We start from the raw sequence: 56,279 nt of genomic DNA on the forward strand, positions 1-56,279 counted from the left end.
CCGCCGTCTTTGAAGGGACAGCTGCCGGAGTTGGCCTGGCTCTAGGGATCGGAGGCCGCTCCGGAACGGCGACAGGCGCTTCCGTGCTCTCGGCCTGAACGGTTGGCTCCGCTGGTGTTTCGGCCTTCCTATCCACGGTCTGATCATCGGAGCGCGGGGCGCCGGCCACCAATATGTCGGGCGTCAGCGTCTGCTGTTTGACAGCTTCCGGCAAAGGCTTGAGCGGCTTTGCTGCGTCCTTCACGGGTTGCGAAGGCGCCGTTGGCGGCGACGGCTTGGGCGGCGTTGCCGGCTGTGGTTTGGCCGGTTGCGGGCTGGGCACCAGTGCAACGTTTATTGCCGCCGGGTCCTTGTCCAGCGCGCTGCCGGCCACGTTGCTGCCCGACTGTTCACTACCTTCCGGCTGCTCGGCGTCCTGGAAACTGGAAATCCCCGTAGGGGAGATCAGAAAGGCCGCCGCCACCGCGACATGGAGCAGGCAGGAGACGACGATCGCCGCCGTCCATTTGCGGCTCCAGGCCGATGGCCGCGGCAGCGCGAGCGGCTCGCTTGGCTCTATGGTCAGCTCGGCGCCGGCCTCGGGGAGGGGATTGATGTCCTGCATGTCTCGCCGCGAGACCTGCAGCGACAAGAGCAGAGTTGTCAAATCAAGATCGTTCGCCGGCAGTCTGCTATCGCCGGCCAGAGGCTGCACTACGGTGTTTCGCGGGAATGCATGATGCAGCCCCACCTCAGACTCCGAAAGCGATCCCGGTCTTGGTGTCCGTCTTCAGCTTTCGCATGCAGGCGTTCGGTTCGACGCCGGTACCGGTGCATTCGGTCGCGCTGTTGATCAGCACGCGGCTGACTTTCGAGCACTCGGTGCCGGCCAGATCGAAACGCGTCACCTTGGTCTTGCCTGCCGGCAATTCCTTGAAGTCGAGCACGGTCAGCCGGTCGACGACGCCGGCCTCGTTGAACAGGGCGATCTCGAACGCCGCCTTGGACAGGTCGGCGCCGAGATTGTTGTTGACTACGAACGTCAGGCGGCAACCCTTGTCGGAAGGTTGCGCACCGTTGAGTTCAAGGGTCAGCGCAGGGACCGGCGCGGACTCTTGTGCCCACGCCGGAACCATCGCAAGCGACATCGCCAGCATCGAGGTCAGCAGACGAAGGGATGTCATCAAGCTCGTCATGGTCATCAGCCTCCAAATCGCATCGTCGCCGCCAGCTTCAGGGTGACGCCGGGCTCGTAGGCCGCGAAAACCGGCTGCGGCGGCTGGCCGGCCGTGGTCAGGTTGAGCGGGTTGGCGTATTTTACATCGAACAGATTGTCGGCGCGGAAATCAATCTTCAAATTGTCCGTCGCCTGGTAGCTGGCGAAAGCATTGACCAGCGTGTAGTCCTCGGCGATCGGATTGCCCTTGGTCTTGCCATTGTATTGCACTTCGCCGCCCACGGTCAGCTTGTCCTCGAGGAAGCGCAAGCCGAGCTGCGCGGTGACCTGGGATGAGGGGATGGTCAGCAGGTCGGCCCGAACGTCCTTGTAGGAAATGGTATGACCATTGGTGATTGAGGCCGAGAGCCCGGCATAGCCCCATCCGGCATCATAGACGCCCTCAAGTTCGAAGCCGTCGATCTTGGCCTTGGCAAAATTCTGGTACTGGAAGCATATCGGGATACCGGGTCCGCTCGGGCAGCCGGCTGTCGGGTCAAACCGCGACAGGGTAACGCCATCGATGTAGTCTTCGACATCGTTGTTGAAATAGGCTGCCTTGATGCGCAGCGCATCGCCGGCTTCGAGGATGTCATCCTGCTTGTAGTTGACGCCGAATTCGACGGTCTTTCCGGTTTCCGGCCGCAGATTGGGATTGGGCAGGAACGGGAAGGTGACACCTGCCGGATGGCGACCGCTGATCAGTGTTTCCGACAGGGAGGGTGACCGGTATCCTTCCGCATAGGTGCCGTAGAATTGCAGGCCGGCAAGGCTGGCGCTGTCGAAAGGCGAGACGCCGACGGTGATGCGCGGCGACAACCGGTCCCCCGACGTTTCGTGGGTGTCATCCTTGAGGCTGTAATTGTCGTAACGCAGCCCGGCGATGACTTCGAGCCACTCCCAGGTGAGCTTGTCCTGGACATAGGCGCCGGAGACGTTCCGCTTGCCGGAAGGCGTATAGAAGCTGTCGCCACCGGCCGTGCCGCCGGTCTCGACTTTATCGCCGGCCCAGTCGCCGCCATAGGTCAGTTCGTGCGCGATTCCCGCAGTCTCGAATCTGGACGTGTTCCAAATGTCGATGCTGGTCGTGCCGATGTCGAATGTCGATGTCGAGCCAGCCGGCAAAACAACTGGAAGGCCGGTGCTCGGGTCGAACCGGTTGAGAGGCACGAGGCTGGTCAGATCGAGATTGGTCTTGTTGTAGGAGGTGTTGATATGGAGATCGAGCCAGCTCTTGTCCTCATCCGTAATGTTGTAGCGGGCGGTGAAGGTGTTCGACTTCAGGTCGACGTCATTGACCGGCACGCCGCCGCTGATCTCGTTCCAGCCGTCGCTTGAGCCGACCCAGCCGAGCTTCAGCTCACTGTTGTCGGTCGGCCGGATGGTGGTCTTGAGCAGGCCGCTAAGCACATCGAAGCCGGTGCCCTTGACGGTGTCGCCACCGCCATCCTTGTAGTCGTCATAGTTGCGGTAGACGATGTTGCCGAGCACATCCCAGTTCTCGTTGAGGCGGTAGGCACCGGATGCGCTTGTTGTCCAGCCCTTGCCGTTGCTCTCATAGCGTCCCGTGACGGAGCCGGCCCATGTTTCTTCCGGCTTAAGGAAATCCCCGGCGTCCTTGGTGTCGAAGAAGACGACGCCGCCGATGGCGCCTGAGCCATAGGTGTTGGCGACAGGACCACGGATAACATCCACGGATTTGACGAGTTCGGGGTCGATGTAGAAGGTCGACTGCGTGCCGTGGTCGGAACGCTGGAAGTTCTGACGGGCGCCGTCGACGATGACCGCGACGCGACCAAAATCCTGCAAGCCTCGGATGTTGATACTGGTGCTGACGCGTCTGGCGTCGGCCTGCGCCGCGACACCGGGCACGCCAAGCAGCATCTCATTCGGCGTCGTCGCCATGCGGCGGTCGAGCTGTTCCTGGCCGACATGGCTGGTCGATGCCAGCGATTCGATCGCCGTCTCGCCGGTGCGGCTGATGACGAGGATCTTGTCGAGCAGCGTTGCTCCCGCTGGTGCGGCGTTTTCTTCTTCAGCCTTCTTCGTTTGCTCTGTCGGCTGCGCCGCTTGCTGGGCGTTGGCCAATTGCGCCGACAAGGCGATAGCCGCCACGCTTGCCAGCAATGCCGCCGCGCCGTTCGCCGCCGACCGGCCACGCCATTCCCAAGTCACCAACCCCATGCCCCAACTCCAAAGTCCAGGTTTCATGCTGGCTGGCCCGGGGCTGGCTGGCATTTTTGATCGTCTCCGGCGTCTTAAATGTTGACTCATTTAATCCGGTATTGCACTGACTAGTAAACATGATTATTCAAGTCAAGAAATGAATCGGATTACGCAACGCCTAGCCAGACGCCCGGCACAGGAAAGGGATCGACAGAGATGAACACCCACAATCCCAACGATTTTCGCTATCGCGTCCGCCGTTCCGACGATGCCTCGGCCCCCACCCGTTTCGACCGGGTTCCGCTGGAGGTGCGAACCCTGTCCAGCAACACTCTGTTCCAGGGCGAGCACGAGATCGGCATCGAGCATCACGGTGCGCTCTACCGGCTGAAGATCACCCGTCAGGGCAAGCTCATTCTCAACAAGTAAGGCTAGAGCGGTTCACCGTTTCACGGAAACGCCGAACCGCTCTAGCTCTTTGTTTTAACGCAATTCCGGACGGAAAACCGTTTCACACTTTTCCCGGAATTGCTCTAGGCAGCAGGGACGAAACATGGATCAGCGCGTAAAACCCGCCCCGCATGAAATCCGGCGGGCACGGACAGACAATCCGAAGACGCGCGAGCGTGATCTGGCTGCCCAGCTCGGCATTTCGGAAGCCGAACTGGTCGCCGCGCATTGCGGCGACGGCGTCGTGCGCATCGAGCCGCGCGTCAACGATCTTCTGACCGGCCTCGAGGCCGTCGGCGAGGTCATGGCGCTGACCCGCAATGAGAGCGCGGTGCACGAAAAGATCGGCGTCTATGACAAGGTCGTCACCGGCAACCACAATGCCATGGTGCTTGGCGAAAACATCGACCTGCGCATCTTCCCGAAGGTCTGGGCACACGGCTTTGCCGTCGAGAAGCGAGACGGCGACGAAATCCGCCGCAGCCTGCAGTTTTTCGATGCGGCGGGCGAGGCCGTGCACAAGGTGCATTTGCGTCCGGCCTCCAGCCTCTATGCCTATCAGAAGCTGGTTGCCGCGCTCGAATCGTCCAATCAGGAGCCGACCGTCGACATTTCGGGACCACTCCCCGATGACGAGAGCCATGGCGACGAAGCGGCCGCCAATCTCGACGATCTGCGCGACCGCTGGAGCCGGCTGACCGATGTGCACCAGTTCTTCGGCATGCTGAAGACGCTGAAGCTCAGCCGCCTGCAGGCGGTGCGCCTGGTCGGGCAAGACTATGCCTGGCAGCTCGACAATGATGCCGTCCGTGCCATGTTTCATCACGCTGCGGAGGGCGAGATGCCGATCATGTGCTTTGTGGGAAACCGCGGCTGCATCCAGATCCATTCCGGTCCGATCAAGTCGATCAAGCCGATGGGGCCATGGATCAACGTGCTGGACGAAACCTTCCACCTGCATTTGCGCACCGACCACATCCAGGAGGTCTGGGCGGTGCGCAAGCCGACCAAGGACGGTCATGTCACCTCGCTTGAGGTCTATGATTCCGACGGCAAGATGTTCATCCAGTTCTTCGGCAAGCGTCATGAAGGCGAAAGCGAGCGGGACGACTGGCGCTTCCTGACGGAAAACCTGCCGCGCATCCCAAGCGCGACCGCAGCCTGAGGAAAATGCGATGCGTTTTTTCCCAAGATTGTCGACCGTGCGCGGATCTATTTTCCGGCCGGTGATCGGTCTCTCCATGGCTGTTATCGCACTGCAATCCGCCAGCGCCATGGAAGGCACGGCCGTGTTTGCCGATCCTTCGAAAATCGTGGCCGTTGGCGGCTCGATCACCGAGATCGTCTATGCGCTCGGCGAGGAAAAGCATCTGGTGGCTCGCGATTCCACCAGCCGGTACCCAAAGGCGGCGCTTGATCTGCCCGATGTCGGTTATATGCGTGCGCTGTCACCGGAAGGCGTGCTCTCGGTCAACCCGACCGGCATCCTGGCGTTGCATGGCAGCGGTCCCAAGGAAGCCGTCGACGTCTTGAAGAAGACGAGCGTCCCGTTCATCGAAGTGCCCGAGCACTATAGCCACGAAGGCATCCTCGAAAAGGTCCGTATCGTCGGCAAGGCGCTCGGCGTCGACGCCAAGGCCGAGGTGCTGGCCAGGGAACTCGATGCCAAGCTCACGGCCGCCGAACGGCAAACGACATCGATCAAGGAACGCAAGCGCATCCTGTTCGTACTGTCGATACAGGGCGGCAAGATCCTGGCGGCCGGCAGCGAGACCGCGGCGGACGGTATGGTCAAGCTGGCTGGCGGCGTCAACGCGGTCGAGGGCTTCTCCGGCTACAAGCAAATGTCCGACGAGGCGATCATAACCGCCAGACCGGACGTGATCCTGATGATGAGCAATGCCGGACCTCCGGTCTCGGACGACGAACTGTTCGGCAATCCGTCGATCGCCTCGACGCCGGCCGGAAAGGCGCGCAAGCTGATCCGCATCGACGGTGCCTATCTGCTCGGCTTCGGGCCACGCACGGCCGATGCCATCCACGACCTCGCTGTCTCGCTTTATGGCGGGCAGGTCACGGACTGAACGGGCGGATCATGGTCGATCAATCGATCGCCGGCCCGGTGATGGCAAGCGTATCCGAAGGCGACAGGTCGGGCCGCGCCCGCATCGTCATCCTTCTGCTGTGCCTGGGGCTGGCGGCTGCCGTTTTTCTGTCGCTGACATCGGGGGCTTCGGACGCTTCGGCCGTCAACGTCATCGGGGGCTGGCTGTTCGGCACAGTGCCTGATGACGCCGCGGTGAGCGCCCGCGACAGCCTGATCGTCTATGACATCCGCCTGCCGCGCATCATCCTCGGCATGCTGGTCGGCGCGGCGCTCGCGGTCTCCGGCGCGGTCATGCAGGGACTGTTCCGCAATCCGCTGGCCGACCCCGGCCTGATCGGCGTCTCGGCCGGCTCCAGCCTCGGCGCGGTTGCCGTCATCGTGCTCGGCGCCACGATATTGGCTCCGGTGACCGCCTTGCTCGGCACGCTTGCACTGCCGCTGGCGGCCTTCTGTGGCGGGCTCGCCACCACGCTGGTGCTTTACCAGGTCGCGACGCGGCGGGGGCAAACCTCGGTTGCCACAATGCTGCTTGCCGGCATCGCGCTGGCGGCGCTCGCCATGGCGCTGACCGGCATTCTTATCTTCATGGCCGATGATCGCCAGTTGCGCGACCTGACCTTCTGGCAACTCGGATCGCTCGGCGGCGCAACCTGGGCGAAGATCGCGTCGGTAGGGCCGATCATCGTGCTGGCGCTGGCGGCGATGCCGTTCCTGGCACGCGGCCTCAACGCGCTGGCGCTTGGCGAGGCGACCGCCGGTCATCTCGGCATTCCGGTGCAGCGGCTGAAATACACGGCCATCGTCGGCGTCTCTGCCGCGGTCGGCGCATCCGTCGCCGTCAGCGGCGGCATCGGCTTCGTCGGCATCGTGGTACCGCATCTGCTGCGCCTGCTGATTGGTCCGGACAATCGCTATCTGCTGCCGGCGTCGGCGCTGCTCGGTGCCTCGCTGCTGCTTCTGGCCGACGCGGTCGCACGCACCATCGTTGCGCCGGCCGAACTGCCGATAGGCATCGTCACCGCGATAGCGGGCGCGCCGTTTTTCCTTTGGATCCTGCTGCGCAAGCGCGGCGTGGTTGATTTGTGAGGCTTGATGATCGAGGCCAAGGATGTTTCGGTTGATATCGCCGGCAAGCCTATCGTCAGCGGTATCGATTTCCACGCGCGGCCGGGCGAGATCGCCGCCATCGTCGGCCCCAATGGTTCGGGCAAGACGACCTTCCTCAAAGCGCTTTCCGGCGAACTCGCCTACACCGGGCGCGTTGCCCTCAACGGCCGAGATCTCTCGACGATGAAGCCGGTCGAGGTGGCCGTCCATCGTGCGGTGCTGCCGCAGGCGACGACGCTGTCGTTCCCGTTCACCGTGCGGGAAGTGGTCAAGCTCGGCCTTGTCGGCGGCCGCTCAGGCGTCTTGCCGGGCGAGGATGCGCGGCTGCCGGAACGGGCGCTGGCGCGTGTCGATCTCGACGGCTTTGCCGGCCGTTTCTACCAGGAGCTTTCGGGCGGCGAGCAACAGCGCGTTCAGCTCGCACGCGTGCTGTGCCAGGTCTGGGCACCGGTGCTCGACGGCAAGCCGCGCTTTCTGTTCCTCGACGAGCCGGTTTCCAGCCTCGACATCAAGCACCAGCTGATCATCATGAACATTGCCCGCGACTTCGCCAGAAGGGGCGGCGGCGTGGTCGCCATCCTGCACGACCTCAATCTGACCGCCATGTATGCCGACCGGATCTTCGTCATGCATCGCGGCAGGCTAGCCGCCACCGGGTCGCCGCGGGATGTGCTGAGCGATGACCTGATCGAAAAAGTGTTCGACTGCCGGCTCAGGGTCGGCGTGCTGCCGGCCGGCAATATGCCGTTCGTGCTGCCTCAGTCAGCGGCCTGATTGCAGATCTAGCCCGCGCCCCTGCTGGGTCAGGCAGCTGGTGCGCGGCGCTCCAGCATGTCGATTCCGAGCAGGTTGCGCACATTTGGACGTGCCGCCACGAGGTCGGCGATCGTATAGCGCTCCAGCACGGCGAAGAACGCGTTCAGCGCCTCGCGCAGCGCCGAGTTCAGCGCGCAGCTATCGACGAGCGGGCATTCGGCGGCATCGTTCTCGAAGCATTCGGCCATAGCGAAGCTCTCTTCTGTCACGCGCACGACATCGAACAGGCTGATGGCTTCGGCCGCCCGGCCAAGCTTGACGCCGCCATTCCTACCGCGCACGGTCTGGACGAGGCCGTGCTCGACCAGGGGCTGCAGGATCTTGAACAGGAAAAGCTCCGACACCGAATACGCGGCCGCGATCTCGGGGATGCGGCTCAGTCGGTCATCATTGGCCGCGCAATACATCAAGATGCGCATGGCATAGTTGGTCTGGCGCGTAAGCCGCATTTTGTCCTCACAAGGCACTGGTGCGGTGCAACCACGCCAGATCTGGAAATTTTGCTGATATGGCTTTGACCCGAATTTCCGGATTCGCCACATTGGCCTCGGCGGAATATGGCCTATACCTTGGAATAATTCCAGACTAGCTTCGCCCGATAGATGAATTTTCTCCTCAACTTTGTGTGCGCGGCCGGGGAAAGTTCCGGGCGAAACCCGCTGTCGCGGGTATTTCGGCCATCGGAACACTAAATAGGCTGAGATCGACGAGGAGCGGCTCACCCATGTCACAATCGGCTTCGCCCCTGGCGCCGGTCCGTTTCGATGCCGAGGCGGATGCCAAGCTTTCCGCGTTGCGGCGGACGAAATTCCTCGCGGCGGCCGCACTGGCGCTTTGCGTGCTGGTGTTTGCGCTCGCCAAATCCTTCGAGCGCACCTATCCATGGCTCGGCTTCGTCGCCGCCTTTGCCGAGGCCGCGACCATCGGCGGGTTGGCCGACTGGTACGCGGTGGTGGCGCTGTTCAGGCGGCCGCTGGGACTGCCGATCCCGCACACCGCCATCATCCCGGAGAACCAGAACCGCATCGCCGACAATCTCGGTCGCTTCATCGAGGTCAACTTCCTGGCGCCTGAACCGGTGCGCGAAAAGCTCGCCGAGGTCGATTTCTCGGCACTCGTCGCCGACTGGCTGGCCGATACGGAGCGCGCCGCCGGCCTGTCGCGCTTCGTCGTGCGGCTGGTGCCGCAGACGCTGGCCGCTGTCGAGCAATCCGGCCTGCGCGGCTTCGTCACCAGCCGCATGCTGGAACAGATCGAAAAGGTGCCGTTGGCGCCGCTGGCCGCCGAGCTGTTGTCAGCGCTTACCGACGACCGCCGCCACCAGAAACTGTTCGACGAGTTCACCAAGGTGATCGGCAGGTTCCTCAATGACGAACAGGCGCTGGCGACGATGCGCGAAAAGATCCGCGAGGAACTGCCGTCGCTGTTCAACCTGTTCCGCGCCGACGCCTATCTCCTGAAGAAGATCGTCGCCTCGGCCGGGTCGCTTCTCGACGAGGTGAGGGCCGATCCCGACCACCCGATGCGCGCCGAATTCGACCGCTTCGCCCAAGGCTTCGTCGAGAAGCTGAGAACATCGAAGCAATACGCCAAACGGGCCGAGAAGCTGAAGCGCGACTTCCTGGCCCGGCCGGAGGTCAAGGGGTTGGCCGGCGAGATGTGGGCAAGCCTCAGCCAGTTCATCGAGCAGGACGCCAAGGCGCCGAATTCGGTTGTCCGCGCGCATCTTGCCAACATGTTCGTCGAGGTCGGTCGCCATCTTGCCGGGGATGCGCAGATCCGGGCCGACATGAACCAAGGGTTCGTGGTGGCTCTGGCGTCGTTCGTGGAGAGCCAGAAGGCCGGCGTGTCGACATTCATCGCCGACCAGGTCAAGCGCTGGGACCTTGCCCAACTGACGCGGCTGATCGAGATGAACATCGGTCGGGACCTACAGTATATCCGCTTCAACGGCATGATCATCGGCGGGCTCGCCGGTGTCGTGCTCTATGTGGCCGAGCGGCTGTTCCTCGTGAATTGATGCGCGGCCGACTGGCGCTCATTCCTCCGCTTTCATGGACTCACGGCATGCGAGTGCTATTCTCCCGCCGAGGGTGCCCGCATCATGCGGCAAAGGGGAGCAAACGAGCATGGCGAAACAACCGGAATCCGATTCCTTCATGGACATGTTCGGCAGGTTCGGCCGCGACCTGAAGGTGCCCAATGTCGATGTCGAGGCGATCCTCGCCCATCACCGCAAGAACCTCGAAGCGCTGGAGAAATCGGCACGAGCCAGTGCCGCCGGCGCGACCTCGCTGTTGTCCAGGCAGCGCGAGATGCTGGAGGACACGCTGCGCGAGGTCACGGTCATGGCGCAAAGCTACAGGGCGCCGGGCAATCCGCAGGAACTGATGACCAAACAGACGGAGTTTGCCAGAAAGTCTTTCGAAGTCGCATTGAAGAATGCGGGCGAAGTGGCTGAACTGGTCAAGAAATCCGGCGCCGAATCGGTCGACATCCTGCGCACGCGCATCAAGGAGGCGATGGAGGAAATCCGCGCCGGCTACGAGAAGAAGTAGCGGAAATGGCCGAGGCTGGCTCGTTGCTGCCAGCGGCCCCTGAAGCCTGGAAATCCCGATTTAGCCTGCGACTGCGCTCGCGGCGTGGCACGATTGCGGCCGAAACCGGCGGAACGGATTCGTGCCGAGCGAATTGACAGAGGCCGTCAGTTCGTGGTCCGGAGGCTTTGGAAGCGATCGGGAAACCAGGAATGAACGAAATACGGCCTAAAGCGCCGCCGACCTACGAGCAGTTGAGGATGATGGCCGGGCAGGAGCTTGGCGTATCGGAGTGGACGACGGTCGACCAGAACCGCATCGACCAGTTCGCCGAATGCACCGGCGACCACCAATGGATCCATGTCGACCCTGAAAGGGCGCGGCGGCAAAGCCCGTTCCGCACGACGATTGCGCATGGCTATCTGACGCTGTCGATCATCGGCGCACTGGCGCTCGGCATGGGCATCGTGCCCGAGAACACCCAGGCTGCCTTCAATTATGGCTTCGACAAGGTGCGCTTCCTGGCGCCGGTCAAGGTCGGCGCGCGCATCAGGCTGCGCATCACGCTGCTGTCCATGGAGGACAGGGGTCCCGGCCAGTATCTCATGAAGGCAGCCAATACGGTCGAGATCGAAGGCGAGGAAAAGCCTGCCTTGACGGCTGAAACGCTGGTCATGCTCTATGAACGCCGCAAGCGGGCAGGCGCCTGAGCCTGTTTGGGAATTCTACTCTCTGAGCGGTGTGGCGCGTCACGAACCCCTGGATTCCGTGCGGCCTGCGGCGCGGGCAGAGAGCAGCGCGAGGACCAGCGCGATCAGCGCCAGCACTGTCGCCGTCTGAAATGTGACCTGCATCCCCCGGGCGGCCTCGGAACTCAGAAGACCAATGCTTTGGTGCTTTTCGGCCGATGCGACGGCGAATATGGCACCCATCAACGAGGCGCCGGTGATCAGCCCGAGATTGCGCGAAAGGTTGAGCAGGCCGGAGACGACGCCGCGCTGGCCGGCACTGATGCCGGCCATGACGGCTGCATTGTTGGATGTCTGGAACAGCGCGTAGCCGATGCAGGTGACGGTGATCGGAACGACATAGCCGGCAATGCCGAGCGTCACCATGGCGAGCGACAGCAGGAACGTGCCTGTCGTGAGGCTGAGCAGGCCGGCGACCATCATCTGGTGGGCGCCGAAGCGATCGGTCAGGCGTCCAGCCACCAGCGCCGACAAGGCCGAGACAAGCGGCCCGGTCGACAGCACGAGGCCGACCATTGCGGCATCGAGCCCAAGTCCTCGCGAAAGATAGAACGGGGCAACCACCAAAGTCGCCATCATTACCGTCGCGACAACGAGGCTCATGGCGAGACTGGCGCTCAGCTGGTAGTCACGGAAGCTTGCAAGCTGGATCAAGGGGTTTTTCACACTCGCCTGCGCGGCGGCGAAAAGAAAAACACCGATGCCGGCAGCGACCAGCAGGCCGACGTTGAGCGGTCCGAAATTGCCTCTACCAAGCGTCATGGCCAGTGCATAGGCGGCCAGCGTCAAGGCCAGCAGGGCAGTGCCCATGGCATCGAACGTGCCTCGGTCGGCCTGCGCTGTCTTGGTGCGCGCCGGCAAGGCACGCCAGGCGAGAGCGAAGGTGAGCACACCCAGCGGGACATTGACGAGGAAGATCGCGCGCCAGCCAAAGCCGGCGATCAAAAGGCCGCCGAGCGAGGGGCCAAGTGTCGTGCCGATCGCGGACATGGCGCCGAGCAGGCCCATGGCGCTGCCAATTCTGTCTTTGGTCACGGTTTCGGCGACAAAGGCCAGCGTCAGCGCCATCATCAGCGCCGCGCCAAGTCCCTGCACGGCGCGTGCGGCGATCAGCAGCCACAGCGTCGGCGCCAGGCCGCAGAGCACCGATGCCGATGTGAACAGCGCAATGCCGCCAAGCAGCAACGGCCGGCGTCCAAACATGTCGGCGAGCCGGCCGGCGCTGACGATCAGTGTGGTGATGGCGAGCAGATAGGCCAGAACAACCCATTGTACGGACTGGAACGTCGCGCCGAAATTCTGCATCAGCGACGGCAGCCCGACGCTGGCAATGCTGGTTCCCAGCGAGGATAGCAGCGTGGCGAGCGACAGGCTTGCCAACGCCCAGCCGGCGGATTGCATCCGTGGCGGCGCCGATGTCAGCCGCCCGTCCCGATTTTGCTCAGCGATTGCCACGGCGATCTCCTTCCATCAGTCCCACAACCGGAACTGCCGGAGATCTAATTCCTTGGCCAATGTGGCGGAAGGCGCAGCATTTGCATCTTATTCGTGCGTTTGGCGCCATATCATGCCATGATCTGTCGATGACGTCACCCGATCTCAACTTACTGTTCGCTCTCGACGTCCTGCTGGCCGAAGGCAGCGTGGCGCGTGCCGCCAGCCGCCTGCGCCTCAGCCCCTCGGCGATGAGCCGGACGCTGGCGCGGCTGCGCGAGGCGACGGGAGATCCGCTGCTGGTTCGCGCCGGTCGCGGCCTGGTGGCGACGCCGCGTGCGGAAGAACTGCGACAACAGGCGGGTCGTGTCGTCCAGGATGCGGAGGCCCTCCTGCGCCCTGCCACCTTGCTCGATCTCCCGAGCCTGGACAGGGTGTTCACGCTGCGCACCAATGAGAGCTTCGTCGAAGAATTCGCGCCTCGTCTCGTCGCCCGTATCCAGGCCGATGCGCCCGGCGTGCGGCTGCGCTTTGCGCCGAAGTCCGATAGAGACGTCATGTCGTTGCGCGACGCGGCGATCGACCTGGACATAGGCGTCGCTGGCGAGACCGGACCGGAGGTGCGCATTCAGGCGTTGCTTCGCGATCGTTTCATCGGCGCCGTGCGAATGGGCCATCCGTTGAGCGAGGGCGCGGTGACGCCAGAGCGCTATGCTGCAGGCCGGCACATCAGCGTTTCACGGCGTGGCCGCGAGAAAGGGCCGATCGACGGGGCTTTGAACCGGCTCGGGCTGCAGCGGACAGTCGTGTGCATGGTTTCCGGTTTCTCGGCAGCCCTTGCCATGGCGCGCACGTCCGACCTGATCGCCAGCGTTCCGGAGCGGCATACCGAGGGCGCACGCGCCGGCATGCACAGTTTTCCCCTGCCGGTTGCCACCGCGGAGGTCACCATCTCGATGCTGTGGCATCCGCGCCTCGATGCCGATCCGGCGCAACGCTGGTTGCGCAACTGCGTGCGGGAGGTCTGCGCGGCGTCGCGCTGACAACGATGAGAAGCCTGCGCCAACGGCCGAGGCTTCTCATCCGTCCCGTTTATTCGGTTTGGCGTTTCCGCAAATATCTCAGTGCGCCTAGTGTGAGCGTCGCCATGACCGAACAGTAGCCCACCAGCGGCCACGCCGTGTCTCCATCAAGCAGGATGACGAACAGCGTGCCGAGGATGCCGACGACAAGGCTCTGGATGCAGAAGTAGAGCGCGACGGCGGTTCCCGCGACATCGCCGAAGGCCTCGAGCGCGCCGTTCGCAGTGACTGAGACAGTGAAGACGATGCCCACGGCGATGAGCCACATCGGGCCGACGAATGTGACGAAGGACGGCTGTGCGAACAGTTGCCCGGCCGCCAGCAGAGCCGCGCCGAGCAGCAACATCGCCATGCCTCTGATAGCACTGCCCGCAATGCCCCAACGTGCAATGAACTTTTTGGCGAAGCGGGTGGTCACGATCATCACCAGCGCCGCGGTGGCGAAGGCCAGGCTGAAACCGAGCTGTGAAAAGCCGGCGCGGTCCATGAGCACCCGCGGCGCCGTCGAAAAGAACACGAAGAAGGCGCCCATGGCGGCACTGAAGCCGAGCGTGTACGCCCAGAAGGCGAAGCTGGAGAGAATGGGACGAAACGCCATTCGCCTGTCGTTGCCATTCAATGGTCGTGTTTCATGCCATCTCGGCCATGCATTGAGGGTGGCGGCTATCGCCAGACCGCCGAGCGTCAGGAAGATCGCGCGCCAGCCGAGATTGTCGGCGATCAATGCACCGGCAATCGGCCCCAACGCCGGCACGAAGGCCAGCATCGAACTGAACAAGCCGTAGATGACGGCACTTTCAGGCCTCCGCGCATAGACGTCGCGAACCGTTGCAAACGTCGCTACGAGAACGGCGGATGCACCGATGGCCTGCACGACCCGCAAGGCGACGAACACCATGGCCAGCGAGGTGCAGGCGAGCAGGACCGAAGCGCCTGCAAACAAAAGCGCGCCGCCGATCAGCACCGGACGCCTGCCCATCCTGTCGGAAATCGGGCCGAAGACGATTTGGCCGAGCCCAAGACAGATCATGTAGAGGCTCAGCGTCAGTTGGATGACATCAGGCGTTGTCTTGAGGATCTCCGGCATCGCCGGGACGATCGGGAGGTAGATGTCCATGGCCAGCGAGGCCAGGATGTCGAAGGGCGCCATCAGCACCATGGCTGCTGGCAGGGAAGTGGTCCATGTCGGGTTTTTTGGACAAGGCATGATTGAACATCCGCTCAAATGGCTACATTTGGCGGCGATCTGCCGTTCTCACTGAAGATGGGAAATGACGGGCCGCCGCAACAACGAACTGCTGTTGCGGCCTACTTGTCTGCTGACTTGCTGGTTCCCATAGTCGCTATCCCGGATCGCGCGGATATTCTCTCGACGCGCAGATCCGTCCCTTAGCAGCCGGAGGTTGTCCAGGCAACAGGATCAGCTTGGTCGCGCCATCGCTGCCTCGATCACCCTGAAAATCCGCTCGTCCGTGCATTGGGCGACGTTGAAGCGCAGGAAGCGGCCAGCCGTCCCGGACAGGCTGAATGCGTTGCCGGGCGCCAGCACGATGTTGTCGGCCAGCGCGCGGCGGGCCACTTCAGCCGCATCGACGCCATCCGGCAGGCTACACCACAGGAACAGGCCGGCCGGCTGGTCGATCCAGGGTGTGATGCCGATCGCCTTCAGGCGGGCGCCCGTCTCGCCCATGGCGCGCGCAAGCCGTGCGCGCAGCAAATCCATGTGCTTGCGGTAGCTGCCGTCCTTCAGCAGGGTCAGCACCAGTTCGGCCGCAAGCCGGCCGCCGCCAAAGGTGGTGGCGATCTTCAGGTCGGTCAGGGGCTCGATCCAGTCGCGGGGGGCTGCGATGAAGCCGCAGCGAACCGACGCCGACAGCGTCTTGGAGAAGCTGCCGATGTGGACGACGCGGCTCAGGCCATCGAACGCCGCCAGCCTGGGGGCGGGCGCATGTTCGAAATCGGCGAAGATGTCGTCCTCGACGATAGTCAATTCCGACTGGTCGGCGAGCTTGAGCAGCCGATGGGCGGTGACTGGCGACAGCACCGCGCCGGTCGGGTTGTGGATGGCGGAATTGGTGATGTAGAGGCGCGGCCGATGCTCGGCCAGCGCCTGCGCGAACAGATCGATATCCGGCCCCGACGGCGTGTAGGGAACGCTGACGACCTTGGCCCGGTGGGCGCGCAACAAAGCATGGAAGTTGAAGTAGCAGGGGTCGTCGACCAGCACGGTGTCGCCGGGCTCGATCAGGAACCGGCACAACAGGTCGATGGCCTGCGTGCCTGATTCCGTCAGCATGATCTGCTCGGGAGAGGCCTCGATGCCGTGCCCGGCCATACGCCGCGCCAGCAATTGCCGCAGCGGCGGCAGGCCGAGCGGCGTGCCGTAATCGGCCAGTGCGACATCGTCGGCACGCGCTACCGTGCGCAGTGCCCGGCGCAGACCTGCCTGCGGCATCCACGAGGCCGGCAGCCAGCCGCAGCCGGGTTTCAGCATGTCGTCGCCGGCCTCCAGGGACTGGCGTGAGATCCAGAGTGGATCGACCGCGCGGTCGAGGCGGGGACCAATCTCGGCCAGCGACAGCGGCGCCAGCGATCCGGCGGCATAGAATCCGGAGCCCGGCCGCGAGCGGATCGTCCCTTCGGCGGCGAGCCGCTCATAGGCTTCGACCACGGTGGATTTGGACACTCGCATGGATTTGGCAAAGGCGCGGATCGACGGCAATTGCGCTCCCGGCGTCAGGCTGCGCGCCGCGATCCGCTGGCGGATCGTCGCCATGACACCTTCGACCAGCGTTCCGCTGCTCTCGCTTCCTGTGGTCTGTTTGTCCATCCGTACTGCTCTGCCAAGCATGACAGTTTTGCATAATTGTACCGCATTGTCTCTGGCGATACCACCGGCTCCGCGCGATACGGAGCCGACAAACGGAGCATACGATGGACAAGACCGCGAGCGGCTGGATGAATGGATTCATCGGCGTGTTGATCTTCAGCGGCTCGCTGCCGGCAACGCGCGTGGCGGTGAAGGATTTCGATCCGACATTCCTGACGTCGGCCCGGGCGGCGATTGCCGGACTGCTTGGCCTGGCGCTGCTGCTTCTGTTCCGGCAGAAACGCCCGGAGCGCGGCGATCTGCTGTCGCTGGTGATCGTCGCACTTGGCGTGGTTGTCGGCTTTCCCTTGCTGACCGCGTTGGCGCTCAAGCACGTCACCACGGCCCATTCCATCATCTTCGTCGGCCTGCTGCCGTTGGCGACCGCGATCTTCGGCGTGCTGCGCGGCGGCGACCGTCCGCGCCCGGCGTTCTGGCTGTTTTCATGCATAGGCAGCGCGCTGGTCGCGGGTTTTGCCCTGACGCAGGGCGTGACGGCCTCGCCGGTGGGCGATGGTCTGATGCTGGCTGCCATCATCGCCTGCGGCCTGGGCTATGCCGAGGGCGCTGCGCTGTCTCGCAGGCTCGGCGGCTGGCAAGTGATCTGCTGGGCGCTGGTGCTGTCGCTGCCGATCATGCTGGTGCTGACGCTGATGACCATGCCGCCTTCGTTCGACGGCGTCGGCGTCAGTGCGTGGATAGGGCTTGCCTATGTTTCGCTGTTCAGCATGCTGATCGGCTTCGTGTTCTGGTATCGCGGGCTGGCGCAAGGCGGCATCGCCGCGGTCGGGCAGTTGCAGCTGCTGCAGCCATTTTTCGGATTGGCACTGGCAGCGACGCTGCTGCACGAGCAGGTCAGCCCGCTGATGGTCGTCGTTACGGTCGGCGTGGTGCTTTGCGTCGTAGGCGCCAAGCAATTCGCGAAGCAGGAATTGCCACGACGCGCGATCGCCTGACGACGATGCCGTCCTCGCCTAAAACTTCGTCACCACGCCGATGCCGATCCCCTCGAAGCCGCCCATCGCCATCAGGGCCGCGGGCGCCTCGTCGAGGCTGATCCTCTTGCCGACCAGCAGTTCGGGCTTGAGCTTGCCGTTGCGGATCATGTCCATCATGGCCTGGTAGCGGTAGGCCTGCATGCCGTGGCTGCCGAGGATTTCGAGCTCGAAGGCGATCACCTTGTCCATCGGCACCTGCGGCCGGGCATGCTCGCCCAGCATCAGGCCGACCTGCACATGGCGGCCGCGCCGGCGCAGATTGGATATCGAATTGAACGAGGTGGTGGGGTGGCCGAGCGCGTCCATCGACATATGCGCGCCGCCATTGGTGATCTGCTTGACCGCCTTGACCACGTTCGGCGTCGTAGATGCATTGATGGTGGCGACGGCGCCGATCTTTTTGGCAAAATCCAGTTTCTCGTCGGTGAGATCGATGGCAATGACATTAGCGCCCATGGAACTGGCGATCATGATCGCCGACAGGCCGACGCCGCCGCAGCCATGCACCGCGACCCATTCGCCCGGCTTCACCCGGCCCTGGTCGACAATGGCTCGAAACGAGGTGACAAAACGGCAGCCGAGGCTGGCGGCGGTGGCGAATTCCATCTCGTCGGGCAAGCGCACGAGATTGGTGTCGGCGTGCTCGATGGCGACATATTCGGCAAACGAGCCCCAGCCGGTGAAGCCAGGCTGCGTCTGGTGCTCACAGACCTGGTGATTGCCCGAATTGCATTCGAAGCAGCGGCCGCAGCCAACGGCGAACGGCACCGTGACGCGCTCGCCGGCCTTCCAGCGGGTGACCTGCTTGCCGGCGGCGACGACGATGCCGGCCAGTTCGTGGCCCGGCACATGCGGCAGCGTGATGCCGTCGTCATGACCCATCCAGCCATGCCAGTCGCTGCGGCACAGACCGGTCGCCTCGACCTTGATGACGACGCCATCGGCTGCCGGCTTCGGATCGGGAACGGTCTGGATCGTCGGCGCTTCGCCGAATTTCTCGAAGACGACGGCTTTCATCGGTCACTCCACCCTCTGTGCTGCAGGAAACGATAGCCGATTCCCTGTCTGGTCGAGCGGAAATCGATTCCGCCACGCCTGTTGGCAGGCAGCAGCTCTTAACCGGTTTCGCGGTTGCGAAAGTCGGCAAGCCGGGTTTCGCCGGGGGCAAGCAGCCGACCGTCCTCGGCATGGACTTCCAGGCGCTTGATCGGCCGGCCGGTGAGATTGTCGACCATGAAGGTATAGGGTTCGCCCGGTCCGGCGAAGTAGGTCTCGCCCCATTGCCGCAGGGCAACCAGGACATAGAACAGGCCGCGGCCCTTTTGCGTCAGCACATATTCATGATGCGCGCTGCCGTCGGGTGCCGGGACCGTTTCGAGGATGCCATGCGCGACGAGATTGCGCAGCCGCGACGACAGGATGTTCTTGGCGACGCCGAGGCTCTTCTGGAATTCGCCGAAGCGCCGCAAGCCGTCGAACGCGTCACGCACGATGAGCAGCGACCACCAGTCGCCAATCGCGTCCAGTGGTCGCGCTATGAGGCAATCCGCTTCGTGGTGGCTCGTTCGTTTCACCATGGCAGTCGTTGGTCCAGCATTCGATTTTCGGTTGCAACATAAAACTGTTCTGCCTATCCAGCAAGAGGTTTCAAGTTGAAACCTTCTATGGAGAGAGCAGACATGAACATGCAGGTGGCGAACAGCGGCGCAACAAGCCTCGAGCAATCCGATGGGCCGCCTCGGGTGGCGCCGCCGCCTGCGGGATTGTCACGATTGACCGCGCTGATCTTCGCCATCGCCTGCGGCCTGAGCGTTGCCAATGTCTATTTCGCCCATCCGCTGCTCGACGCCATGGCGCATGATTTTGCTATCGCGCCGGCCTCGGTTGGCATGGTGGTGACGGTCACGCAGATCGGCTATGGGCTCGGCCTGTTCTTCATCGTGCCGCTGGGCGACCTGTTCGATCGCCGCAAGCTGATTGCCGGGCAGGCGTTTCTGTCTGCCGTGGCGCTGGTGGCGGTCGGGGTCGCGCCCTATGCGGCGATGCTGCTGGCGAGCCTGGCGGTGGTCGGGCTGCTTGCGGTGGTGGTGCAGGTGCTGGTCGCCTTCGCTGCCGACCTCGCCGTAGCGTCGCAGCGGGGGCGGGCGGTCGGCACCGTCACCAGCGGTGTCATCCTGGGCATCCTGCTTGCCCGCTTCGCTTCAGGGGTCGTCGCCGATTTCGCCGGTTGGCGCTGGGTTTATCTTGTCTCGGCCGGGTTGACGCTCGTCATGGCGATGGTTCTCTACCTCATCCTGCCGCGCCATGAGGCGGAGCGGCCACGCACATCCTATCCGCGCCTGCTCGCTTCGGTGCTGCTGCTGTTCGTACAGGAGCCGCTGCTGCGCGTGCGGGCGGTGCTGGCCATGCTGATCTTCGCCAGCTTCAACGTGCTGTGGGCGCCGCTGGTGCTGCCGTTGAGTGCTGCGCCATTTTCACTTTCGCATACCGAGATTGGGCTTTTCGGCCTTGCGGGCGTCGCCGGCGCGCTCGGTGCGCGCTGGACTGGCGGCCTCGTCGATCGCGGACGCGGCCAGTTGGTCACCGGCTTCAGCCTGCTGCTGATGATGGCAGCCTGGCTGCCGATCGCCTTCATGGGCATGTCGCTGTGGCTGCTCGTTGCCGGCATCGTCATGCTCGATCTGGCGATCCAGGCCGTCCACGTCACCAACCAGAGCCTGATCTTCGCGCGGCGCCCGGATGCGCGCAGCCGACTGGTTGGCGGCTATATGATCTTCTACTCGGTCGGCAGTGCCCTGGGCTCCATCGCCTCGACCATGGCTTATGGTGCAATGGGCTGGAATGGCGTCTGTGTGCTTGGCGCCGGCATCGGCCTGTTGGCGCTGCTGTTCTGGGCGTTGACTCTGCGCGTCGGCAGATAGGCCTATGGCGACGGCGCGGTGTCGAGAAGTGGCTGCCAGGCTCGGAACCAGTCGCTCGCCTCGGCCTGCCACGGCCAGATGCCCGTCCACAGTGGGATAGATCAGTTGGAGAACACCGAAATCCAGGCCGTCGTAGAACCAGAGGTCCCAGCCGAAATGCTCGCGGTAGTGGTCGATATGAACGGCGCCGAATTGACAGTCGAAACCTTCGATAAAACCGGGCGATCGCTGCCCTGGTTGGAAAACCTCGCCGGAGCGGACGCGGCTGCAATACTCGTTGATGATGAACTGGGAGATTTTCCGGCTTCAGGCCGATGACGATGAGTTCCGGCGCCTTGAAGTTGTGCTCTATTCCAACCGAATAGGTGGAAGGCGGATCGTCGCCTTCCTCCAGCACATGCAAGATGTGGCAGCCATAAGCCTCTATATCGGCCAGCGCCTTGGCTTCACCTGGGTCGGTGGCTTTTCTACTCGGCATCGATCTGGTTCTGGGGCGCGGCTTTCTGGAAGGCGGGCAGCGCCAGGCAGGCGGCGTTGATGCGCGCGATCGTCGGGTAGGGGGTCAAGTCGACGCCGAAGCGGGAGTTGCTGGCAATCTGCGCGGCGAGGCAGATGTCGGCCAGGCCCGGCGCATCGCCATGGCAGAATGTACCCGTCTCCGCCGACGACGCCATGATCTTTTCAAGCGGCCGGAAACCCTCGTTCACCCAGTGGCGGAACCAGTTGGTGATGTCTTCGTCGCCGGCGCCGAACAGAGTGCGCAGCGAGGTCAGCACGCGCAGATTGTTCACCGGGTGGATGTCGCAGGCGATCATCTGCGCCAGCATTCTCACGCGTGCCCGGCCGGCCGGGTCCTTCGGCAGCAGCGGTGGTTCCGGGCTGGTCTCGTCGAGGAACTCGATGATCGCCAGCGATTGGGTCAGCAGCGTGCCGTCGCCGAGGATCAGCGCCGGCACCAGCCCTTGAGGATTGACCGCGAGATAGGCTGGTTCCAGATGCTCGCCATGGCGCAGATGATGCGGGACATAGTCGTAGCTCAGCCCCTTCATCTCCAGCGCGATCCGCACCCGATAGGAGGTGGAGGAGCGATAGTAGTTGTGCAGGATGAGTTCGCTCATGGCCTCACTTCGGTTGGCCGATGGTCACTTCGATGGTCCCGATGCCGTCGACGCCGCCGGTCATCGTGTCGCCGACGCCAACCGCGCCGACGCCTGCCGGCGTACCGGTGAAGATCAGGTCGCCGGGCTCGAGTTCCATCGCCTCGCTGCAGATCGACACGATATCCGATATCGGCCAGATCAGTTCGGCGAGGTCGGCGTCCTGCCTGACCTTGCCGTTGACGGCGAGCCAGATGCGGCCCTTCTGCGGGTGGCCGGATTCCTGCGCTTGCACCAGCGGGCCGCAAGGGGCGGAGCGGTCGAAGGCCTTCGACCAGTCCCAGGGCCGGGCGGCCTTCTTGGCCTCGTCCTGCAGATCGCGGCGGGTGAGGTCGATGCCGACACCATAGCCCCAGACATGGTCCAGCGCCTTGTCGCGGGGAATGCGGAAGCCGGCTTTGCCGATCGCGGCCACCAGTTCGATCTCGTGGTGCAGATTGGCCGTCAGCGGCGGGTAGGGGATAGCGGTGCCGGAATCGACCACCGCGTCGGCCGGCTTGGTGAAGAAGAAGGGCGGATCACGCTCGTCATTGCCGAATTCGCGGGCATGCGCCGCGTAGTTGCGGCCGACGCAGTAGATACGGCGCACCGCAAAACGATCGGACGAACCGGCAACGGCCACCGATGCGGTTGCGGGCAGGGGAAGGACGAATTCTGTCATCAAGGGTCTCTGCTTGGTTGCCGGAACATTCGACCGATTTAGGGCCTGGACAAGGCGATTTGGTCGAGAAAGTGCCGGCGGCACTTTCCGCCGGAGATGGCGATATACTATTTGGCAATAATCTGGCCATGGTGGAGAGGTTATTCTAATCGCTCACGAACTGAAATGAACCCCATGACCGCAACCCACGATCGCGCCCGGTTCCTGATCATCGACGACCATCCGCTGTTTCGCGAGGCGCTGCACAGCGCCGTGCAGATGGCCTATCCGGAAGTCGACACGGTGGAGGCGCGCTCGATCACCGAGGCGCTCGATCTCTTGGCCGATGCCAAGCCGTTCGACCTCGCGCTTCTCGACCTCTCGATGCCCGACGTGCACGGTTTTGACGGGCTGCTGCAACTCCGGACCCGCTATCCGCGCCTGCCCGTGGTCATCGTCTCAGGCTATGAGGAGCCGAAGATCATTTCCGAGGCGCTGTCCTACGGCGCTGCCGGCTTCATCCCGAAATCGGCGCGCAAGAGCGACCTCGCCGCCGCCATACGCTCGGTGATGGAAGGCGCGATCTATGTCCCGGAAACCTATGAAGGCCGCACGCCGGACGCCGAAAGCGTCGACCGCGCCGACATGGTGCAGCGCCTGTCGACGCTGACGCCCCAGCAATTGCGCGTGCTGCAGATGCTGCGCCAGGGCCTGCTCAACAAGCAGATCGCCTACGAGTTGCAGGTGGGCGAGACGACCGTGAAGGCGCATGTCTCGGAAATATTGCGCAAGCTCAATGTCTACAGCCGCACGCAGGCGGTGATCGAGGTGTCGAAGCTGGACAATGCGGAGCTGTTTCGCGACCAGGCTGGGTTTTGAGCTTGCTGCGCTCGGCCCTCTGGAGACAAATGACCAGTTAAGCCAGCAAATGTGCCAGCAGCGCCCTTAACTGCGCCGGTTTCAGCGGCTTGCGCATCAGTTCGATGCCGCCGGAGCGGGCGGCTTTGGCGACTGCTTCCGAACTGTCGGCGGTGACGATCAGCGCCGGCACGGCGCGGCCGAGATAGTCGCGGACTTCGGCGATGGTCGTGGTGCCGAGATCGCCGCCGTCGAGATGCTGGTCGGCAATGACGATGTCGGGCACCCAGTCGGTGTCGCCAAGCATGTCGAGCGCATCGTCGGTCGAGGTCGCGGCCCGCACCAGGCATTGCCAGCGTTCGAGCAGGAAGGTCATGGCCTGCAGCACCTCGATATCGTTCTCGACCAGCAGCACCTTGGTGCCGAACAGGCCATAGCCGCGCGGCCGTTCCATGTCGGCAACGCTGGCGATGGCATCGGCTGGCGCACCGATGCCGACCGGAACATCGATGTGGAAGATCGTGCCGCGTCCGACCTTCGACGAGAATGTCACGGGATGGCCGAGCGCGCTGGCCATGCGGCGCACGATGGCGAGCCCGAGCCCGAGACCGCCACCGTCCAGTTCGGCATTGGCCGGCGAGGTGCCGCGATGGAATTCCTCGAACACCGCCTCGCGCTGGTCGTCGGGAATGCCGCAGCCCGTATCGGCGACGTCGATGCGGATGGTGTCGCCGCGATGTCTGGTGCCGACAAGCACGCCGCCCGAGCGTGTATAGCCCAGCGCGTTGGAAAGAATGTTCTGCAGGATGCGGCGCAGCAGCGTGCGGTCGGAGCGGACCACGGCATGGACCGGCCGGAATTTCAGCGACAGGCCTTTCATCTCCGCCACCGGCAGGAAATCCGAGCGGAGCGACGAGAACAGCGCCTCCAGGCTGACATCGCTTATGTCGGGCTGCACCACGCCGGCATCGAGCTTGGAGATGTCGAGCAGGGTTCTAAGCAGGTCCTCCATCGTCTCCAGCGAGCGCTCGACCTGCCGCACCAGTTTCTTGCCCTCGTCGCTGGTCTGAACTTCGGCGAGGGCCGAAACCGAGAGATGGGCCGCATTCAGCGGCTGCAGCACGTCGTGGCTGGCCGCGGCGAGGAAACGGGTCTTTGACAGGTTCGCCAGTTCGGCGTTTTCCTTGGCGGCGCTGAGGTCGATGTTCGACTGCTCCAGCCGGCGCAAGGTCGAGTGCAGTTCCTCGGTGCGGGTGCGCACCCGGTTTTCCAGCGAAATCGCGGTCTGGAACAGCGAAAAGGCGTTGCCTTGCTGGTCCATAGAGCGCTCGACGCGACTGACCAGTGCCGCGTTGATCTTCTTCAGCTTTTCAAGATCGTTTATGTCCCTCAGCGGCATCTTGTTTGCGCCGTCCTATTCCGCCGCCTGGCGCTCGCCAAAGGCGATGCCGGTAAAAGTCTGGTTCAGATGCATCGACCGGTACTGTTCGCCATAGGTGCCGAAGCCGATGACATTGTTGACCCGGTAGAGTTCCGAGATCTCGCGAAATACCTGCCGATTGCGCGCGTCCAGCCGGCGCAGCACGCAGTCGAAGCCGAGGATCATGTCGATACCGCCAAGCCTCTCCTCGACATCGCGCAGGGCGGCGCGCGTCGATTCGACCATGTCCTTGGGTTGAGCGATCGACAGCACGACGCCATCGTCTATGGCGCAGAAGAACGACAGCGAGCCGTCGGCATGCATCTTCTGGATCGACCGGCAATAATATTGGCCGCCCACCTTCACCACCACGGGATGCGAGGCGAAGCTCAGTGGCGTCAGCATCTGCGCGACGATGCCGACGGACGCGGAATATTCCTGCGCCGCATTGGTGGCATTGAACTCGCGCACGATGCGATGATCGGGATCGGAAGCCGTCACCACCAGTTTTTCATCGGTGGGAACGAAATTGTCGGTCTTGAAGACATGGAAGGGAATTTCGGTCGATATCAGCACGATGATGGCGCTGTCGGAGGTGACCTTGCCGTTCGAGATCAGGCGCGTCGTCTCGAATTTCAGATCGTCGCCGGCGGAGCCGCCAAGCAGCGGAATGTCGTCGAGGCCCCAGTGGATGGCTGAACTCACCGCTTCTTCGGCATAAGAGAGCCCGTCGATGAAGCAGAGCGCGAAAGTGCCTTTGGTCCGATCGCAACCAAGGCGCGCGCGCAGCGATCGCCGCAGGGTCTCCACCTCGCCGGTGATCCTGTCCATACCCGACGAGGACAGATTTTCGACCATCACGCTGACGGCGGTGAACGCGGTGGACGGAAGCAGCATGGCCAGCACATGGCCATCCTCGAGACCTTGCGGCGTGATCTCGCCGGCAGTCGAACAGCCGGCGTGGTGGAGCGCCGGTGCGTGGGTCATGAGCGCCTGGGAAAGGGCGCTGGCTTCGACCAGGCTCTGGGAAAAGAACAGCAGGGCAAAGCCTGCGTCGATGGCGGCTGCTTCCAGTGCGATCGCCTTGGCGAACGCCTCCATGTCGGGCTCGTCCGTGGTGAGCGCCGACAGGCCGCATGCATAGCGCGTCTGTGAATTGGCCAGCGATGTTCTCCGCATTTCCTCCGACGCTTTTTTGTGCGCGGCTGTTTTTAAATGCTTCTGGCGCGCGGGCGTCGACCGACATTGTTGCCTTCAATCGGCGGTTTGGCAATGGGGCCACCGGCACCGCATGTTTGGGCGCGGCCATGACCGAAAGTACAATGTTCCGCGTTTGCGACGTGCTGTTTTTTGTCCGATGTGCGGTGTACGAATAATGCACCACCGAAGCGCGAATACCGCGTCGGCAGCGTGGATACCAAGGTTGATACCCAGGGAGGGACCATGTCGGACGTTTCGTTGATGGTGAACGGAAAGCGGGTCAGCGGTGCTGCCGAGGACCGAACACTTCTGGTTCACTTCCTGCGGGAAAATCTCGGCCTTACCGGCACGCATGTCGGTTGCGACACCTCGCAATGCGGTGCCTGCGTCGTCCACGTCGATGGCAAGGCGGTCAAATCCTGTACGATGCTCGCGGTGCAGGCCTCCGGCTCCACCGTGCTGACGATCGAGGGCCTGGCCAATGGCGCCGACCTGCATCCGGTGCAGGCCGCCTTCAAGGAACATCACGGGCTGCAATGCGGCTTCTGCACGCCGGGCATGATCATGACGGCGACCGACATGATCAGCCGCCACCCCGAAGGGCTCGACGAGGCGACGGTGCGTGCCGAGCTCGACGGCAACATCTGTCGCTGCACCGGCTACCACAACATCGTCAAGGCGATCCTCGCCGCATCGATGACGATGAAGGGGTCGAAGGGTAAGGCGAAACAAGCTGCTTAGGCAAGGGAATAAGGGAGTAGGGCAGTAGGGGAGTAGGGCAAAAAGGCCAACGCAACGAGGCCCTTTTTCCCTAGTCCCTTACTCCCTACTGCCCTACTCCCATAAATTCCGGAGGAATTTCTGATGGGCATTGAAGGTGTTGGCGCTCGGGTCGCGCGCAAGGAAGACAAACGGTTCATCACGGGCGCCGGCCGCTATGTCGACGACATGGTGGTTCCCGGCATGAAGCACGCCGCCTTTGTGCGCAGTCCGCACGCGCATGCGCAGATCAAGAAGATCGATGTGAAGAAGGCCCAAGGCATGCCCGGCGTCATCGGCGTGCTGACCGGCAAGGAACTCAAGGCCGACGGCATCGGCAATCTCATCTGCGGCTGGATGATCCACTCCAAGGACGGCTCGCCGATGAAAATGGGAGCGTGGTCGCCACTCGCCTTCGACCGGGTCCGTTATGTCGGCGACGCCGTCGTCATCGTCGTCGCCGAGACCAAGGGGCAGGCGCGCGACGCCGCCGAGGCGGTCGAGATCACCTACAAGGAGCTGAAGGCCGTCGTCGATGCCTCCAAGGCGATGGACAAGGGTGCGCCGCAGATCCACCCCGAAGCGGACAACAATCTGATCTTCGACTGGGACATCGGCAATGCCGACGACACCGCGGCGGCCTTCGGGAAGGCGGCCCATGTCGTCAAGATGGACATCATCAACAACCGGCTGGTGCCCAATGCCATGGAGCCGCGCGCCGCACTTGGCCATTACGACAAGGCCGAGGATCACTATACCTGCTGGACGACCTCGCAGAATCCGCATGTGGCGCGGCTGGTGATGAGCGCCTTCTACAATGTGGCGCCGGAAAACAAGCTGCGCGTGATCGCGCCCGATGTCGGCGGCGGCTTCGGCTCGAAGATCTACATCTATCCCGAAGAGATCGTCTGCCTGTGGGCGTCGAAGAAGACCGGCGTGCCGGTCAAATGGGTGGCCGACCGGACCGAGAGTTTTCTGACCGACGCGCATGGCCGCGACCATCACACCCATGCTGAAATGGCCTTCGACAAGGACCACAGGATCCTCGGCCTGAAGGTGGAAACCCAAGCCAATCTTGGCGCCTATATGTCGCTGTTTTCATCGGCGACGCCGACCTATCTCTATGCGACGCTGCTGTCGGGCCAGTACAACATCCCGGCCATCCACGCCAATGTGAAGGCGATCTACACCAACACCGCGCCCGTCGATGCCTATCGCGGGGCAGGGCGGCCGGAAGCGACCTTCGTCATGGAGCGCATGATGGAGACAGCGGCCCGCCAGTTCGGCGTTTCGCCGGCCGAGCTGCGGCGCAAGAACTTCGTCACAGCGTTTCCGCATCAGACGCCGGTCATCATGTGCTATGACGCCGGCGACTATGCCGCTTCGCTCGATGCGGCAATGCAGGCGTCGGACTATGCCGGCTTCGCCAAGCGCAAGGCCGCCGCCGCCAACAAGGGGTTGCTGCGCGGCATCGGCATGAGCTGCTACATCGAGGCCTGCGGCATCGCGCCGTCTGCGGCCGTCGGCTCGCTCGGCGCCGGTGTCGGCCTTTGGGAATCGGCGGAAGTGCGCGTCAACGCGGTCGGCACGATCGAGGTGCTGACCGGCTCCCACAGCCACGGCCAGGGCCATGAGACGACCTTCGCGCAACTGGTCAATGAGCGCTTCGGCGTGCCGCTCGATTCGGTCTCGATCGTCCATGGCGATACCGACAAGGTGCAGATGGGCATGGGCACCTATGGCTCGCGTTCGGGTGCGGTCGGCATGTCAGCCATCGTCAAGGCGCTCGACAAGGTCGAGGCCAAGGCCAAGAAGATCGCGGCGCACCTGCTTGAGGCCGACGAAGGCGACATCATCATCGAGAACGGCGCGCTGAAGGTGGCCGGCACCGACAAGAACGTGCCGTGGTTCCAGATGGCGCTGGCCGCCTACACCGCCCACAATCTGCCTGGTGGCATGGAGCCCGGGCTGAAGGAGACGGCGTTCTACGATCCGTCCAATTTCACCTTCCCCGCGGGCTGCTACATCTGCGAGGTCGAGGTCGACCCGGAAACCGGCGTGACCGAGATCGTCCAGTTCGTCGCCGCCGACGATTTCGGCAACATCATCAACCCGATGATCGTCGAGGGCCAGGTGCATGGCGGGCTGGCGCAAGGCATTGGCCAGGCGCTGCTCGAAGGCGCCTATTACGACAACAGCGGACAATTGCTGACCGCGAGCTACATGGACTACACCATGCCGCGCGCCGGCGATTTGCCGTCGTTCAAGGTCTCGACCTCGAACACCCCTTGCCCGGGCAATCCGTTGGGGATCAAGGGTTGCGGCGAGGCCGGCGCCATCGGCTCGCCGCCGGCGGTGATCAACGCTATCACCGACGCCATCGGCAGCAACGATCTTGCCATGCCGGCTTCGCCGTCCACCGTGTGGGCCGCGATCCGCGCGACGAAACATTGAACGCGAATGGCGAATAGGGGTAGCGAAAAGGGAAGAGAATGTTCGCTCCTTCCTGCTCGCTCTTTCACCCAGGGGAGAAAGACAAATGTACGCAGTCAACTATCATCGCGCCGCCTCGGTCGCCGATGCCGCCAAGCTGATCAAGACCGGCGACGCCAAGCTGCTTTCGGGCGGTATGACGCTGATCCCGGCGATGAAGACGCGGCTTGCCGCGCCGTCCGACCTTGTCGACCTGTCGCGGATCACGGAGCTGCAGGGCGTCACGGTGTCGGGCAAGACCGTCACCATCGGCGCTGCCACCACGCATAATGCTGTTGCCAATGACGAGAAGCTGAAGAAGGCCTGTCCGGCGCTTTCCCATCTGGCATCGCTGATCGGCGATCCGGCGGTGCGCCACAAGGGAACGATCGGCGGCTCGATCGCCAACAACGATCCGGCGGCCGATTATCCGGCGGCGCTGCTGGCGTTGGGCGCGACCATCGTCACCAACAAGCGCGAGATCGCTGCCGACAAGTTCTTCAAGGGCCTGTTCGAGACCTCGTTGAAGGATGGCGAGATCGTCACCGCCGTCACCTTCACCGCGCCGGCCAAGGCGGCCTATGAAAAATTCCGCAATCCGGCATCGCGCTACGCCATCGTCGGCGTGTTCGTGGCCAAGGGCAAGGATGGCGTCAGCGTCGCCGTTACCGGTGCCGGCGACGACGGCGTTTTTCGTTCGAAGGAGATCGAGGCAGTATTAGCCGGGAACTTCGCGGCCTCAGCACTCGAAGGGGTGAAAGTGCCGGCGAAGAATTTGATGACCGACATCCATGCCTCGGCCGACTATCGCGCCAATCTGATCGCGGTGATGGCCAAGCGCGCGGTGGCTGCCGCCAACGCCTGATACGTCAGTTGTGGACACGGAGAAGGGGTCATGCGCCCCTTTTCCTTTTGTGGCGACCTGTAGTTGTCCAAACTTTTGATGGAATCGCCCCCGCACCAATCGTTTGCCTGAGCAATTTCTTCCGCCCGACACTTCACCTGGAACTGCACCGGCGGCAATCTCGCACTTGCACAAATCCATATTGCACTGCAATATGGATTTGGGCGGGAATGCGAGCCGGGTTCGAAATATCGTGCCCTTTCGCATGCCTATTTGCGAGAGGATCGGCATGACCGACATTTCCGCGACGCATGTCGTTCCATCCCGATCCGCCGCCGACAGATCAACCAGAACAAGACTGGCCTATCTCGACGGCTGGCGCGGGCTTTCGATCGCACTGGTGCTGATCGGCCATTTCTTTCCGGTTCCGGGAATCAATCTTGGCGTGCTGGGCGTCGAATTCTTTTTCGTGCTCAGCGGCCGGCTGATGGGCGAGATACTGTTCATCGAACGCTACCCGCTGAAAAAATTCTTCAAACGCCGCTTCTCCCGCATCTATCCGGCTCTTTTGGTCTTCGTAGTCGTCGCGATGATTGCGCTGTCCGGCACATTCATCGCCTTCAAATGGAAGGCGGCGCTGACGGCGCTGACATTCACCTACAACTATGCCGGCATTCTCGTGACGCGGGCAGGGGCGCTCGACCATATCTGGTCGCTCTGCATCGAGGAGCACGCCTACATCATCCTGGCGCTGATCAGCGTCATCGTCTCAAGTCGCTCTCGCGTGGTCGTGCTGCTCCTGGCGCTGGCCTTGCTGGCCATGGCCAATGGCGCGGTTTCGTACTGGGTCTTCGGCATGGACTACGAAACCACTTATTGGCGCACCGACGTGCACATCGCGTCGATCCTGCTGTCGGCTTCGATCTGCCTGCTGAAGGCCGACGGCATGCTGCCGGCGTTTTTGAGAGGCAAGCATGTGGCCCTGGTGGCGACGATCTGCGCCGTTGTCCTGTTCCTGGATCAGGTGCCGACGCCGATCCACTATCTCTTCGCGGTGCCGCTGCTGGCTCTGGCCGTCAACGCACTCGATTTCAGCCCACGGTATTTTTCCGGATTGCTGTCCTCCTGGCCGATGGCGACGCTGGGTCTGTGGTCGTATTCGCTCTATTTGTGGCAGCAGCCGTTCTACAAATTCGTCTATGAGCAAGGCAGCGCGCCGATGCCGATGCTGGCCGCGGTCTTCGCTTGCGCGGCCTGCAGCTATTACCTCATCGAGCGCCCGGCGCGCGAATGGCTCAACCGCAACTGGTGAGCAACAGGGCGTTCAGGCCGTCTTGCGGCGCGCCCGCCCTCTCTATGCCTGCAGCGGTCTGACGTAATAGCGCACTGCTTTCTTACCGCCATGGATCACTGCGTCGCCGGCCTCAGTGAAGCCAAGGGCGGCGTGAAAGACATCCGAGGCGGGGTTCGGCGGGTCGGTGTTGACTTCGCAGGTGACCAGATTGTAGCCGGCGCGCTCAACATGGCCGAACAGATCCTGATAGAGCCGGCGGGCATGGCCTCGGCCGCGCGCGTGCGCCGCCACGACGACGCGGTCGACATAGACGAAGCGCTCGTAGCGCTCGCGGAACCACAGGAAATTTGGGCTGTCGTAGCGGGCGTCCTGGTCGAAGGTCATGATGAAGGCTTCGAGATCGCCGATGCGCCTGGTGTAAAACGCTTCGCCGAGCAGGAAGGACAGCTTTTCGGATTCCAGCCATGACAGTTCGGCGGCATGCTCGTTGTTGAGCGCCAGGATCGCCGCTTCGTCTGCGGCCGATACACGGGCAATCGGGGCAGGGGTCGAGGTCATGCCTTGGCCGCCGCGATCGTTGCCGCCACCAGTGATGTGTCGGTGAGCGTGTTGCGATACTCGCGATCGAGATCGGAGCCACCCATGCCGACATGGGGATTGCGGTAGTCCATGGCACTCGGCACATCCTTGAGGGCGGCGAAATGCATTTCGGAAAGGCCGGTTTTGCTGCGCACTTCGGCAATGTTGTGCAAATCCAGTCCGCCGCAGCCGAGGATGACGATGCGGTCGCCGGCCTGCCGCACCAGATCCGCCAACAGCGGCAAGCCTTCGATGGCAGTGTCACGCTGGCCGCTGGTCAGCACGCGGCCGACCTTGCTGCGGATCAGCGATTCGAGCGCCTCGGCCGGGTCGCGCGTCATGTCGAAGGCGCGATGACAGGTGACGTTCAAGGGGCCGGCCGCCTGCGTCAGTTCGCTCATGCGCGCCTCGTCCATGGTGCCATCGGCGTTCAGGCAGCCAAACACCACGCCGGGCACGCCGAGTTCGCGCAATGCCGAGACATCGGCCAGCATCGAGGCATATTCGGTCTCACTGTAGAGAAAATCGCCGCCGCGCGGCCGCACCATGACGTGAAACGGCACACTTGCCTGCTCGAGGGCGGCGCGGACCGTGCCGAGGCTCGGCGTGATACCGCCTTCGATCAGGCTGGCGCATAGTTCGACCCGGTCGGCGCCAGCGGCTTGGGCCGCGAGAAGGCCGTCAATGCCTTCGACACAGATTTCGATCAGCGGAAGGCGGAGAGCTTTGGTCAAGGGGCGATCCAGTCCATGATTTCTCGCCAGCCCTAGCACCGGGCCGGTCGCAGCGAAAGCGCGAACAGCCTTCCGCCTTCGGGCACGGACTTAGCGGTTATTGGCGCAATTCCGTATTCTTGGCGCCTTGCTCGACCTGATCGATCACAAGAAGCTTCACCTCGACATCCCCGATATTGGTGGCCTGATGCCACTGGCCGATCATTTCGATGATGAAATCGCCAGCCTTGTAGGTGTTGCTGATGCCGGTCTCGACATTGGTGACCTTCAGCGTGCCGGCCTGGACATAGGCGTAGCGCGGAAAGGGGTGCCTGTGGACCGGCAAGGTCGCGCCCGACGCGATGTCGTAGGTCGAGACCAGCACCTGCACATTCTTCTGCGGCAACGTGATCGGTTGGCCGGACGCGGTCGTTGTGCGCGACGCAAGAGGTGTCACGACGACAGGCGTGCCGCTGCTGTCCAGCGCGTGGGCCGGGTTCGCGGAAAAGGCCACCGCGAGCAGCAGTCCGGACATCAAAATTTTTCGCATGATTCGCTCCACCCCTAGCGTCAACATCGCGCAGTGGCCACCAGCACGCAAGGCAGCGCCTTGGGCACCTGCCTGCCGGCCAAAAATATTTTTGACGCCCCTCTTGAAGGAAAAAAACACGATTACCAGATCGTTTTCCGTCGAGGCTTCGGCTCGACATACTGGCGTCGCAGCAGCGCTGCGACAGCCTCGTAACCCATGTTGCTTCACGGAGGATATGGCTATGAGAAGCTTTGATTATACCCCTCTTTACCGCACAACGGTCGGCTTCGACCGTCTCTTCGATATGCTCGAGAAAAGCGGACGCTCCGACTGGCCTCCCTACAATATCGAGAAGATTGGCGAGAACGACTATCGCATTACGATGGCTATCGCCGGCTTCGCTCTCGATGAGGTCGAACTCATGCAGAACGGCCCCGAATTGTCTGTCATCGGCCAAAGGAAACCCGACCAGGAAAATCGGGAGGTCCTTCATCGCGGCTTGGCGACGGGCAACTTCAAGCAGGTGTTCAAACTTGCCGACCATGTAAAGGTCAAGGCGGCCAACCTCGAGAATGGCTTGCTGTCGGTGGACCTGATCCGCGAAGTGCCCGAGGAACTCAAGCCTCGGCGCATTGAGATAGGGTCCGAAGCCAAAGCGGTTTCGCTCGAGCAACCCGGCAAGAAGCAGTTGATCGATTTGGATGCGGAGCCTCAGCGCGAGGTCGCCTGATTCCTGGAACCTAGATCTACGGTCCGCCTCCCGGTTCGGCCGGGAGGCACAGATCGCGGAGAATGGAGATGAGAACCGAAACCTACAGTTTTCACCAACCTGAACCGAAAAATCTTGCCGCGGAATCCGCTGGATTGCGGACGCCGGATGATGTGCTGAACGAGGAGACGATGACGATCGGTGCAAAACGGGCTTTGCTCGCTTTCTGGGCTTCCGACGTTCATGCGGTTCCTGACAATCCCGCGTTGCGGCAATTGGACAACGGCGCCATCGTGGAAGTCAGCGACATACTTCGCGCGCTCCACCTCCTGGACGAATCCGGGCGGGAAACGCGTGTTTCAAAGGTGTCGGCAACCGTCAGCCTGTCTTTCGACCGGCGCCGCAGGAAGAGCCGTCTCGGTTGGATGCGGCACCCCTGGCGAGATGACGACGATGATCCGCCGCCAATCCCGGCCTTTGCAACGGTGCCGCCCGGGCGTGGAGGTGGCGGCATGTTGGCCGAGCCGGAGCATGCAATCGCATGATTTCCCGAACCAGCAACAACCCACCGTGCCGAATGGAGGATTACATGAGTGACAGGACGTTCGACCAACCGGTCCTGGTCAAGAATGGCGGGTTCATTCAAGAAATAGGCTGCCTCGACGACGCGTTCGACTTCTTTGACGAGTGGCCAAGGGAACAGCGGGGTCCGATTTTCGAGACGGCCTTTCGAGCCTGCCAGCGTGCTCACGACGGCCAGGTTCCGCTGACGGTGGCGCGCGATGCCGTCGCCGGCTTCGCAAGATCCGTCAAGATCCTGCAGGACCCGCTTGCTCAGTTCCCTTGGATGGACGGCACAAGGTCAGGTCGCGGTGGGGTTACCGCTTAGCCTTGATAAAAGGGCGGCGCTACCAGGATGGCCGGGCCTGCATCGTCGTTTTCACATCGCTACAAGGTGAGTTGTCCTACCAGTTCACCTTGTAGCGGGGCGGCTCGATCGTATTCGAACTCCTGGTGCGGTTTTTGGCGACTGGCTAGGTCAGCCTCGCAACAGTCAGCGCTAATATAATGTTCGAAGCGTCGCCACAGGAGATTCAAATGGTTTCCGCTATCGCAAGTCAACATCCGCATGTCCCGGAAAAACAAACGGCAGTGGGGAAGCCGCAAACCGGCGAAGGATTTTCGCCGGGCCGCAGCGCGGACGCCGTAGGACATCTGGCCAAAATCATGGTTGCCGCAGGCGGCGATATGGATGCTGGCGCGCAAGGCCGCGCGGCATCCAAGATTGCCAGGATGGACATCACGGTTCTGACCGCACCACCCGTAGAAACACCAACAGAGTAAGATATGCTCGTTCGGGCGCCTCCGCGCCGTCATCAGCGGCATGGGCCGCTCTCGCAGATTACGCCACGGCTCTCAGCGGAGGCTCCGCCATCGTCCCCAGGCCGTCGCATTCCGCGCAGGCGCCCGTCTTTCCGGGGCAGCCACCCCGATGGGTTCCCTGCGGGCAGCAGTGCCCGTTTGACGCGTGCCACTTGGAGCAGTCGAAAACCCTGCCGCTGCCATGACAGCGCGGGCATTCCATATTCGATGAAATCATACCAATTCTTGCCCAACCCAAACGCACTCGCCCTGCGCCGCAAGTAACAGGAATCATTGCGCTTTCAAGCACATCGCCCTGACTTAAATTGGGGGGATCGACGGATGGCCGGCATCGATGGCGAGCTATTGTTGCGCCGTAATTACGTTCCCCGTGAAGACCTTGCTCGCCACAAGCCGCGTTGGGCATTGGCCGGCAACAATAGGCTGCGCCGGCTTGTCCCGTTCGTTCTCGGCGGTCACAGCAACTGCGTCATCGGGCTGCGCGTTTGCGGCCTGTGTGGCCGTGGACGCGAAGAGCACCGTCTGGGTGATGAGAGCGGAAACTGCGGCAACCTGGACCAGCACGGCGGCGAGGGCGATCTTCTTCAGCATGCGAGAAAACGCTCTTCGATGTTCCCGGTTCCCCACGCATTCAGGTTTTCTGCTCGCTACGGAACAAGAGACCGGCAGGGCGGTTAACTCGGTTATGCCGAGCAAGATCAAAGAGCCACCATCGACGCCCGCACCGGAGAAGGTACCTGTGCAACGCCGGGACAAAGAAGCCCCGCCCGAGCTTGAGCATGTCGACCCGCCACCCCGAGATGTGCGAGAGGCACCGGCACCCAACCCGAACGGCGGCAAGAGATAAGATCGCCGAGATAGCAGCAAGGCCTTATGCCTGCTCGCGCGAACCTTCCCGATGCCGTGGCGTCATCGAGAGCGCTGGACAGCGGCGCCAGGTCAAGTTGAGAATCAACCTGCTGACCGCGATTTTGCAGACATGCCATAGATCAGCCCCTATGGGCGACCTGACCGTCTCAAGGCCTTGAAAAATTTGGCTCCCCGGGCCGGATTCGAACCAGCGACCAACCGGTTAACAGCCGGTTGCTCTACCACTGAGCTACCGGGGAACGGATGCTCTTATGTGAGTGGCGCAGCCTATAGCTGCCCTTTTCGGCTTTGCAAAGAAGCTTTTCACATTTTTCCGAGGCTTTTTCGCGCAGGCCTTTCTCGCAATCGTCGACGGTTGCCCTCATATTAGCCGTCTTGGCAGGGATATGGAACCGAAAGCGCGGCGGCGGCTTTGGTTCCAGCATGCTTGCGAAAAATCAAACGGGTCAATTTTTCGAGACGATGACAGCACAAGACAACCAGATGCCGGCGCGGAAAATCTCCGTTTTCGGGCGCGAGTTCAAAATGCCGCGCTCGCGCGGGCTCAGAATCACGATCGGCATCCTGCTGACCATCGGCGGTATCCTCGGTTTCCTGCCGATCCTCGGCTTCTGGATGGTTCCGCTCGGATTGCTGGTGCTGTCCTATGAATTCGCCATGGTTCGCCGTCACCGGCGTCGCTTTGTCGTCTGGTGGGAACGGCGTCGCCGGCCCGATTGACCGCCGATAGCGCAGGGTGGGTGTTCAACGGGCGGCGTGTTCTTCCAGTGCCTCATGGATCTGCTTGAGAATCGCCGCGGCCGAGGCAAGCCTTGCCCTGTCGTGCGGCGACAGGCTGTCCGCACCTTCGATGGACAGACGGTCGATTGCGTAATGCAGAAGCTCTCCGCATTGTAGCAGGGACAGGCCAGACGAGGCACTCGTATTTGCTGCCATTGTCCGGCGCATGGCTCTTCCTCCTGCCATGTCCAACGCACGGGCCGCCGATGGAGTTTCTTCTCCGGGGCGGCTATGCTTAACTGTCCGCTAATGGAGCGGTCAGGCCCGGTCCGACGATTTGCCGGATGCCGTCCGGACTGACGCTAGGAAACCGTTCGGAATGCACGGTGGCCGCTTGACGGCATTTTCGCCGCAACCTATTGGAACCGGGTGGAACGCCGGGAGCAATGAGGCCTCGTGGCGGAGTGGTTACGCAGAGGACTGCAAATCCTTGCACCCCGGTTCGATTCCGGGCGAGGCCTCCAATGCCCGGGCCCCCGCGCGGCAGCGCAGGGGCCTGAAGTTCCTGGCACAATGGACCGCGGTTCTGGCGCGGCAAGCGGATTGGTTGGGACATGAGCGCTGATTTCTCCGAACTACGCGTCAAGATGGTCGACGGCCAGGTCCGCACCACCGATGTGACCAGCGCGCCGCTGCTTGATGCAATGCTTGTCATCCCAAGAGAGATGTTTGTCGGCGCCGCCCAGCGCGATCTCGCCTATATCGACGAGGACATCCGCATTGCCGCCGGCGCGGACGGCGCACGCTACCTGATGGAAGCATCCCCGTTGGCCAAGCTTATCCAACTGGCCGAGATCAATCCGACCGATTCGGCGCTCGATGTCGGTTGCGGAACCGGCTACGCCTCGGCCATCCTGTCGCGGCTGGCCAGGTCCGTGGTGGCGCTTGAGAGTGATTCGGCGCTGGCGGAAACCGCCAGATCTACGCTTTCGTCGCTGGGCTGCGGCAATGTGACCGTCGTCCAGGGCGCGCTGCCGCAAGGGCATGCCGCCCAGGCGCCTTATGACGTCATCCTTGTCGGCGGCAGCGTCGCGGAAGTCCCTGTGACGCTGCTGGACCAGCTCGCCGAGGGCGGCCGCCTTGTCGCCGTCGAAGGGCAGGGCAATTCCGGCGTGGCTCGTCTCTTTTTCAAGGCCGGGGGGGTTGTAACCGGAAGACGTGCATTTAATGCGGCAATTAAGCCACTACCGGGGTTTGAACGCATTCGTGCTTTCGAATTCTGAATGATTTGGCCTTGCAGCAGAGGCTTTGTCATGGTCGCTTGCATTTGAACGATCGCTGCTGATGCCAAACTGGGGGCACTTTGGGGTGAGCAGCAGGGAACATCGAACACGCGGCGCCGGCTGATCTATGAGAGAAGCAGGCGCGGCGCGGTTCCCATGGAAAACGAATGAGGGTTTAACCGTGCCGTCTTTACGCAAGTCACTTTTCACCGCCGTCCTCGTTTCGGCGACCATGCTGTCCCCACTGGCCGCTTCAGCCGAAACCATCTCCGGCGCGCTTGCAAAGGCCTACCAGTACAATTCTTCGCTGAATGCATCCCGCGCCGGCGTTCGCGTCACCGACGAGGGCGTCGCCATCGCCAAGTCGGGCTACCGTCCGGTTGTCACCGGCTCGGCGAATATCGATTATTCGAGCAGCCATCTCAACGGCACCAATTCAAGCGTGCGGCTGACCACCGGCAATTTTGGCGTCCAGATCGACCAGACGTTGTTCGACGGCTTTCAGACCAGGAACAATGTCGCTGCCGCCGAAGCGCAGGTCCGGGCTTCGGTCGAAAGCCTGCGCAACACCGAAGAGGGCATCCTGTTCAGCGCGGCCCAGGCCTATATGAACGTGATTCGCGACCGGCAGGTCGCTGTGCTGACCGAGCAGAACCTGCAGTTCCTGACCGAGACGGCGCGCGCGGCGCGTTCGCGTTTCGAAGTTGGTGAAGGCACGCGCACCGATGTCGCCCAGGCCGACGCCTCACGCGCCGCCGCCGTGGCATCGCTGAGTGCTGCCCGGGCGCAGGCGCTGGCAAGTGCGGCGCTCTATCGCCAGATCGTCGGCGACGAGCCGGGCAAGCTCAAGGGCGCTTCGCCGGTGGCAAAGCTGTTGCCGTCGAGCCTCGCCGCCGCCGTCGGGGTGGCCTCGAACGAGCATCCGGCCATCCTTGCCACGCAGCATCTGGTCGACGCCGCCGCGTTTTCGGTGAAGTCGGCCGAAGGCGCGCTGTTGCCGCAGCTGTCGGCTTCCGCCGGCGTTTCGAGCGCCTATCGCAATACCTCGCCTTTGCCAGGCGTCGGTTCGCAGGATGGCACGACCAATTCGGCCAGTGTCGGGGCAACGCTGACGATCCCGATCTATTCGGGTGGCCGCACCTCGGCGATCGTGCGCCAGAACAAGGAATCACTCAGCCAGGCCCGCATCCAGGTCGACGTCAGCCGCGACCAGGTACGCCAGGCCGTCACCGCCGCCTGGACCGAGTATACCGCCGCGCAGCAGCAGCTGACGGCCAACAGGCAAGTGATCGAGGCCGCGAAGCTGGCACTGAACGGTGTCATCGAAGAACGCAATGTCGGCCAGCGCACCACGCTCGACGTCCTCAACGCACAGGCGACGGTCATCACCGCCCAGATCAACCAGGCCGGTTACGAACATGATGTGGTGGTGGCGAGTTACGCCATTCTGCAGGCGACCGGCCGTCTGTCCGTCGACCGCCTTGGCTTGCAGGTAGCGAAGTACAAGCCTGAAGAGCATTACAACGCGGTCAAGGACAAGTGGTACGGCCTGCGCACGCCGGACGGCCGCTGAGGCGTTCTGCCAGGACTGGCCGTGTTCTCCGTTTGAGCAGGATCTTTCGCACTCGGGTTCAGATCGCGCTAATCTGTTGAAATCCCACAAGTCCCCAGATTGGGGATTCTCGTGCGGCGATCCGTCGGTTACGCTGTCGCCATGATTCGATCCGGCTCTGCCGGAGCGGAAACCCACAGGGGTCACAAAGGCGGCGGATGTGACGATGGCAACGGCAAGCAGCGCACAGCGCGAACCTTCCATGGAAGAGATACTGGCTTCCATCAGGCGGATCATCGAAGACAGCGACGGCGGCCGCAAGCAGCCGGGCGACGCCGATGAGCTGAGCCAGGATCTGGAGCGCGCGTCGAGCGCCTATGCGGCCCCCGACGTGGAAGCATTCCGTGCCGACCTGCATGCCGCCCCCGAAGGCAGGAAGCCGGTCACGCTGGCGGAAGTCCAGGCACAGTTGCCGGCGGCCGAGCCGGTGGTCGCGCGCATGGAAACGCCTGCGCGCCCCGATCCCAGCCCGGCAAAGCCATCGATGACACTTGCCGAAGTTAGCGCCCGCGTCGCCGCCGAGCCAATCACGGTTGAATCGCCGGGATCGCGTCCTGTCGCCGACGCTTCCATCGCCGATTGGCGTCGTGAGATCGCCGCGGTCGGTGAGCAGGCGAGGGCGGTGTCGGACCGGAGCGAGGCACGCAAGACGGCTGCCCAGCCGTCCGTGGAGACTCCAAGGGATGAACCGACCGCGAAAGTAGCCGTCGAACCCGAGCCGTCTCGTCCGGATGCAAGCGTGGTGCGGCCGGTGGCGGCCAGCGACGCGCCGCGTCCGGCGATCGTTTCCGAGCATACCGGACGTCAGGTCGCGGCTGCCTTTGGCGAGCTTTCCGATGCGTTTGCCAGCCGCAGCAAGAAGACATTCGACGAAATGGCCGAAGAGATGCTGCGGCCGATGCTGCAGGATTGGCTGGACAACAATCTGCCGACACTGGTCGAAAGACTGGTGCGCGAGGAGATCGAGCGCGTGGCGCGCGGGGCGCAGTAGCTCCCCATGCCGATTGCTAGAGGAAACGGCGCCTTCGTGGCGCCGTTTCTTTTGGTGAGGTCAGTTTGTTGGCAGGACGGCGGATCGCTTTCCGTTGAAATGACCAAGGCCGCGCCTATCTGGTTGTGAGGGTTCGAGACAGCCCTTGCGGTTGACTTGGCCAAAACCTTCCGATTTACACCGGACCAGCAAAACTCCCGACAGCGCGGACCATTTTCCCATGCTTGAAAAGACCTACGACGCCAAAACCGTCGAGCCGAAGATCGCCAAAGTCTGGGAAGAGGCCGACGCGTTTCGCGCCGGTGCCGGCGCCGAGGAGGGGGCGGAAGCATTTACGATCGTCATCCCGCCGCCGAACGTTACCGGCTCGCTGCATATGGGCCACGCGCTCAACAACACGCTGCAGGATATATTGGTGCGCTTCGAGCGAATGCGCGGCAAGAACGTCCTGTGGCAGCCGGGCATGGACCATGCCGGTATTGCCACGCAGATGGTTGTCGAGCGCCAGCTGATGGAAAAGCAAATCCATCGCCGCGACCTGACCCGCGAGCAGTTTATCGAGAAAGTGTGGGAGTGGAAGGCCGAATCCGGCGGCGCCATCTTCAACCAGCTGAAGCGGCTGGGCGCCTCGGCCGACTGGTCACGCGAACGCTTCACCATGGACGAAGGCCTGTCCAAAGCCGTGCTCGAAGTGTTCGTCACGCTCTACAAGGAAGGGCTGATCTACAAGGACAAGCGCCTTGTGAACTGGGACCCCAAGCTGCTCACCGCGATCTCCGATCTCGAGGTCGAGCAGCAGGAGGTCAACGGCAATCTCTGGCACTTCCGCTATCCCATAGAGGGCCAGGTCTTCGACCCGGAAAACCCAACAACCTTCATCACCGTGGCGACGACGCGCCCGGAGACGATGCTGGGCGACACGGCCGTCGCCGTGCACCCTGACGACGAGCGCTTCCGGCATCTGGTCGGCAAGAACATCGTCCTGCCGATCGTCGGTCGCAGGATTCCCGTGGTGGCGGACGAGTATTCCGATCCGGAAAAGGGTTCGGGCGCGGTCAAGATCACGCCGGCGCATGACTTCAACGACTTCGAGGTCGGCAAGCGCCACAAGCTGCCGGCGATCAATATCCTGACCACGGAGGCGGCGGTGAGCCTCAGGGATAATGAGGATTTCCTTGCCGGTCTCGAGGTGACGCCGGAGCGCCAGCTTGTCTGGGACGAACTCGACGGCCTCGATCGCTTCGTCGCACGCAAGAAGATCGTCGAGTTGATGGAAGAGGGCGGCTTCCTCGAAAAGGTTGAGCCGCATCGCCACGCCGTGCCGCATGGCGATCGCGGAGGCGTGCCGATCGAGCCATTCCTGACCGAGCAATGGTATGCCAATGCGGCGGAACTGGCCAAGCCGGCGATCGCTTCCGTGCGCGAAGGTCGCACGAACTTCGTGCCGAAGAACTGGGAGAAGACCTATTTCGACTGGATGGAGAACATCCAGCCCTGGTGCATCTCGCGCCAGCTGTGGTGGGGTCACCAGATCCCGGCCTGGTACGGGCCGGACGGGCGCGTCTTCGTCGAGAAGACCGAGGAAGAGGCGCTGAGCGCCGCGATCGAATTTTATCTGGCGCTGGAAGGACCGTGGAAGGCCTGGGTCGAGGACAAGCTGGAGAACTTCAAGCCGGGCGAGATCCTGACCCGCGACGAGGATGTGCTGGACACCTGGTTCTCATCGGCGCTGTGGCCGTTTTCGACGCTGGGTTGGCCCGACGAGACGCCCGAGCTGAAGACCTACTACCAGACCGACGTGCTGGTGACAGGCTTCGACATCATCTTCTTCTGGGTCGCCCGCATGATGATGATGGGTCTGCACTTCATGGACGAGGAGCCATTCCACACCGTCTATGTCCATGCGCTGGTGCGCGACAAGAACGGGCAGAAGATGTCGAAGTCGAAAGGCAACGTCATCGATCCGCTCGACCTTATCGACGAATATGGCGCGGATGCACTGCGCTTCACCCTGACGGTGATGGCGGCACAAGGCCGTGACGTGAAGCTCGATCCGGCGCGCATCGCCGGCTATCGCAATTTCGGCACCAAGCTGTGGAACGCGACGCGTTTTGCCGAAATGAACGAGGTCGCGCGCAATGACGATTTCTGGCTGAACGACGCCAGGCTGGCGGTCAACCGCTGGATCCTGACCGAGCTGACGCGCGCGGCGCGCGAGATCACCGACGGCATCACCTCATACCGCTTCAACGAGGCGGCGGGTGCCGCCTACCGCTTCGTCTGGAACCTGTTCTGCGACTGGTATCTGGAATTGCTGAAGCCGGTGTTCATGGGCACCGACGAGGCGGCCAAAGCCGAAAGCCGTGCCTGCGTCGCCTTCGTGCTCGACGAGATCTATAAGCTGCTGCATCCGATGATGCCGTTCATGACCGAGGAACTGTGGGCGCAGACCGCTGGCGAAGGCAAGCAACGCCCCTCGCTGCTGTGCCACGCCGCGTGGCCGTCGCCGGACTTCGAAGACGCCGAGGCTGCAGCCGACATCAATTGGCTGGTCGATCTCGTCTCCGGCATCCGCTCGGTGCGCTCGGAGATGAACGTGCCGCCGGCAGCCATTGCACCGCTCGTCGTGGTCGGCGCCAACGCTGTGACACGCGAACGACTTGTCCGCGAAGAATCGGCGATCAAGCGGCTGGCGCGGGTCGGCGACATCTCGCTTGCCGATGTCGCGCCCAAGGGTTCGGCGCAGATCGTGCTCAACGAGGCGACGATCTGCCTGCCGCTTGGCAGCCTGATCGACCTCGCCGCCGAGGCCGCTCGGCTGCAGAAGGAACTGGCCAAGGTGACCGAGGAGATCGCGCGGCTGCACAAGAAGCTGTCGAACGAAAGGTTCGTCGCCAGCGCGCCGGCCGAGATCGTCGATGCCGAGCGTGAAAAGCTTGCTGAATACCGCGATGCGCAGGACAAGCTGTCGGTCGCGTTGGCCAGGGTTCGCGACGCCGGTTGAGGATAGATTCGCGAGACTTTAGCCCTCTCTAAAGTGCTGGTTTTTCGCGTCGAAAATCTGCATGCCGTTGCGTTAATATTGACGTAAACGGAAGTTTTAGCCCCATTGTTGCCATAATGTAACAATGCGGCTCCTGGAGCCCAAAAAAGGCCTGTTTTCGAGCCTTTTTGGATGGTTCTCTCTGTTTTTTGAGAGCCGCTCAGCCTTCACAGACCATTTTACGGCTTTGCCGCACTAGGTTGCATTTCCTCGAAAATGCGCCTGGCCAATGTGTACATGTACGCCCGCGAATTCGTTGTTGCACCGTTAACCTGAATTGGTTCTAGCTTGATGCACTCGAATTCGGGGAGGACATTTCATGACTATTCTGCGACTGAAGGCGCTGCTGGGGGCGGGCTGCTTTTCGCTGGCTTTGATCGGGACGGCGATGAATCCGGCACATGCCGGCGGCCTGGAGCGCGGCGGTTACGATATCGATTTGCTGTTCGATCCGGCTCCGTTCGCGACCGAAGCCGAATCGACCTATGTGATGCCGCAACGCAAGCTCAAGAATGCGGTGGACACCAACCCGCTCGACGGCGATTTGACGCCTCTGGGCAGCACGGCGAAGGACAGCGAGAGCTATTGGGTGCCGCGGATCGGCGTCAAGGCGCAGATCGTCCAGGGTGTCGACTGTATGTTCGACTATTCCCAGCCTTGGGGTGCGCACACAAATCCGGGTCTTTGGGCCGGTGCCCAGTCCAACATGGAAACCGACATCAAAAGCAACAACTACGCCACAACCTGCTCCTACAAGATGGACGCCGGCAAAGGCCAGGTTCGCTTCATCGGCGGCGTCTACTACCAGGAAGTCTATGGCTTCAAGCAGGACCTGATATCGCCGCTGGTGCCGGATTTCCAGGGTACCGGGCGTGTCGATCTCAAGGGGACCGGCTGGGGCTGGCGCGCCGGCCTGGCCTATGAAATCCCCGAGATCGCACTGCGCGCCAGCCTCGTCTACAATTCGCGGGTCAAGCTCGACAATATCTCGGGCACGCTGGATTTGACGCATGTTGGCAGCGTGGTGCTTCCGATCTACGGCTCAACGCAATACATGCCGGATACAGTCGAATTGAAATTGCAGTCAGGCATTGCGCCAGGCTGGCTCGCCTTCGGTTCGCTCAAGTGGGTCAATTGGAGCCTGCTGCAGAGCGTTCCGATTTGCGTCGTAGGTACCCCCGCAGGGGCATGCGTTACGGGTGATGCTCTCCATTCGGGCCAGATCACCTCGCTGGACCTGATGTATCGTGACGGCTGGACAGTTACCGGCGGCATTGGCCACAAGTTCAACGATCAGTGGAGTGCTGCCGGCCAGCTTTCCTGGGATCGCGGCACGTCGCATGGCTATGGCTCGCAGACCGATACCTGGACACTGGGCGGCGGCGTCGCCTTTACGCCCAAGCCGAACATCGAAGTGCGTCTGGCCGGCGCGGTTGGGGTGCTGACCAGCGGCCATTCTGGAGCGTTGGCTGGTGAGAACGGATACGTCGCCGGCACGGATGTCAGCTACGACTTCGGCAACGATCTGGTCACGGCGATTTCAGGTGGCCTTAAGATCAAGTTCTAAGTCTCTGACAATTATAACAAAAGGCCGGGGATTAACCGGCCTTTTTTTGTTTGGGATCGCATCGCCCCGATTTGTCTCATCCAAGCTGCGTTGCATATTATCCGTACCGCTTTCGCCTCCTGCTATTGTGATGTTTTGGCAACACTTTCTGAGCAACCCCTGCGCTGGAAGCCGGGCTGAGGAAATTGCCTATTTCCCGCCATAAACCCGGCGCACCTCGATCTTGTCTCGGGACACGCGCCAAAAGGCTCGGCGAGGGGGCAGCCGCTCCGCCCCATTTGCAGGGAAGATGGGGCAAGGAAGAATATGGACGCCAAAGTCATCTCCAAGGCTAAGCTCCCTAGCCGCTATGTGACCGTCGGTCCGGCGCGTGCGCCGCATCGTTCCTATCTCTATGCCATGGGTTTGTCGGCGGCCGAGATTGCGCAGCCGCTGGTCGGGGTCGCCTCCTGCTGGAACGAGGCGGCGCCCTGCAACATCTCGCTGATGCGTCAGGCGCAGGTGGTCAAGAAGGGCGTCGCGTCCGCCAGCGGCACGCCGCGCGAATTCTGCACCATCACCGTCACCGACGGCATCGCCATGGGTCACCAGGGCATGAAGTCGTCGCTGGTGTCGCGCGAGGTCATCGCCGATTCGGTCGAACTCACCATGCGCGGCCATTGCTACGATGCGCTGGTCGGGCTGGCCGGCTGCGACAAGTCGCTGCCCGGCATGATGATGGCCATGGTGCGGCTCAACGTGCCGTCGATCTTCATCTATGGCGGTTCGATCCTGCCCGGCAGCTATCGCGGCCGCCAGATCACCGTGCAGGATGTGTTCGAGGCGGTTGGCCAGCACTCGGTAGGCACCATCGATGATGCCGAACTTCTCGAAATCGAGCAGGCGGCCTGCCCGTCTGCCGGCTCCTGCGGCGCCCAGTTCACCGCCAACACCATGGCCACCGTTGCCGAGGCGATCGGCCTGGCGCTGCCCTATTCCTGTGGCGCGCCGGCCCCCTATGAAATGCGCGACCGGTTCAATTTCGCCTCCGGCGAAAAGATCATGGAGCTGATCGCGAAAAACATCCGGCCGCGCGACATCGTCACGCTGAAGGCGCTGGAGAATGCGGCCACCGTGGTCTCGGCCACCGGCGGTTCGACCAACGCGGCACTGCATCTGCCGGCGATCGCCCACGAGGCCGGCATCAAGTTCGACCTGTTCGACGTGGCCAAGATCTTCGAGAAGACGCCTTACATCGCCGACCTCAAGCCGGGCGGCAAATATGTCGCCAAGGACATGTTCGAGGCCGGCGGCATTCCGCTGCTGATGAAGACGCTGCTCGACCACGGCTATCTGCATGGTGATTGCATGACCGTGACTGGCCGCACTTTGGCCGAAAACATGCAGCACGTTGTCTGGAATGAGCATCAGGATGTGGTCCGCCCGGCCAACACACCCATTACCCAAACCGGCGGTGTCGTGGGCTTGAAGGGAAACCTTGCCCCCGAAGGCGCGATCGTGAAGGTCGCGGGCATGGCGGAGTTGAAGTTCTCCGGCCCGGCACGCTGCTTCGATTCGGAAGAGGAATGTTTCGAGGCGGTGACGCATCGCAACTACAGGGAAGGCGAGGTTCTCGTCATCCGCTACGAAGGGCCGCGCGGCGGCCCCGGCATGCGCGAGATGCTGTCGACGACGGCAGCGCTATACGGCCAGGGCATGGGCGGCAAGGTGGCGCTGATCACCGACGGGCGCTTCTCGGGCGCGACGCGCGGTTTCTGCATCGGCCATGTCGGCCCCGAGGCAGCCGTGGGCGGCCCGATCGGACTGCTCAGGGATGGTGACGTGATCTCGATCGACGCGGTAAGCGGCACGATCGACGTGGCATTGTCCGATAGCGAACTTGCGGCGAGGGCAAAGACATGGAAGGCGCGCGCGACCGACTATCAGTCGGGCGCGATATGGAAATATGCACAGACGGTAGGGCCGGCGCGCGATGGCGCGGTGACCCATCCGGGCGGTGCGAAAGAAACACACTGTTATGCGGACATCTGAGTTGTTGAGGTCGTCTGTCTTTTCGGCACTGGTCGTGGCCGCCACATTTGGCGCGACCTTTGGCGCCGTGGGCCAGGCCATGGCCTTCGACGACAAGGTGTTCGACGACAAGACCGGGGTGAAGCCGCAATCCAGCCCCTGGGCGGTCTTCCAGTTCGGCTTCTCCGCCTACAAGAACGGCCACAAGGAACAGGCTGCCGAGGCCTATAAATACGCTGCCGAAAACGGCCAGATCGGTGCCACCTGGAAGCTTGCCCGCATGTATGCCGAGGGCGACGGCGTGGCGCGCGACGACTATGAGGCGTTCAAGTTCTTCTCCGAGATCGTCGACCAGGACGTCGAGCCCGGCTCGCCTGAGGAAAGCTATGTCTCCGACGCGCTGGTGGCGCTTGGCGACTATTTGCGCACGGGCATTCCCGGCAGCCCGGTCGCCGAGAACGAGGTGGCGGCCCAGGAATATTACATGCGCGCCGCCGCCAACTACCGCAATCCGAACGCGCAGTTCGAGATGGGGCAGATGTTCTTGAAGGGCGAGGGCGGCGTGAAGGCCAGTGTCAAGCAGGCCGGGCGCTGGTTCCAACTCGCCGCCGAGAAAGGCCATGCCGGCGCCCAGGCGACACTGGGCCATTTGTTGTTCCAGAGCGGCAAGATCGTTCGCGGCCTGGCGATGATGACGGCAGCGCTCGAACGCGCTTCGCCGGCTGACCAGCCCTGGATCCGCGGCATGCAGGAAGAGGCATTCGCCACCGCCGGCGAGGCCGACCGCCGCACCGCGATCTCGCTGGCCGATGATATCCTCACCAAGGGCAACAACGCGGACCAGTAGTTTTGCTGGCGGCTGACTGCCGATCTTCCCCACAAGGGGGAGATTGGCTCAATTCTCGATCGGCTCCGTCGGCACCATGCTGGGCGCCGGCGTCGAGATCGGCGTGACATGGGGGTGTGGCGCCAAGGTGTTTTCCGGGCAGCTATCCCCGATCTTCGTCCACGATGTGTTGTTGAGCACCATGTCGCAGCGGGCCAGATGGCTCTGCTCGGCCACCGTCAGGCAGGCGACCTGGCCAAGCTGGTAGGATTTTCCATTGGCCAAGCATTCCTGGTCGGCAAATGCCGCACCGGGAGCGGCCATGGCAAATGCCAGGCCGATCGGACAAAGATGAAATCGTGTGCTCATGGAACCCCAGCCGCCATGCTGGCCCGCAATGAACGGCGCGAAATGTGGCGATATGAGGTCCAGCGCCTGCGTGCCCGGCGAGGGTTCTCTCAGGCCGGCTGAAGCGCGAGATCGATCGCCACGGGGACGTGATCGGACGGTTTTTCCCAGGCGCGCACGTGCTTTTCGATCGACGCGGAAGAAAACCGGTTGGCGGCTTCCGGCGACAAAAGCAGGTGGTCGATGCGGATGCCGTTGTTCTTCTGCCAGGCGCCGGCCTGATAGTCCCAGAACGTATAGGTGTCGGGCGCGTCGGTGACCGCGCGCACCGCCTCGGTGAAACCAAGGTTGAGCAGTCGGCGGAAGGCTTGTCGCGTCTGCGGCTGGAACAGGGCGTCGCCCAGCCAGTTCTCCGGAAACCGCGCGTCGATCCGCTCGGGAATCACGTTGTAGTCGCCGGCGAGCACCAGGGCCTCCTCAAGTCTCAGCCGTTCTTCGGCCCAGCGCTCCAGCCGCGCCATCCAGGACAGCTTGTAAGGAAACTTCTTCTCATCATCGATTGGATTGCCGTTCGGCAGATAGAGCGAGGCGACGCGCAAGGCACCCTTGTCGGTTGAGAAAACGCCTTCGATGAAACGCGCCTGTTCATCGGCATCGTCGCCGGGCAGGCCCCGGATGACTTCGTCGAAGCGCAGCTTCGACAACAGGGCGACGCCGTTGAAACCCTTTTGGCCATGGGTTTCGACATTGTAGCCAAGCGCCTCGATCTCGGCGCGCGGGAATTGCTCGTCGACGGTCTTGATCTCCTGCAGGCAGACGATGTCGGGTGCGCTCTCGGTCAGCCAATGGGTGAGATTGCCAATGCGGGCGCGGACACCGTTGATGTTCCAGGTGACGATTTTCATGGCGGTCTCGATGCTGTTCAGTTGGTTTCTTGCGGCGGATGGCGTTCGACGAGGCCAATCGTATTGCCAGCCGGGTCCTTTAGGAAGGCCATCCATTCGCTTTCCCCCGCTGGACCGAACTGGCCGTCGGTGTCACGATGGACAAGTGTTGGCGGCGCGGTGAAGGGTACGCCTGCCGCGACCGCAGAGGCGTGGAAGTCATCGAGGCCCGATATGTCGAGATAGACGGTTCCGGCCGGTATGCCGTCGGTGAACAGCAGCCTGATATCGCCGGCCATGATGAAGGCGATGCCCGGCGGATCAAAGCGCGCATGAACCGCCATGCCGAGCACGTCGCGCCAGAAAGCCAGCGTGGTGTCGAGATCACGGCCAGCCGACAGCGCGATCTGACGGACCGCACCAATGGCAGGCATTCTATATGGAGAAACTCGTGCCGCAGCCGCAGGAGGCGACGGCGTTCGGATTGCGGATCTGGAACGACTGGCCCATCAGATCGTCGACGAAATCGATCACAGAGCCGCCCATATAGACCAGCGACAGGTCATCGATCAGCACGGTGGCGCCGTCCTTCTCGATGGCGACGTCGTCGTCATTGCGCGTATCGACCAGATCGAACTTGTAGGAGAAGCCTGAGCAGCCGCCGCCTTCGACCGACACGCGCAGCGCTGTCTTGCCGGCCTCGTTCGAGACAATCCTGGCGATCCGCCTGGCGGCGGCCTCGGTCATATCGACTTTCATGGCAGTCTTGGCATCAGCGCCCATGGGCGTCACCTTGCTTTCGGTTTCACATGATAGGTATGAAGCGCGAGGGGCCAAGTCAACCTGGCTAAGTCAACTGCGGCAGCATCAGCCATGACCAACGAGTTGGGCGACATCGGATTCGGCTATCGGCCGCGCGCCGCCTATGCCTGCGATCCGGCAAAGTCGCGCGGACGGCTGTTCGACGAGGTGGAAAGCCCGACGCGCACGCCATTCCAGCGTGACCGTGACCGCATCATCCATTCGACGGCGTTCCGGCGGCTCAAGCACAAGACGCAGGTCTTCATCGCGCATGAAGGCGACCATTATCGCACCCGGCTGACCCATTCGATCGAAGTGGCGCAGATAGCGCGCGCCCTGGCACGGGCGCTGCGCGGCGACGAGGATCTCGCCGAGGCGGTGGCGCTGGTGCATGATTTCGGCCACACCCCCTTCGGCCACACCGGCGAGGACGCGCTGAACGAAAAGATGGCCGCCTGGGGCGGCTTCGACCACAACGCGCAATCGCTGCGCATCGTGACGAGGCTGGAGGCGCGCTACGCCGAGTTCGATGGGCTGAACCTGACCTGGGAAACGCTGGAAGGCCTGGTCAAGCACAACGGGCCGCTGACGGACGCCAACGGCAAGGGTCTGAAAGGGCCGGTGCCGCAGGCGATCCGTGATTACTCTGAACTGCACGATCTCGAACTCGACCGGTTCGCCGGCATCGAGGCGCAGTGCGCGGCGATCGCCGACGATATCGCCTACAACACGCATGACATCGATGACGGTTTGAGGGCAGGGCTGCTGACGCTGGACATGCTGGAGACGGTTTCGCTGCCGGGAACGATCCTGAAAGGCGTTCACGCACGCTATCCCTCCCTCGATGATGTGCGCACCGGCCACGAACTGATGCGGCGGCAGATAACCGCCATGGTCGAGGACGTGATCAAGTCGACGACCGCCAATCTCGATCGCATCAGGCCGCGGAGCGCAGATGCGGTGAGGGCAACTGGCGAGACGATGGTGGTTTTCTCGGCCGAAATGGCTGCCTTGGAGAAAGAACTGAAGGCCTTCCTGTACAAGCACCTCTACCGGCACGCGGAGGTCATGCGGGTGCGCGCGGACGCCGAGCAGATCGTCAAAAATCTGTTCGACGCCTATTTCGCCGATCCGCGCGCCATGCCGGACGGCTGGCGCGAGGGGCTGGATCGGGCCGACGACCGCATCAAGGCGCGCAGCGTCGCCGACTTCCTGGCGGGTATGACCGACACCTACGCGCTCAAGGAACACCGGCGTTTGTTTGACCATACGCCTGAATTGGGCTAGGGCGGGCTCGATTTTGCCGGCCAACGAGCCGGATTCGCTGCAAAGCCGCCAGAGCCAGACCCCAGAGTCACACAAATGAACATCTTCGCCGATTTCACCGCGCGAATCATAAAAGCCGTCGAAGCGCTTGATCTGAAAGACAAAGACGGCGTTTCGCCTGACCTGTCGCGCATTGCCGTCGAGCCGCCGCGCGACGCCAGCCACGGCGACCTGGCGACCAATGCGGCGATGGTGCTGGCCAAGCCGACCGGCCAGAACCCGCGCGCGCTGGCCGAAAGACTGGCGCAGGCGCTGCGTGACGACAAGGATGTCGCGGCGACGGAAGTGGCCGGGCCCGGTTTCGTCAATCTCAGGCTGAAGGACGGCTTCTGGCAGGCACATCTGACCGCACTGCTCGGCGAGGGCCGCAGCTATGGCCGCTCGACGGTTGGCGGCGGCAGGAAGACCAATGTCGAATATGTCTCGGCCAATCCGACCGGGCCGATGCATGTCGGCCATTGCCGGGGTGCTGTCGTCGGCGACGCGCTTGCCAATCTGATGGCCTTCGCCGGCTACGACGTGACCAAGGAATATGTCATCAACGACGCCGGCTCGCAGATCGACGTGCTCGGCCGTTCCGCATTCCTGCGTTACCGCGAAGCGCTGGGCGACGATATCGGCGAAATACCTGCCGGTCTCTATCCCGGCGATTACCTGGTGCCTGTCGGCCAGGCGCTGGTCGCGGAATTCGGCCGCTCGCTTCTGCAGATGCCCGATGACGAGGCGCTCGCCATCGTCAAGGATCGCACCATCGACGCGATGATGGCGATGATCCGCGAGGACCTTGCGATGCTCAACGTGCATCACGACGTGTTCTTCTCCGAGCGCACGCTGCACGCCGACAAAGCCAGGAAGATCCGCTCTGCGATCAACGATCTGACGCTGAAGGGCCATATCTACAAGGGCAAGCTGCCGCCGCCCAAGGGCGAGAAGCCCGACGATTGGGAGGATCGCGAGCAGACGCTGTTCCGCTCGACCGCGGTCGGCGACGACATGGACCGGGCGCTGGTCAAGTCCGATGGCTCGTTCACCTATTTCGCCGCCGACGTCGCTTATCTCAAGGACAAGGTCGATCGCGGTTTCGTCGACCTGATCTATGTGCTCGGCGCCGACCATGGCGGCTACGTCAAGCGGCTGGAGGCCCTGGCGCGGGCGATTGCCGGCGACGAGGTGAAGCTCACTGTCCTGCTGTGCAATCTGGTCAAGCTGTTTCGCGAGGGCGAACCGGTGCGCATGTCGAAGCGGTCGGGCGATTTCGTGACGTTGCGCGAAGTGGTGGAGGAGGTCGGTCGCGACGCGATCCGCTTCATGATGCTCTACCGCAAGAACGATGCGCCCCTGGATTTCGACTTCGCCAAGGTGACCGAGCAGTCCAAGGACAATCCGGTGTTCTATGTCCAGTACGCCTCGGCGCGCTGTCATTCGGTGTTCCGGCAGGCGAGCGAGCAACTGGGCGAAGCCAATTTCGACCGCAACAGCCTGGCGTCGGCCGCGGCATTGCTGACCGACGAGGGCGAGATCGGCCTGATCCGCAAGCTTGCCGAATACCCGCGGCTGATCGAGTCCGCCGCCCTTGCGCTCGAGCCGCATCGGCTGGCATTTTACCTCTATGATCTGGCCTCCAGCTTCCACGGACACTGGAACCGTGGCACGGATAATCCGGACTTACGTTTTGTTAAGGTTAACGACCGACAATTGACGCATGCCAGACTAGGGCTGGTGCAGGCTGTTTCGGACGTTTTGACGTCCGGCCTGACGTTGATCGGAGCCGCCGCGCCCACCGAAATGCGTTAGGTTTGACTAAATAACCTGTCACCTTTTGCCCACATTGCGCTGGTAAGGGCCAACCCTACGCGACGTCCATGGCGTCCGAATGAGTGCGAGTTCGGGAACAATAATGGCAGACAGAACCCAGCTGAGAGTAGCCGACAACAACGACATCGCTGACGATGATCCGTTCGCGGAACTGACCAGGATCATGGGATTCGACCCGCGCCAGCCGGTCAGGCCGCAATCGCCCGCCCAGCCGCAGGCCCCAGCCGCCGATCACGGGCTCGAAGAGGGCGATTTCGATATCGATCTCGAGAAAGAAATGATGGGCGAGTTCGGCGCTGACGACAGCGACGCCGCTCCGGTTGTTCAGGCTCATGAGCCGACCTTCGTGCATGAGCCGGCATTCGAAGCGGCTGACGCCAGCGCGATGGACGATGAGCTTTCGGTGTCGCTCGACAACGATTTCCAACTGGACATGGCTGAGATAGACGATCACGTCGCGGGCGCCAGCCATGCGGTCGCAGCTGAAGCGGCGCCGTCCGTCGAGCCGGCTTTCGCGTCTGATTTTGACGATGCCGTCGCCGGTTCGCTTGAGGACGTCTCTCCCTTCGAGGACGATCATTCGATGGCGGACGAGCTGGCCATTTCGCTCGACCAGGATCTCCGGATCAATGAGGAAGCCGAAGAGGCCCAGTACGCTGAAGAGGCCCAGTACGCCGTTGCCGACACGCCCGCTTCTATCGAGCCAGTTGCCTCCGATGAACATTTCGACGATGCGGTGGCAGTCTCGCTTGAAGACGAGCTGGTGCTCGACGACCATTCGGCGGCCGAACAGTCATCCATGGCCGCCGAGCCCGTCGAGTATCCCATGCCGGAGCAGGCGGCGCGTGACGGGCATGCAATCTCCGATGAGAGCTTTGCCGGCCATTTCGACGACGCGATGGCTGATGTCGACATGGATTTCGACGTTCGCGCGGATGAGCCGAATGCCTTCGACGAGCCGCACGCGCATGATGCGCTTGTCGATATCACTGACGCGAACGGCGATATTCCCATCCCTGAAGGCATGTCGGACGATGCTTTCGACCTAAGTTTGGACGACGCGTTTGCCGAAACGGCCGAAGAGCCGGTCGCCGAGGTTGCTGCCGCTACGGTCCAGCCGGCGGCGCCAGAGGCTCATGTTGCGCCGGCGGCGCATGCCCCGGCCGCGGACGAACGGAGCCTGGAAGACGAGTTGAATGCGCTGCTGGGTGCCATGACGGCACGCACGGCGCCGGTGGCCAGTGAGCCCGTCACGGCTCAGCCGGCTGTCGCCGCCCTGCCGCCTGTTGCCGAGCCCGCCGAGGAACCGGCCGATCTTGTCGGCGACCTCGACTGGGATCTTGACGAACCCGCGCCTGAGCAGGACCGGCATGTTGGCACGGCCCAAGCGGCCGATGCGGATATTGACGACCTTATGCTTGATGAACTCCAGGATACGACTTGGCACACGGCTGGCGATGTCGATTTCGACGATGATGCGTTCGACGCGGCTTTGCCCAAGGATTTTGATCCGCGTGACGAAGCCGCTGACCGGGACAATTCGGCGGATTCTCTCGATTGGCTTGCGGAGCGTTCCCAACCGGCAGAGCCGACGCGTTCGTGGAGCCGCGTGACGCCCGTTCCGCAGCAGCCGTCATTCAGTGCTCAGCCTGCGTTTGCTCAGCCGGCCGCTTCGGTGGCATCCGTGGCCGCCGCGCCGGCAGTCGCCGCCAGACGTCCTACCGTTCGTCCGAGCCGGTCGAGGCGGTGGCTCCCGCTGCCCCGGTGTCGGCGCCCCAATCGCGCCAGCCTGCGCATTACGAAGACATGCCCGACGTCGAAACGGTCGATGTACCCGAGCGTGTCGTCGCGCTGGCCGACGATCTCGATATTCCCGAACTGCACTTCGAGGAAGACCAGCCGGCGTCGTCTGGCTACGACGATCTCGATGCGGAGTTCTCCAGCCTTCTCTCCGAGATGAACGCGGTGGAGGTCGCTCCTGTTCCCACGAGCAATGTGGCCAGCGCGTCTTACGATGATGACTCCTATGCCGCGGGCTTCAAGCCGGGCTATGACAGCGTCAAGCCGGCATATGACGGGGTCAAGCCGGGCTATGACGGGGTCAAGCCGGGCTATGAGCCGGAAGCGCGGACCTATGCCGCGCGGCCGATGGACATGTCCGCCCGCGCGGCGGCGCCCACGGGTTATGCCGACGCCTCCGGCTTCGACCTCGACGGCCTGCCAGGGAGCCAGCCGGTTTCGCAAGCCGATGATTTTACTGTCGATGAACTCGACTACGATCCCGAACTCGACGAGGCTATGGCTGTTCCGGGTCTCGGCGAGCGTGAGGCCGGGAGGCCGACGCGCGGACGCGGACTGTTCATCGCCGCGATTGTCGGCGCGGTCGCGGTCGCAGGCGGTCTCGGGGCCTTTGCGCTGTCCTTTGGCGGCAAGGGCGGCAGCGAAGCGCCTGTCATCGTCAAGGCCGACAACGCGCCGATCAAGGTCAAGCCGGAGAATCCGGGCGGCGCCGTGGTGCCCAATCAGGACAACAAGGTCTACGACGCGGTCAGGGGCGCCAAGCCAGCCGAGCCGGTCCAGGAAAAGCTGGTCACCAACGTCGAAGAGCCAGTGGACGTCCAGGCGAAAGATCCGGCCCGCGCCATCGACCTTTCGCCGGACCAGAATGCAGCCGCCGCTGGAACCGATGTCGGCAATGCCGCGCCGATGGCCGGCGCCGCTTCGGCCGACAACGCTTCTGCCGACAATACGGCGCCCGCGCCCAAGTCCGAGGACCGCATTGCGCAGGTGCTGCAGGATGCCGACAAGGGCACCAATGCCGATGTCGTCGCCGTTGCGCCGCGCAAGGTGAGGACCATGGTGGTCAAGTCGGACGGTTCGCTGGTGCCGCGTGAAGATCCGGCAGCGCCGCTAGTGGCCGCCACCGAGCCGGTCGATCCGGCGCCGCAGCATGTTGCTCCGGCGGCGCAAGCCGACGCGGACCAGACCGGCACCGTGGCGCCTGCCGCCGCCCAGGCGGACGACGAGCCGGCCCTCAAGCCGGTCGCCAAGCCGAAAGCCGAGGCCCAATCGGCGAACACGCCGGCAAAGGTTCCGCTCGCGCCGCAGCGTCCGTCCGACCAGCCGGTCGATGTTGTCGGCGAGGTCAAGCCCGATCAGGTTGCGTCCATAGATCCCGCATCGACCGCGGCC

General features: G+C 62.9%; 52 protein-coding genes, 2 tRNA genes and 2 pseudogenes (1 of these 56 cut by a window edge). 33 read left to right on the forward strand and 23 right to left on the reverse strand.

Annotated features, from left to right (window positions below; translation table 11 throughout):
* The 3 genes and pseudogenes from EOB49_RS37525 to EOB49_RS09930 all read right to left on the reverse strand — a co-directional run.
* Positions 1–646, reverse strand: a pseudogene (locus EOB49_RS37525) (energy transducer TonB); the annotation flags it as partial.
* Positions 647–731: 85 nt separating this feature from the next.
* Positions 732–1,175 (reverse strand): hypothetical protein, encoded by a 444-nt coding sequence (locus EOB49_RS09925; RefSeq protein WP_023812248.1) that lies wholly within the window; start codon positions 1,173–1,175, stop codon positions 732–734.
* A gap of 5 nt (positions 1,176–1,180) precedes the next feature.
* Positions 1,181–3,379 carry a TonB-dependent hemoglobin/transferrin/lactoferrin family receptor gene (locus EOB49_RS09930; RefSeq protein WP_127380859.1) on the reverse strand — a complete coding sequence of 733 codons (2,199 nt, stop codon included), beginning with the start codon at positions 3,377–3,379 and terminating at the stop codon, positions 1,181–1,183.
* Positions 3,380–3,577: 198 nt separating this feature from the next.
* Between EOB49_RS09930 and hemP the strand changes: the two genes are divergently transcribed.
* The 5 genes from hemP (at position 3,578) to EOB49_RS09955 (ending at position 7,799) form a co-directional block, all read left to right on the forward strand.
* The gene (gene hemP, locus EOB49_RS09935) at positions 3,578–3,790 is read left to right on the forward strand and encodes a hemin uptake protein HemP (RefSeq protein WP_127380860.1); all 213 of its coding nucleotides are present in this window, start codon (positions 3,578–3,580) and stop codon (positions 3,788–3,790) included.
* 124 nt (positions 3,791–3,914) lie between these two features.
* Complete coding sequence (locus EOB49_RS09940; RefSeq protein ID WP_127380861.1) at positions 3,915–4,976, forward strand: hemin-degrading factor; 1,062 nt, start codon at positions 3,915–3,917, stop codon at positions 4,974–4,976.
* 10 nt (positions 4,977–4,986) lie between these two features.
* Positions 4,987–5,895, forward strand: a complete 909-nt coding sequence (locus EOB49_RS09945) for a hemin ABC transporter substrate-binding protein (RefSeq protein WP_127380862.1) — start codon at positions 4,987–4,989, stop codon at positions 5,893–5,895.
* 11 nt (positions 5,896–5,906) lie between these two features.
* Complete coding sequence (locus EOB49_RS09950) at positions 5,907–7,004, forward strand: iron ABC transporter permease (RefSeq protein ID WP_127267526.1); 1,098 nt, start codon at positions 5,907–5,909, stop codon at positions 7,002–7,004.
* 6 nt (positions 7,005–7,010) lie between these two features.
* On the forward strand, positions 7,011–7,799 hold the full coding sequence (locus EOB49_RS09955; protein ID WP_127380863.1) for a heme ABC transporter ATP-binding protein: 789 nt from the start codon (positions 7,011–7,013) through the stop codon (positions 7,797–7,799).
* Between the two features lie 29 nt (positions 7,800–7,828).
* On the opposite strand, the gene rirA is transcribed toward EOB49_RS09955, so the two are convergent.
* Positions 7,829–8,290, reverse strand: a complete 462-nt coding sequence (gene rirA, locus EOB49_RS09960) for an iron-responsive transcriptional regulator RirA (protein WP_127267528.1) — start codon at positions 8,288–8,290, stop codon at positions 7,829–7,831.
* A gap of 275 nt (positions 8,291–8,565) precedes the next feature.
* Here rirA and EOB49_RS09965 point away from each other — a divergent pair, with 275 nt between their 5' ends.
* The 3 genes from EOB49_RS09965 to EOB49_RS09975 all read left to right on the forward strand — a co-directional run bounded on the left by EOB49_RS09965 (position 8,566) and on the right by EOB49_RS09975 (position 11,088).
* Positions 8,566–9,861: a DUF445 domain-containing protein gene (locus EOB49_RS09965; RefSeq protein WP_127272245.1), complete on the forward strand. Its 1,296-nt coding sequence runs from the start codon at positions 8,566–8,568 to the stop codon at positions 9,859–9,861.
* A 109-nt stretch (positions 9,862–9,970) separates the two neighbouring features.
* The gene (locus EOB49_RS09970) at positions 9,971–10,399 is read left to right on the forward strand and encodes a phasin family protein (RefSeq protein WP_127380864.1); all 429 of its coding nucleotides are present in this window, start codon (positions 9,971–9,973) and stop codon (positions 10,397–10,399) included.
* Between the two features lie 191 nt (positions 10,400–10,590).
* Positions 10,591–11,088, forward strand: a complete 498-nt coding sequence (locus tag EOB49_RS09975; RefSeq protein ID WP_127267530.1) for a MaoC family dehydratase — start codon at positions 10,591–10,593, stop codon at positions 11,086–11,088.
* A gap of 39 nt (positions 11,089–11,127) precedes the next feature.
* Here EOB49_RS09975 and EOB49_RS09980 read toward each other — a convergent pair whose 3' ends face one another.
* A complete protein-coding gene (locus EOB49_RS09980) occupies positions 11,128–12,582 on the reverse strand; it encodes an MFS transporter (RefSeq protein ID WP_127380865.1) in 1,455 nt (484 codons plus the stop codon).
* 128 nt (positions 12,583–12,710) lie between these two features.
* Between EOB49_RS09980 and EOB49_RS09985 the strand changes: the two genes are divergently transcribed.
* Entirely contained in the window at positions 12,711–13,604 is an 894-nt protein-coding gene (locus EOB49_RS09985; protein ID WP_127380866.1) for a LysR family transcriptional regulator, read from the forward strand.
* A 49-nt stretch (positions 13,605–13,653) separates the two neighbouring features.
* Here EOB49_RS09985 and cml read toward each other — a convergent pair whose 3' ends face one another.
* A complete protein-coding gene (cml, locus tag EOB49_RS09990) occupies positions 13,654–14,850 on the reverse strand; it encodes a CmlA/FloR family chloramphenicol efflux MFS transporter (protein WP_127380867.1) in 1,197 nt (398 codons plus the stop codon).
* A 213-nt stretch (positions 14,851–15,063) separates the two neighbouring features.
* Positions 15,064–16,473: a PLP-dependent aminotransferase family protein gene (locus EOB49_RS09995; RefSeq protein ID WP_127329589.1), complete on the reverse strand. Its 1,410-nt coding sequence runs from the start codon at positions 16,471–16,473 to the stop codon at positions 15,064–15,066.
* Positions 16,474–16,577: 104 nt separating this feature from the next.
* Here EOB49_RS09995 and EOB49_RS10000 point away from each other — a divergent pair, with 104 nt between their 5' ends.
* On the forward strand, positions 16,578–17,468 hold the full coding sequence (locus EOB49_RS10000; protein ID WP_127320711.1) for a DMT family transporter: 891 nt from the start codon (positions 16,578–16,580) through the stop codon (positions 17,466–17,468).
* An 18-nt stretch (positions 17,469–17,486) separates the two neighbouring features.
* Here the strand turns inward: EOB49_RS10000 and EOB49_RS10005 are convergent, their stop codons facing one another.
* Complete coding sequence (locus EOB49_RS10005; protein WP_127329585.1) at positions 17,487–18,527, reverse strand: zinc-dependent alcohol dehydrogenase family protein; 1,041 nt, start codon at positions 18,525–18,527, stop codon at positions 17,487–17,489.
* Between the two features lie 98 nt (positions 18,528–18,625).
* The gene (locus tag EOB49_RS10010; protein ID WP_127321572.1) at positions 18,626–19,087 is read right to left on the reverse strand and encodes a helix-turn-helix domain-containing protein; all 462 of its coding nucleotides are present in this window, start codon (positions 19,085–19,087) and stop codon (positions 18,626–18,628) included.
* A 102-nt stretch (positions 19,088–19,189) separates the two neighbouring features.
* On the opposite strand from EOB49_RS10010, the gene EOB49_RS10015 reads away from it, so the two are divergent.
* On the forward strand, positions 19,190–20,431 hold the full coding sequence (locus EOB49_RS10015; protein ID WP_127380868.1) for an MFS transporter: 1,242 nt from the start codon (positions 19,190–19,192) through the stop codon (positions 20,429–20,431).
* A 105-nt stretch (positions 20,432–20,536) separates the two neighbouring features.
* Entirely contained in the window at positions 20,537–20,749 is a 213-nt protein-coding gene (locus EOB49_RS37530; RefSeq protein ID WP_245463653.1) for a hypothetical protein, read from the forward strand.
* Positions 20,750–20,898: 149 nt separating this feature from the next.
* Here the strand turns inward: EOB49_RS37530 and maiA are convergent, their stop codons facing one another.
* A complete protein-coding gene (gene maiA / locus EOB49_RS10025; protein ID WP_127321574.1) occupies positions 20,899–21,549 on the reverse strand; it encodes a maleylacetoacetate isomerase in 651 nt (216 codons plus the stop codon).
* 4 nt (positions 21,550–21,553) lie between these two features.
* The gene (locus EOB49_RS10030) at positions 21,554–22,249 is read right to left on the reverse strand and encodes a fumarylacetoacetate hydrolase family protein (RefSeq protein WP_127380869.1); all 696 of its coding nucleotides are present in this window, start codon (positions 22,247–22,249) and stop codon (positions 21,554–21,556) included.
* A gap of 174 nt (positions 22,250–22,423) precedes the next feature.
* Between EOB49_RS10030 and EOB49_RS10035 the strand changes: the two genes are divergently transcribed.
* Positions 22,424–23,107, forward strand: a complete 684-nt coding sequence (locus EOB49_RS10035) for a response regulator transcription factor (protein WP_027039066.1) — start codon at positions 22,424–22,426, stop codon at positions 23,105–23,107.
* 37 nt (positions 23,108–23,144) lie between these two features.
* Here EOB49_RS10035 and EOB49_RS10040 read toward each other — a convergent pair whose 3' ends face one another.
* Entirely contained in the window at positions 23,145–24,485 is a 1,341-nt protein-coding gene (locus tag EOB49_RS10040; protein ID WP_023812224.1) for a hybrid sensor histidine kinase/response regulator, read from the reverse strand.
* A 15-nt stretch (positions 24,486–24,500) separates the two neighbouring features.
* Complete coding sequence (locus EOB49_RS10045) at positions 24,501–25,685, reverse strand: FIST signal transduction protein (RefSeq protein WP_127329575.1); 1,185 nt, start codon at positions 25,683–25,685, stop codon at positions 24,501–24,503.
* 264 nt (positions 25,686–25,949) lie between these two features.
* On the opposite strand from EOB49_RS10045, the gene EOB49_RS10050 reads away from it, so the two are divergent.
* The 4 genes from EOB49_RS10050 to EOB49_RS10065 all read left to right on the forward strand — a co-directional run bounded on the left by EOB49_RS10050 (position 25,950) and on the right by EOB49_RS10065 (position 31,093).
* Positions 25,950–26,447 (forward strand): (2Fe-2S)-binding protein, encoded by a 498-nt coding sequence (locus EOB49_RS10050; RefSeq protein ID WP_127291588.1) that lies wholly within the window; start codon positions 25,950–25,952, stop codon positions 26,445–26,447.
* A gap of 123 nt (positions 26,448–26,570) precedes the next feature.
* Positions 26,571–28,919 carry a xanthine dehydrogenase family protein molybdopterin-binding subunit gene (locus EOB49_RS10055; protein ID WP_023812221.1) on the forward strand — a complete coding sequence of 783 codons (2,349 nt, stop codon included), beginning with the start codon at positions 26,571–26,573 and terminating at the stop codon, positions 28,917–28,919.
* 85 nt (positions 28,920–29,004) lie between these two features.
* On the forward strand, positions 29,005–29,802 hold the full coding sequence (locus tag EOB49_RS10060; protein ID WP_127329573.1) for a xanthine dehydrogenase family protein subunit M: 798 nt from the start codon (positions 29,005–29,007) through the stop codon (positions 29,800–29,802).
* A gap of 268 nt (positions 29,803–30,070) precedes the next feature.
* Complete coding sequence (locus EOB49_RS10065; protein WP_127380870.1) at positions 30,071–31,093, forward strand: acyltransferase; 1,023 nt, start codon at positions 30,071–30,073, stop codon at positions 31,091–31,093.
* Positions 31,094–31,135: 42 nt separating this feature from the next.
* Here EOB49_RS10065 and EOB49_RS10070 read toward each other — a convergent pair whose 3' ends face one another.
* The 3 genes from EOB49_RS10070 to EOB49_RS10080 all read right to left on the reverse strand — a co-directional run bounded on the left by EOB49_RS10070 (position 31,136) and on the right by EOB49_RS10080 (position 32,917).
* Entirely contained in the window at positions 31,136–31,633 is a 498-nt protein-coding gene (locus EOB49_RS10070) for a GNAT family N-acetyltransferase (RefSeq protein ID WP_127380871.1), read from the reverse strand.
* The gene (locus EOB49_RS10075) at positions 31,630–32,400 is read right to left on the reverse strand and encodes a copper homeostasis protein CutC (RefSeq protein ID WP_127380894.1); all 771 of its coding nucleotides are present in this window, start codon (positions 32,398–32,400) and stop codon (positions 31,630–31,632) included. The genes EOB49_RS10070 and EOB49_RS10075 overlap by 4 nt, the downstream gene beginning before the upstream one ends.
* 85 nt (positions 32,401–32,485) lie before the next feature.
* Positions 32,486–32,917, reverse strand: coding sequence for a cupin domain-containing protein (locus EOB49_RS10080; protein WP_127322303.1), 432 nt, complete (start codon positions 32,915–32,917; stop codon positions 32,486–32,488).
* Positions 32,918–33,140: 223 nt separating this feature from the next.
* Here EOB49_RS10080 and EOB49_RS10085 point away from each other — a divergent pair, with 223 nt between their 5' ends.
* The 4 genes from EOB49_RS10085 to EOB49_RS10100 all read left to right on the forward strand — a co-directional run bounded on the left by EOB49_RS10085 (position 33,141) and on the right by EOB49_RS10100 (position 34,952).
* Positions 33,141–33,629, forward strand: a complete 489-nt coding sequence (locus EOB49_RS10085) for an Hsp20 family protein (protein ID WP_127380872.1) — start codon at positions 33,141–33,143, stop codon at positions 33,627–33,629.
* A gap of 68 nt (positions 33,630–33,697) precedes the next feature.
* Positions 33,698–34,153: a hypothetical protein gene (locus tag EOB49_RS10090; protein ID WP_127322299.1), complete on the forward strand. Its 456-nt coding sequence runs from the start codon at positions 33,698–33,700 to the stop codon at positions 34,151–34,153.
* A gap of 44 nt (positions 34,154–34,197) precedes the next feature.
* Positions 34,198–34,497 (forward strand): DUF982 domain-containing protein, encoded by a 300-nt coding sequence (locus EOB49_RS10095; RefSeq protein WP_127380873.1) that lies wholly within the window; start codon positions 34,198–34,200, stop codon positions 34,495–34,497.
* Between the two features lie 209 nt (positions 34,498–34,706).
* Entirely contained in the window at positions 34,707–34,952 is a 246-nt protein-coding gene (locus EOB49_RS10100; RefSeq protein ID WP_127329563.1) for a hypothetical protein, read from the forward strand.
* Positions 34,953–35,333: 381 nt separating this feature from the next.
* Here EOB49_RS10100 and EOB49_RS10105 read toward each other — a convergent pair whose 3' ends face one another.
* Positions 35,334–35,582, reverse strand: a complete 249-nt coding sequence (locus EOB49_RS10105) for a hypothetical protein (protein WP_127380874.1) — start codon at positions 35,580–35,582, stop codon at positions 35,334–35,336.
* Positions 35,583–36,025: 443 nt separating this feature from the next.
* Positions 36,026–36,100: transfer RNA gene (locus EOB49_RS10110), tRNA-Asn, on the reverse strand.
* 223 nt (positions 36,101–36,323) lie between these two features.
* Between EOB49_RS10110 and EOB49_RS10115 the strand changes: the two genes are divergently transcribed.
* Positions 36,324–36,581, forward strand: coding sequence for a hypothetical protein (locus EOB49_RS10115; RefSeq protein WP_024503836.1), 258 nt, complete (start codon positions 36,324–36,326; stop codon positions 36,579–36,581).
* Positions 36,582–36,605: 24 nt separating this feature from the next.
* Here the strand turns inward: EOB49_RS10115 and EOB49_RS10120 are convergent, their stop codons facing one another.
* The gene (locus tag EOB49_RS10120; RefSeq protein ID WP_127267807.1) at positions 36,606–36,809 is read right to left on the reverse strand and encodes a hypothetical protein; all 204 of its coding nucleotides are present in this window, start codon (positions 36,807–36,809) and stop codon (positions 36,606–36,608) included.
* 222 nt (positions 36,810–37,031) lie between these two features.
* On the opposite strand from EOB49_RS10120, the gene EOB49_RS10125 reads away from it, so the two are divergent.
* The 8 genes from EOB49_RS10125 to EOB49_RS10160 all read left to right on the forward strand — a co-directional run bounded on the left by EOB49_RS10125 (position 37,032) and on the right by EOB49_RS10160 (position 47,934).
* Positions 37,032–37,105, forward strand: a tRNA-Cys gene (locus tag EOB49_RS10125).
* Between the two features lie 90 nt (positions 37,106–37,195).
* A complete protein-coding gene (locus EOB49_RS10130; RefSeq protein ID WP_127267806.1) occupies positions 37,196–37,864 on the forward strand; it encodes a protein-L-isoaspartate O-methyltransferase in 669 nt (222 codons plus the stop codon).
* Positions 37,865–38,045: 181 nt separating this feature from the next.
* Complete coding sequence (locus tag EOB49_RS10135) at positions 38,046–39,437, forward strand: TolC family outer membrane protein (RefSeq protein ID WP_127322716.1); 1,392 nt, start codon at positions 38,046–38,048, stop codon at positions 39,435–39,437.
* 205 nt (positions 39,438–39,642) lie between these two features.
* Complete coding sequence (locus tag EOB49_RS10140; RefSeq protein WP_127267804.1) at positions 39,643–40,467, forward strand: PopZ family protein; 825 nt, start codon at positions 39,643–39,645, stop codon at positions 40,465–40,467.
* Between the two features lie 220 nt (positions 40,468–40,687).
* Positions 40,688–43,471: a valine--tRNA ligase gene (locus EOB49_RS10145; protein WP_127380875.1), complete on the forward strand. Its 2,784-nt coding sequence runs from the start codon at positions 40,688–40,690 to the stop codon at positions 43,469–43,471.
* A 358-nt stretch (positions 43,472–43,829) separates the two neighbouring features.
* Entirely contained in the window at positions 43,830–45,077 is a 1,248-nt protein-coding gene (locus tag EOB49_RS10150; protein WP_127267802.1) for an OmpP1/FadL family transporter, read from the forward strand.
* Between the two features lie 306 nt (positions 45,078–45,383).
* Positions 45,384–47,108: a dihydroxy-acid dehydratase gene (gene ilvD / locus EOB49_RS10155; protein WP_127329521.1), complete on the forward strand. Its 1,725-nt coding sequence runs from the start codon at positions 45,384–45,386 to the stop codon at positions 47,106–47,108.
* Complete coding sequence (locus EOB49_RS10160) at positions 47,095–47,934, forward strand: tetratricopeptide repeat protein (protein WP_127270686.1); 840 nt, start codon at positions 47,095–47,097, stop codon at positions 47,932–47,934. The genes ilvD and EOB49_RS10160 overlap by 14 nt, the downstream gene beginning before the upstream one ends.
* Before the next feature lie 48 nt (positions 47,935–47,982).
* On the opposite strand, the gene EOB49_RS10165 is transcribed toward EOB49_RS10160, so the two are convergent.
* The 4 genes from EOB49_RS10165 to erpA all read right to left on the reverse strand — a co-directional run bounded on the left by EOB49_RS10165 (position 47,983) and on the right by erpA (position 49,928).
* Positions 47,983–48,282: a hypothetical protein gene (locus EOB49_RS10165; RefSeq protein ID WP_127380876.1), complete on the reverse strand. Its 300-nt coding sequence runs from the start codon at positions 48,280–48,282 to the stop codon at positions 47,983–47,985.
* A gap of 89 nt (positions 48,283–48,371) precedes the next feature.
* Positions 48,372–49,166, reverse strand: coding sequence for an exodeoxyribonuclease III (gene xth, locus EOB49_RS10170; protein WP_032901394.1), 795 nt, complete (start codon positions 49,164–49,166; stop codon positions 48,372–48,374).
* 17 nt (positions 49,167–49,183) lie between these two features.
* Positions 49,184–49,579: a VOC family protein gene (locus EOB49_RS10175; protein WP_127380877.1), complete on the reverse strand. Its 396-nt coding sequence runs from the start codon at positions 49,577–49,579 to the stop codon at positions 49,184–49,186.
* A 1-nt stretch (position 49,580) separates the two neighbouring features.
* Complete coding sequence (gene erpA / locus EOB49_RS10180; protein WP_127270656.1) at positions 49,581–49,928, reverse strand: iron-sulfur cluster insertion protein ErpA; 348 nt, start codon at positions 49,926–49,928, stop codon at positions 49,581–49,583.
* Positions 49,929–50,018: 90 nt separating this feature from the next.
* Between erpA and EOB49_RS10185 the strand changes: the two genes are divergently transcribed.
* The 3 genes and pseudogenes from EOB49_RS10185 to EOB49_RS10195 form a co-directional block, all read left to right on the forward strand.
* Positions 50,019–51,233, forward strand: a complete 1,215-nt coding sequence (locus tag EOB49_RS10185; protein WP_127380878.1) for a deoxyguanosinetriphosphate triphosphohydrolase — start codon at positions 50,019–50,021, stop codon at positions 51,231–51,233.
* Positions 51,234–51,308: 75 nt separating this feature from the next.
* Positions 51,309–53,066, forward strand: coding sequence for an arginine--tRNA ligase (gene argS / locus EOB49_RS10190; RefSeq protein ID WP_127380879.1), 1,758 nt, complete (start codon positions 51,309–51,311; stop codon positions 53,064–53,066).
* Between the two features lie 103 nt (positions 53,067–53,169).
* Positions 53,170–56,279 (forward strand): annotated as a pseudogene (locus tag EOB49_RS10195) (SPOR domain-containing protein); it runs 249 nt beyond the window's last position.

Origin of the sequence: Mesorhizobium sp. M7A.F.Ca.MR.148.00.0.0, from assembly GCF_003997735.1 — a bacterium.
Classification (GTDB): domain Bacteria; phylum Pseudomonadota; class Alphaproteobacteria; order Rhizobiales; family Rhizobiaceae; genus Mesorhizobium.

Excerpts from the sequence above, each read along its gene's own strand:
- EOB49_RS10010 (WP_127321572.1), bottom strand. The coding sequence starts at position 19,087 with ATGGTGAAACGAACGAGCCACCACGAAGCGGATTGCCTCATAGCGCGA.
- EOB49_RS10000 (WP_127320711.1), top strand. The coding sequence starts at position 16,578 with ATGGACAAGACCGCGAGCGGCTGGATGAATGGATTCATCGGCGTGTTG.
- xth (WP_032901394.1), bottom strand. The coding sequence starts at position 49,166 with ATGAAAATCGTCACCTGGAACATCAACGGTGTCCGCGCCCGCATTGGC.
- EOB49_RS10160 (WP_127270686.1), top strand. The coding sequence starts at position 47,095 with ATGCGGACATCTGAGTTGTTGAGGTCGTCTGTCTTTTCGGCACTGGTC.
- EOB49_RS10140 (WP_127267804.1), top strand. The coding sequence starts at position 39,643 with ATGGCAACGGCAAGCAGCGCACAGCGCGAACCTTCCATGGAAGAGATA.
- EOB49_RS10030 (WP_127380869.1), bottom strand. The coding sequence starts at position 22,249 with ATGACAGAATTCGTCCTTCCCCTGCCCGCAACCGCATCGGTGGCCGTT.
- EOB49_RS10015 (WP_127380868.1), top strand. The coding sequence starts at position 19,190 with ATGAACATGCAGGTGGCGAACAGCGGCGCAACAAGCCTCGAGCAATCC.
- EOB49_RS09975 (WP_127267530.1), top strand. The coding sequence starts at position 10,591 with ATGAACGAAATACGGCCTAAAGCGCCGCCGACCTACGAGCAGTTGAGG.
- EOB49_RS09955 (WP_127380863.1), top strand. The coding sequence starts at position 7,011 with ATGATCGAGGCCAAGGATGTTTCGGTTGATATCGCCGGCAAGCCTATC.
- EOB49_RS10035 (WP_027039066.1), top strand. The coding sequence starts at position 22,424 with ATGACCGCAACCCACGATCGCGCCCGGTTCCTGATCATCGACGACCAT.
- EOB49_RS09995 (WP_127329589.1), bottom strand. The coding sequence starts at position 16,473 with ATGGACAAACAGACCACAGGAAGCGAGAGCAGCGGAACGCTGGTCGAA.
- EOB49_RS10055 (WP_023812221.1), top strand. The coding sequence starts at position 26,571 with ATGGGCATTGAAGGTGTTGGCGCTCGGGTCGCGCGCAAGGAAGACAAA.
- EOB49_RS10070 (WP_127380871.1), bottom strand. The coding sequence starts at position 31,633 with ATGACCTCGACCCCTGCCCCGATTGCCCGTGTATCGGCCGCAGACGAA.
- argS (WP_127380879.1), top strand. The coding sequence starts at position 51,309 with ATGAACATCTTCGCCGATTTCACCGCGCGAATCATAAAAGCCGTCGAA.
- EOB49_RS10060 (WP_127329573.1), top strand. The coding sequence starts at position 29,005 with ATGTACGCAGTCAACTATCATCGCGCCGCCTCGGTCGCCGATGCCGCC.
- cml (WP_127380867.1), bottom strand. The coding sequence starts at position 14,850 with ATGCCTTGTCCAAAAAACCCGACATGGACCACTTCCCTGCCAGCAGCC.
- erpA (WP_127270656.1), bottom strand. The coding sequence starts at position 49,928 with ATGGGCGCTGATGCCAAGACTGCCATGAAAGTCGATATGACCGAGGCC.
- ilvD (WP_127329521.1), top strand. The coding sequence starts at position 45,384 with ATGGACGCCAAAGTCATCTCCAAGGCTAAGCTCCCTAGCCGCTATGTG.
- EOB49_RS10175 (WP_127380877.1), bottom strand. The coding sequence starts at position 49,579 with ATGCCTGCCATTGGTGCGGTCCGTCAGATCGCGCTGTCGGCTGGCCGT.
- EOB49_RS09965 (WP_127272245.1), top strand. The coding sequence starts at position 8,566 with ATGTCACAATCGGCTTCGCCCCTGGCGCCGGTCCGTTTCGATGCCGAG.
- EOB49_RS10090 (WP_127322299.1), top strand. The coding sequence starts at position 33,698 with ATGAGAACCGAAACCTACAGTTTTCACCAACCTGAACCGAAAAATCTT.
- EOB49_RS10145 (WP_127380875.1), top strand. The coding sequence starts at position 40,688 with ATGCTTGAAAAGACCTACGACGCCAAAACCGTCGAGCCGAAGATCGCC.
- EOB49_RS10120 (WP_127267807.1), bottom strand. The coding sequence starts at position 36,809 with ATGCGCCGGACAATGGCAGCAAATACGAGTGCCTCGTCTGGCCTGTCC.
- EOB49_RS09970 (WP_127380864.1), top strand. The coding sequence starts at position 9,971 with ATGGCGAAACAACCGGAATCCGATTCCTTCATGGACATGTTCGGCAGG.
- EOB49_RS10005 (WP_127329585.1), bottom strand. The coding sequence starts at position 18,527 with ATGAAAGCCGTCGTCTTCGAGAAATTCGGCGAAGCGCCGACGATCCAG.
- EOB49_RS10040 (WP_023812224.1), bottom strand. The coding sequence starts at position 24,485 with ATGCCGCTGAGGGACATAAACGATCTTGAAAAGCTGAAGAAGATCAAC.
- EOB49_RS10115 (WP_024503836.1), top strand. The coding sequence starts at position 36,324 with ATGACAGCACAAGACAACCAGATGCCGGCGCGGAAAATCTCCGTTTTC.
- EOB49_RS10050 (WP_127291588.1), top strand. The coding sequence starts at position 25,950 with ATGTCGGACGTTTCGTTGATGGTGAACGGAAAGCGGGTCAGCGGTGCT.
- EOB49_RS10095 (WP_127380873.1), top strand. The coding sequence starts at position 34,198 with ATGAGTGACAGGACGTTCGACCAACCGGTCCTGGTCAAGAATGGCGGG.
- EOB49_RS10130 (WP_127267806.1), top strand. The coding sequence starts at position 37,196 with ATGAGCGCTGATTTCTCCGAACTACGCGTCAAGATGGTCGACGGCCAG.
- EOB49_RS10185 (WP_127380878.1), top strand. The coding sequence starts at position 50,019 with ATGACCAACGAGTTGGGCGACATCGGATTCGGCTATCGGCCGCGCGCC.
- hemP (WP_127380860.1), top strand. The coding sequence starts at position 3,578 with ATGAACACCCACAATCCCAACGATTTTCGCTATCGCGTCCGCCGTTCC.
- EOB49_RS09945 (WP_127380862.1), top strand. The coding sequence starts at position 4,987 with ATGCGTTTTTTCCCAAGATTGTCGACCGTGCGCGGATCTATTTTCCGG.
- EOB49_RS09985 (WP_127380866.1), top strand. The coding sequence starts at position 12,711 with ATGACGTCACCCGATCTCAACTTACTGTTCGCTCTCGACGTCCTGCTG.
- EOB49_RS10105 (WP_127380874.1), bottom strand. The coding sequence starts at position 35,582 with ATGCTGAAGAAGATCGCCCTCGCCGCCGTGCTGGTCCAGGTTGCCGCA.
- EOB49_RS10065 (WP_127380870.1), top strand. The coding sequence starts at position 30,071 with ATGACCGACATTTCCGCGACGCATGTCGTTCCATCCCGATCCGCCGCC.
- EOB49_RS09940 (WP_127380861.1), top strand. The coding sequence starts at position 3,915 with ATGGATCAGCGCGTAAAACCCGCCCCGCATGAAATCCGGCGGGCACGG.
- EOB49_RS09950 (WP_127267526.1), top strand. The coding sequence starts at position 5,907 with ATGGTCGATCAATCGATCGCCGGCCCGGTGATGGCAAGCGTATCCGAA.
- EOB49_RS10150 (WP_127267802.1), top strand. The coding sequence starts at position 43,830 with ATGACTATTCTGCGACTGAAGGCGCTGCTGGGGGCGGGCTGCTTTTCG.
- maiA (WP_127321574.1), bottom strand. The coding sequence starts at position 21,549 with ATGAGCGAACTCATCCTGCACAACTACTATCGCTCCTCCACCTCCTAT.
- EOB49_RS10165 (WP_127380876.1), bottom strand. The coding sequence starts at position 48,282 with ATGAGCACACGATTTCATCTTTGTCCGATCGGCCTGGCATTTGCCATG.
- EOB49_RS10100 (WP_127329563.1), top strand. The coding sequence starts at position 34,707 with ATGGTTTCCGCTATCGCAAGTCAACATCCGCATGTCCCGGAAAAACAA.
- EOB49_RS10080 (WP_127322303.1), bottom strand. The coding sequence starts at position 32,917 with ATGCGAAAAATTTTGATGTCCGGACTGCTGCTCGCGGTGGCCTTTTCC.
- EOB49_RS10085 (WP_127380872.1), top strand. The coding sequence starts at position 33,141 with ATGAGAAGCTTTGATTATACCCCTCTTTACCGCACAACGGTCGGCTTC.
- rirA (WP_127267528.1), bottom strand. The coding sequence starts at position 8,290 with ATGCGGCTTACGCGCCAGACCAACTATGCCATGCGCATCTTGATGTAT.
- EOB49_RS09925 (WP_023812248.1), bottom strand. The coding sequence starts at position 1,175 with ATGACGAGCTTGATGACATCCCTTCGTCTGCTGACCTCGATGCTGGCG.
- EOB49_RS09930 (WP_127380859.1), bottom strand. The coding sequence starts at position 3,379 with ATGGGGTTGGTGACTTGGGAATGGCGTGGCCGGTCGGCGGCGAACGGC.
- EOB49_RS10045 (WP_127329575.1), bottom strand. The coding sequence starts at position 25,685 with ATGCGGAGAACATCGCTGGCCAATTCACAGACGCGCTATGCATGCGGC.